Genomic DNA, 56,635 nt, shown 5'->3' with positions numbered 1-56,635 from the left:
CGTCCCGACGGAAACCACCGCGGTCGTCACGACGCTCGAACGAACGGCCACCCCGGTCACCGTCACGACGGTCGAAACCACGGTCCCGGTCACGGTCGCGATTGAAGCCGCCACGGTCGTCACGGCGGTCACGGTCGAACGGGCGACGGTCACGGTCGCCGTCCCGACGGAAACCACCGCGGTCGTCACGACGCTCGAACGAACGGCCACCCCGGTCACCGTCACGACGGTCGAAACCACGGTCCCGGTCACGGTCGCGGTTGAAGCCGCCACGGTCGTCACGGCGGTCACGACGCTCGTACGACGAGCCCGCCGGACGCTCCGTGCGCTCGCCCTGCTGGACCCGCTCGACGTCCTGTGCGGTCGGCTGCTCCGGCACGGAGACCTCGGCGGTCTGCGCCTCGACGGCCTCCGACGCCTCGGCGGAGACGGTGTCCTGCCGGTCCGCCGCCGCGGCGGCGGCCACCGCCGCCTCCGGGTCCTCGCCGCGCTCACGGGCGGCCCGGGCGACCAGCCGGTCGGCCTCCTCGCGCAGCTCGGCCGCGCGCCGCGTGGCACGCTCCAACTGCTTGGTGAGGTGCGTGACTTCACGCTCGGCCTGCTGCGCCGCGTTCCCGGCCGACTCGGCCTGGACCTCGGTCATGGAGCGGGCGCCGGTGATCTCGGCGACCTCGGGGTCGAACGCGGCCCCGCCCTGGATGATGTGGCGCGAGGCGTCGACGCCCGCGTCCTCCATCAGCCGGAAGATCTGGCGCCGCTGGTGCGGCAGGGAGAGGGAGACCACCGTGCCGGTGCGTCCGGCACGCGCCGTACGGCCGGCGCGGTGCAGGTAGTCCTTGTGGTCCCCGGCCGGGTCCACGTTGAGCACGAGGTCGATGCCGTCGACGTGGATGCCACGGGCCGCGACGTCCGTCGCGACGAGCACGTTGACGTACCCGTCCTTGAAGTCGGCCAGCGTCCGGGTGCGCGCGCCCTGGGTCATGCCGCCGTGCAGCGCGTCCGCCTTCGCACCGGCGTCACGCAGCTGCTCGGCCACGCGGTCGGCGCCGAGCTGCGTGCGCACGAAGATGATGGTCCGGCCCTTGCGGGAGGCGATCGCGGCGGTGACCGGGGCCTTGTCCTTGGGCTTCACGATCAGGATGTGGTGCGACATGGTCGTCACGGCACCCTGGGCGGCGTCGACCTCGTGGCTCACCGGGTCGGTGAGGTAGCGGTCGACGAGCGTCTGGATCTCGTTCTCCATGGTGGCGGAGAAGAGCATGCGCTGGCCGCCGGCGGGCACCTGGTCGAGCAGCTCGGTGACCTCGGGCAGGAAGCCCAGGTCGGACATCTGGTCGGCCTCGTCGAGCACGGTGATCTGCACGTCCTCGAGGGAGCACGCGCCGCGGTTGATGATGTCGCGCAGCCGGCCCGGGGTGGCGACCAGGATGTCCACGCCGCGCTCCAGGGCGTAGATCTGGTTGCCCATGGAGGTGCCGCCGCAGACGACCTTCATCTTCAGGCCGAGGACGTCGCCGTAGGGCTGGAGCGCGTCGGCCACCTGCATGGCCAGCTCACGCGTCGGGGTGAGGATGACCGCCCGCGGCTTCTTCTTCTCGGTGTGCCCGCCGGCCAGGGTGGCGAGCGTCGGCAGACCGAAGGACAGCGTCTTGCCGGAGCCCGTGCGGCCACGGCCGAGGATGTCCTTGCCGACCAGGGCGTCCGGGATGGTCGCGGCCTGGATCGGGAAGGGGACGGTGACGCCGTTCTGCGCGAGCTTGCGGACGACGCCCTCGGGGAGACCGAGATCCGCGAAGGTGATCTCGGGAGCGGTGTCCTTGTCCTCGGTCTCCTCGGACAGGACGACGTGTTCAGTGGTGGAAACAGACATGCGAAATGCGAACCTTCCGGAGTTCACGGCACGCGCCCAAACATCCGTGAAGTCGCATTCGACCGCCTCGATGCGGTCCGGCCACGGCAGGGGAGAGTACGCGCCACACGCGGCGCGTCTTTTAAGGCGCCGGGCAAATGGGATCAAACGATCTACCACCATACGCACCCGCACCCACCAAGTGCAAACCGAATCCCTTCCACCCCGGGTGACCCTCACCACATGGACCGTCCGGGCGGACGTGAGCCCCGGTCAGACCCGCGCCGTCCCGGCATCGAGGGCCCGTTCACGGACCAGCAACTGGGCGGACTGCTGTGCCGAGGAAGAGGGATCCACGGTCGACGGAGTCGGTGACGGCGGATTGGGCTCGCTGGTCGGCGACGGCTCCTCGGTGGGGGTGGGGGTGGGGACTCCGCCCGCCGGGTCGGTCGGTGCCGCGCCCCCGCTGCCGCTGCCCGTCGACTGCCCGCCGCTCGGCTTGGGGTCCTTGGCCCCGGCGCCGTGCCCCGACGCCGATGCGGAGGGCGAGCCGGAGGCGTCCTTGCCGGACTTCTCCGACTTCGACGCACCGCCCTTGGCCGCCGCGCCGTCCAGGTCCCCGCCGCGGCCCTTGCCCCACGCCGATCCCCCGTCCGGGGCGCCCACGCCGTGGCGGCCCGCCGAGTGCGACGGCGTAGGGCTCCCCGCGTCGTCGCCCACGCTCACACAGCCGGCGGCCGCGGCGATGGCGATCGCCGTGGCGGCCAGACGGACGGATACGTAACAGGCGCGCACGGGCAGCCACCTCCGGGGCGGAGAGAGAAGTCCCCCTGCCCAACTCCCTTCACCCGCAAGAGGACACGCGCCGCGCGCGGAGAGCGTCACACGTCACAGCGAGGCAAGGGGCGAGACACGCACGAACGGGACCGCATACCGACCGCATCCGGGCATTCCACCGCGACCCGCGCCCCGCACTCACGCCGGCGTACCCCCGGCCTCGCCGCACCCTCGGGCGCGCCCCCGGCTCAGCCGTATCCCAGCGCGTGCAACCGGGCGTCACCGATCCCGAAGTGGTGCGCGATCTCGTGCACCACCGTCACCTCGGTCTCCGCGACCACGTCCTCCCGCGTCTCGCACATCCGCAGGGTCGGTCCGCGGTAGATCGTGATCCGGTCCGGCAGTACGCCCGCGTACCACTCCCCGCGGTCGGTCAGCGGAGTGCCCTCGTACAGCCCGAGCAGCTCGGGATCGTCGGCCGGCGGCTCGTCCTCGACGAACACCGCCACGTTGTCCATCAGCCGCGTCAGCTCAGGCGGGATACGGTCGAGCGCCTCGGCGACCAGCTCCTCGAACTCCTCGCGCGTCATCTCCAGCACAGGGCCATTGTCCGGTACGACACCCTCGGAGGTCAGGCGTCGGGCGCCCCGCATATCGACCCGCCGATCTGGGCATACGGCACCAATGGTCCGTGTCCGTCTCGTCCCCCGGGTGCCCACCACCGTCCGGAACCGCATACGAAGGGCACCCGGCACCCTCGCCAGGTACTACCGCTCGCTCCGCCCCCACCCCACCGCCGAACTCGTCCCCCAGCCGCACCCCTGGCTCCGGGCGCTCGGCATGGTCGCCGTCGTCCTCCTCGGCACCTGGCTCGGCCTGCTGGTCGTGGGCGACGTACGCGTGCCGGTCGGGCCCGTGAACACCACCATGGCCCTGCGTCCCTCGCTGGCCGGCGGCACGAAGATCAATATCTCTCCGCTCGGCGCGCTGCGGCTGGACAGCCACGAGGCCCCCGTCCGTCTCGACGTCAACGTCGACCAGCTCGACCCGGTCCGCGCCCAGGCCCTCGTCGACCACCCGGAGCGGATCTCGGGGCTCCAGCAGGAGATCACCCAGGATGTCGAGCACGGGACACTGGACCTGGCCGTCCGCTCCTGTGTGGCGGTGGTCGCCGGCGCCGGCGCGCTGGGCCTGGTCGTCTACCGCCGCCCCCGCCGGGCCCTGGCAGCCGGCGGTCTGGCGCTCGCGCTGCTCGCCGCCTCGGGCGCGACGGCGTACGCCACCTGGAACCCCAAGTCGGTCCTCGAGCCGAAGTTCTCCGGACTGCTGTCCTCGGCGCCCTCCCTGGTCGGCAACGCCCGGAGCATCGTCACGGAATTCGACGTCTACCAGAAGGAGTTGGCCCGCCTGGTGACGAACGTGACAAAGCTGTACGACGTCACCTCGACCCTCCCGGCGTACGAGCCCGACCCGACGACCATCCGGGTCCTGCACGTCTCCGACATCCACCTCAACCCGGCGAGCTGGAAGATCATCGCGTCCCTGGTACGGCAGTACGACGTCAACGTGATCGTCGACTCGGGCGACACCATGGACCACGGCTCGGCGGCGGAGAACGGCTTCCTGGACCCGATCGCGGATCTGGGCGCCCCGTACGTCTGGGTCCGGGGCAACCACGACTCGCGCACCACCCAGCACTACCTGGAGCACATCAAGAACGTGCACGTCCTGGACGACGGCAGGGCGATCTCGGTCGCGGGCGTGCGCTTCGCGGGGATCGGCGACCCGCAGTTCACCCCCGACCGGTCCGTGGAACCGGGCGGTGACCGCGCCGAGGAGCTGGCGGGCGCGCGCCTGGCCTCCGCCCTGCGCGACCAGAAGGCCGCGGGGACGCCCGTCGACTTGGCGATCGCCCATGAGCCCACGGCCGCCCGGCAGACGGACGGCGAGGTGCCTATGGTTCTGGCCGGCCATCTGCACCACGAGGGGATGGAGATCATGCGGTACGGCACCCGGCTTCGTATCGAGGGCTCCACGGGCGGCAGCGGGCTGCGCGCGGTCGAGCGCCAGTACCCGGCACCCATCGAGGCCTCGATCCTCTATCTGGACCGGGACACCCGTCGGCTCCAGGCGTGGGACGAGATCAGGCTCGGCGGCCTGGGGGAGACGACGGCGGAGGTGACCCGCCACCTGGCCAAGGAGAACGCGCCGGGCGCCGCCCCGTCCCCCGGCGCGGCATCCCCGGAAACCTCACCCGCAGACCGCTCCAGTCCAGCTCCCAGCCGCTCCGGCACCGCCCCGAGCCGGTCCGCCGCGGGCCCGAACCGTTCCGGCGCGCGCCTCTCGCCGAGCGCCCCCTAAACCGTTTTGGCGAACCCTCGCCCGATCCCATATGCTTCTCACGTCCCCGACGCGCTGAGAAGCGCCCAGGCGGGCCGATAGCCCTCATCGTCTAGCGGCCTAGGACGCCGCCCTTTCAAGGCGGTAGCACGGGTTCGAATCCCGTTGGGGGCACGCAACACCATGTGCGACACTGTCGTACACAAAGCTTGGTCCTGTGGAGCAGTTTGGAGTGCTCGCCACCCTGTCAAGGTGGAGGCCGCGGGTTCAAATCCCGTCAGGACCGCTGAGGTTTCACGTGAAACCTCGTGGCTGGGTAGCTCAGTTGGTACGAGCGTCCGCCTGAAAAGCGGAAGGTCGCCGGTTCGACCCCGGCCCCAGCCACAACGGCCCCTCACCAGGGCTTGAGCCCCTCTCCAGTACGACTGGAGAGGGGCTCTTCCGTGTGCCGGAGAGCGATGGCAGGGGATCATCCCCGAAGGGCCGGGCACTGTGAGCGCTGCCGGCCGAGGTGGCCCAGCAGACGGTCGAGTACGTGTGGGTTGCCCGGCAGCGCGAAGTGGTCCACGCCCGGGTTGTCGGTGAGGCCGAAGCGGTGGCAGGGCATGGCCCGCCAGACCAGCACCGCCTCGTTGGTGATGTCCTCCTGGTTGCCGTCTCCGTCCCGGTTCAGGAACTGGCCGGGCCGCACGACCTGCCCCACCGACAGGTTCGGCAGACGTGCGCCCACCGTGGTGGCGAGACCTGATCCCCGCTCCGCGTACACATCGACGTCGGGGAAGGACCGCACGTCGGCGAACTTGACGAAGCCGATGTAGTGGCCGGCGATCTCCCTGGCCACCGGCAGACCCGCGTCGGCGAACAGTTTCGGATAGTCGCGCGGCGTGTAGCTGCGGCCGGTCGAGGTGTCCTGGACGACGACCTCACGGCTCCCGAAGACCTTCGGGTCCGAGGCGCTCATGTAGCTGGACGGCGCGCTCAGGTACAGGCGTGCACTGCTCTCGGCGTTCTCCCTGGTCGTCGGATAGCTGAAGTCCTGGACGTTGAGCCCGCTGAACAGGACCGGGTACAGCAGGCCCTGCCCCGGGAAGTTGCCCGCGATCGGGGTGAAACCCTGGATGTACCTGTCCCGCCAGGCACGCGACACATGGGTGAGCAGGTACTGGGCGTAGAGCGGTCCGTTCGAGTGGCCGATGAGGTGGACCGGGCGGTTGCCGTTGTCCCGGTAGGTGGCCTCGATGAGTTCCCGGGTCCGCCGAAGGAAGCCGCCCATGTCCGGAGTGAGCCGGGCGTCGTAGCCGGCGACGCGGATGTCGGCGTCCCGCCGGTAGCCCCGGGCCTCCAGCGCCCGGTAGAGCGGCTCGTAGAAGGGCGCGCTGCCCGTTCTGCCGTAGTCGACGAGCCGGACCTCGACCCCGGGCACGTTCGAGAAGCGCGAGGCCATCGGTTTCGTGCGGTTCGCGTCGTAGCGCAGGGTCAGCAGCCTGTCCTGACAGGCCTGGCTGAACAGCGTGCTCGGGCGATCGTTGCGGTACCAGTCCGCGAAGCTGCCCGACCGCGGGCACCCGGGCACCGCCGTCTGGTGGTCGACGACGACCTTGAGCCTGGTGAGGTGGAACGCGGGGAACAGCACGACCGGTGTCCTGCCCGGCGGGGCCGCGCGGACGATGCCCGCATGGACGGTGCCAGGGAACGTCAGTACGACCAGGGCAGCGATCACGACCCGCAACCAGGACACTCCGCGCATCCGACACCGTCCCGTCAAGTTGCCGGTCACCGAGGGTGGTGAGCCGTCCCACCAGTGTGACCTCCGTGCGGTCGGCCGCGATGGATGCAGACCGGCATCGAAGAGCCGTGGCGATGCTTGGCATGTTCCCGCTCAGGCGCTACGTTGCGGCCGTCGACGCAGCCGTGCGGGTGGGGGAGATCATGGGCGCTGGCCAGACCAAGGCCATGGGGGACGTCGAGCTGGAGAAGGACCGGGCTCGCTACGGTCTGCTCGCGGTCATCATCAGCAATCTCGCGATCGCCGGAGTCGCCATCTTCGGGGTGTGGCGCCTGGGCGGCGACAAGTCCGTGATCGTCGGCGTCCTGACCGCTGCCTTCACCGCCGTCAGCAGCATGACCACCGCGTATCTGGGCATCAAGGCCATCTCCAACACCGCCAGGTCGATGGCCCAGGAGAGAACGGCCCACCCACCGGCCATCCCGACCGCCCCGACCGCCCCGACCGCGCCGCACACCGCCGCCGTCCCCGCACCGGCCGCACCGGCCTCCCCCGCCGCGTCCGACTGACCCGTCCTCATCCCCCGGCGAATCGCCGGACGCAAATCGTTAGCCATGAATTTCGCCAAGGTGAGATCCTGGACGGCGTATGTCTACGCATCCCGCCTCCGCCCTCGGCGCCCTCGCCCCCCGTCTGGCCCAGCTGTCCCTGCGCGACGCGCACCGTCTCGGGCGCAGGCTCGAGGGTGCCCGCAAGATCCGTACGCCGGAGGCCCGGGCCGCCGTGCTCACGGAGATCGAGGCGGAGGTCGCCAAGGCCGAGGACCGGATGGCCGGGCGCGCCGCCCGTGTCCCCGCCGTCACCTACCCCGAGCAGCTGCCGGTCAGCCAGAAGAAGGACGAGATCGCCGCGGCCATACGCGACCACCAGGTCGTGATCGTCGCCGGCGAGACCGGCTCCGGAAAGACCACCCAGATCCCCAAGATCTGTCTCGAACTCGGCCGAGGCGTCCGTGGCATGATCGGCCACACCCAGCCCCGCCGTATCGCCGCCCGGACGGTCGCCGAGCGGGTGGCCGAGGAACTGGACACGCCCCTCGGTGAGGCGGTCGGCTGGAAGGTCCGCTTCACCGACCAGGTGAACCCGGACGCCACCTTCGTCAAGCTCATGACGGACGGCATCCTGCTCGCCGAGATCCAGACGGACCGCGAGCTGCGCGCCTACGACACGATCATCATCGATGAGGCCCACGAGCGGTCCCTCAACATCGACTTCCTGCTCGGCTACCTCGCCCAGCTCCTTCCTCGGCGCCCGGACCTCAAGGTCGTCATCACCTCGGCCACGATCGATCCCGAGCGTTTCTCCCGGCACTTCGGTGACGCGCCGATCGTCGAGGTCAGCGGTCGTACCTACCCCGTGGAGGTGCGCTACCGCCCCCTCCTCGAAGAGGACTCCGACGACGCCGACCGCGACCAGATCACCGCCATCACGGACGCCGTCGAGGAGCTGATGGCCGAGGGCCGGGGCGACATCCTGGTCTTCCTCTCAGGAGAGCGCGAGATCCGCGACACCGCGGACGCCCTCACCAAGAAGCAGTACAGGTTCACGGAGATCCTGCCGCTGTACGCCCGGCTCTCCCACGCGGAGCAGCACCGTGTCTTCCAGCCGCACACGGGCCGCAGGATCGTTCTGGCCACGAACGTCGCCGAGACCTCCCTGACCGTCCCGGGCATCAAGTACGTCATCGACCCCGGCTTCGCCCGTATCTCGCGCTACAGCCACCGCACCAAGGTCCAGCGCCTGCCCATCGAGCCGGTCTCCCAGGCCAGCGCCAACCAGCGCAAGGGCCGCTGCGGCCGTACCTCGGACGGCATCTGCATCCGCCTCTACAGCGAGGAGGACTTCGAGACCCGGCCCGAGTTCACGGACGCCGAGATCCTCCGGACGAACCTGGCCTCCGTCATCCTGCAGATGACCGCGGCCGGGCTCGGCGACATCGAGAAGTTCCCCTTCATCGACCCGCCGGACCACCGCAACATCCGCGACGGTGTCCAGCTCCTCCAGGAACTGGGCGCGCTGGACGCGGAACAGAAGGACCCGCGCAAGCGCCTCACCGACACCGGCCGCAAGCTCGCCCAGCTGCCGGTCGACCCGCGCCTCGCGCGCATGGTCCTGGAGGCGGACCGGAACGGCTGTGTCCGCGAGGTCATGGTCATCGCCGCGGCGCTGTCCATCCAGGACCCGCGGGAGCGCCCCGCCGACAAGCAGGCCCAGGCCGACCAGCAGCACGCCCGGTTCAGGGACGAGACGAGCGACTTCCTCGCCTATCTCAACCTCTGGCACTACATCCGCGAGCAGCAGAAGGAGCGCGGCTCGTCCTCGTTCCGCCGGATGTGCAAGCAGGAGTACCTGAACTTCCTGCGCATCCGCGAATGGCAGGACATCTACACCCAGCTGCGCACGGTCGCCAAGCAGATGGGCATCCATCTGAACGAGCAGGACGCCCCCGCCGACCGCGTCCACATCTCGCTCCTGGCCGGTCTGCTCTCGCACATCGGGCTGAAGGACGTGAAGGAGTCCAAGGACTCCGCCCCCGGCACCCGCAGGGACGGCGGGCGCAACGAGTACATCGGCGCCCGCAACGCCAAGTTCGCGATCTTCCCCGGCTCGTCCCTGTTCAAGAAGCCGCCGCGCTTCGTGATGTCGGCAGAGCTGGTCGAGACCTCCCGGCTGTGGGCCCGGGTCAACGCGAAGATCGAGCCGGAGTGGGTCGAGCCGCTGGCCGGCCATCTGCTCAAGCGCACGTACAGCGAACCGCACTGGGAGAAGGACCAGGCGGCCGTGATGGCGTACGAGAAGGTCACGCTGTACGGCGTCCCGATCGTCGCCCAGCGGAAGGTGAACTACGGGCGGATCGACCCCGAGGCGAGCCGCGAGCTGTTCATCCGCAACGCCCTCGTCGAGGGCGACTGGCGCACGCACCACAAGTTCTTCGCCGACAACCGCAGACTTCTCACCGAGGTCGAGGAGCTGGAGCACCGTGCCCGGCGCCGGGGCATCCTGGTCGACGACGAGACGCTGTTCGACTTCTACGACCAGCGGGTGCCCGACCACGTCGTGTCCGGCGCCCACTTCGACTCCTGGTGGAAGCACAAGCGGCACGAACAGCCCGACTTTCTCGACTTCGAGCGCGAGATGCTCATCAACGAGAAGGCGGGCGCGGTCACCAAGGACGACTATCCGGACTCCTGGCGCCAGGGCCGGCTGAAGTTCCGGGTCACGTACCAGTTCGAGCCGGGCGCGGACGCGGACGGTGTGACCGTCCACATCCCGCTGCAGGTCCTCAACCAGGTCACGGACGAGGGCTTCGACTGGCAGATCCCGGGACTGCGGGAGGAACTGGTCACCGAGCTGATCCGCTCCCTGCCCAAGCCCATCCGGCGCAACTACGTCCCGGCGCCGAACTACGCGAAGGCGTTCCTGGAGAAGGCCTCGCCCCCGGAGGGGGGCGCCTCGGCACCGTCCGCCGGGGAGCCACTGGCCACGACGATGGCGCGCGAGCTTAAGCGGATGGTCGGCGTGCCCTTCGAGGCCGACGACTTCGACTGGTCCAAGGTGCCCGACCATCTGAAGATCACTTTCCGGATCGTCGACGAGCGGCGCCGCAAACTGGCCGAGGACAAGGACCTCGAGGCGCTGAAACTCCGGCTGAAGCCGAAGGCGCGCCAGGCCCTCTCCCAGGCCGCGGCGGCCACGGCCGAGCGGCAGGGCGGGGAGTCCCTGGAGCGCACGGGCCTGACGGACTGGACGATCGGCTCCCTCACCCGTGTCTTCGAGACCCGGCGGGCCGGTCAGCCGGTGAAGGCGTACCCGGCGCTGGTCGACGACGGGGACACGGTCTCCGTACGCCTCTTCGACACCGAGGAGGAGCAGGCCCAGGCGATGTGGAAGGGCACCCGCCGGCTGATCCTGCGCAACATCCCCGTCAACCCGGCGAAGTTCGCCTCCGAGAAGCTGACGAACCAGCAGAAGCTCGGCCTGTCCGCGAACCCGCACGGCTCGATCCAGGCCCTGTTCGACGACTGTGCGACGGCCGCCGCGGACAAGCTGATCGGGGACTTCGGCGGACCCGCGTGGGACGAGGAGTCGTACCGGAAGCTGTACGACAAGGTGCGGGCGGAGATCGTCGACACGACGATCCGTACGGTCGGACAGGTGCAGCAGGTGCTGGCCGCTTGGCAGGCCTGTGAGCGCCGTCTGAAGGCCGTACGGAGCCCGGCGCTGCTGCCGAACCTGGCGGACGTACGGGGCCAGCTGGAGGCCCTCGTGAAGCCCGGCTTCGTCACGGAGGCGGGCATCCGGCGTCTGCCCGACCTGATGCGCTATCTGGTCGCCGCGGACCGCCGGCTGCAGCAGATGCCGACGAACGTCCAGCGGGACACGACGCGGATGGCGAAGGTCCAGGAGATGCGCGACGAGTACGCGTGGCTGCTCGAACAGCTGCCGCAGGGCCGGCCGGTCCCGCAACCGGTCCTGGACATCCGCTGGATGATCGAGGAGTTGCGCGTCAGCTACTTCGCGCACGCGCTGGGCACGGCGTACCCGGTCTCGGACAAGCGGATCGTGAAGGCGATCGACGCGGCGGCGCCGTAACGGGTCGCGCACACGGGGTGAGTTCGACCGGGGGCTCACCCTCCTGTACAGTCTCTTCTCGCAGCGCACCGCACGAAGCGCCGGGGATCCGGATCTTCGAGCGGGCTCCCAGGTCCTGTGGAGCAGTTTGGAGTGCTCGCCACCCTGTCAAGGTGGAGGCCGCGGGTTCAAATCCCGTCAGGACCGCAGCAAAGCCCCGTATCCCCGCCGGATGCGGGGCTTCTTCGTGTCGCCGACACGCCGCCCCGCCGCCAACACGCCTGCTCCCACCGCCCGGACGAGGACCGCTGCCGCCCGGAACGACCCTGCCGCCGGGCGAGGACGCGTCGGCGGTACGGCCGCATCCGCATCCCGGACCGCCCGGGGCCGCGGCCACGACTCCGCCTCCTTCCACGCGGGCCTTGTGCACCTCCCCCGGCGGCGTGGGCGGCGGAGTTCGGCGCCGCCCGGAGGCCGGGAGACCGCTCCGGTCGCCACGCGGCCGCCGGGGGCCGCCCGTGCGCCCCGGGCCGTCTTGACGGCGCCACCGTCCGCCGGTACCCCAGAACCCAGGGCCCCGCCCCCTCGGGCCCCTGGGGAGGTGGCGTATGGCGACATCCGCTCGGCACGAGACCCGTGCCCTGCTCCGTGCCCATCTGTCCGCCGCTTCCGGGTACCGCCATCTGACCCGGCACTGCGCGATCTGCCACCACCTGCTGCGACTGGCCATGGAACCCGCCCAGTGCGGCGAGGAGGACGACGAGACGGCGTCCGGGGAGGACCACGCCCCGACCCCGTGAACCGTCCCCGGCCCCTCCGGCCCGGACCGGGGAGGTTGACGGGGCGCCCGCCTGGGCACTCCTGGACGTACGGCCCACCCAACACCCCCTGCGCACAGTGGTGTTCCTCTAGCAAGAACACCATGAGCACAACAAGCCTCAGGATGTGTGACGGGTGTCACCGCACAAGTTTCGGGGACCGGGGATCTTACGCACCTCCTACAATGGGTCAATTTAATATGTGCAATTGCACCGTCTCCTGAGATCCCGCACAGCAGATCCGACACCCCTCCCCAGACTCCGACAAGGCCGCTCACACACCGGTCCCGCACGCCCCGCAGTGGACACAAAAAGATCGCGCTGGACCCGGCGGAGTCCAGCGCGATCGACGACGCACCCTTGGTGTGCCTCTACTGAGCTTGGGCGTGGGTCCTGTTGGGGCAGTACCCGCGTCGCTTGGAGCTGTGGTTCGGACGTCGCGGCAGATTGGGGGACCTACCGGTATGTCCGGTTATGCAATTGTTCAGGCTTCGCTGCGCTGCTGCGGGATGCCCGCGAGCAGGGCGCGGACCTCAGCTTCGCGGTAGCGGCGGTGCCCGCCGAGCGTGCGGATCGACGTGAGCTTGCCGGCCTTCGCCCACCGCGTGACCGTCTTGGGGTCGACGCGGAACATCGTGGCGACCTCAGCCGGGGTCAGCAGCGGCTCGGCATCAGGGGTGCGAGCGGTCATGAGCGGCCTCCTCGGGAGAACCGAACCTTCTCGGTTCTTTCCTCTAAATTCTGCACCTTGACCCGCGTTGCCCGAAATGGCGGACGCGAGTCGAGTCGGTTATAGGACGAACGGCTTGTCCTCGGCACTACAACTACACCATCTGTCCAGCCGCGTCGGCCAAACCGATGGAATTGCCCTCCCAGGTGTTCATCAGCGACGGAAGCCGATGGACCATGCCATAGCGGACAGTCACGCCACTGTGACGATCAGTCACAGCGGCGATCAGGAGGCACCGAACCCCCCAAAGGGAGTGATGGTGAGTTTCCGCCCAAAAGTAGGTTCACGTGGACAGATGGAGCCTCCCCCGGGCTCCTTGTCCTATTTTGGCATGAGGAGGGACGTAAGACGCAAGGTCCTCGTAAGTGCTGTCCGTCACGCTTGACGGCATAAGCCCGGATCGAGACATACGTCCCCCAAGGGGAGCTGCGGTAGGTCAACCATGGGCCAAAGGTTCTGACTTCACCATGTCCTGCAGGTCACAATTCGTGCACTGGTTCCCGAAGGTCCCAACCGTGGGCGCCGCCCTGGCCCCGGAAGCCGCCCTCCCGGCGGCGGGCCGCCCTCAGTTCGCCGAGCGACGGTCCCGCACGGCCCGCCAGCGCTCCATCAGCCGCCCGTACGCCTCCCCGGCCGTGGCCCCGTCCCCGTGCCGCAGGGCCTCGATCCCCTCGGCGACGTCCGCGGCCGAGTGGTCCCCGTCCAGTGCGGCGGGCGGCAGGACATGGACGAGCCCGCCGTAGTCCAGCTCGACCAGCGACCGCGGGTGGAACTCCTCCAGCCACCGCCCCACATCCACCAGGCCGTCGATCAGCGGGCCCTCGTCGAGGGTGTCCCTCAGGGTGCGCAGCGCCCGCGCGGTGCGCCGCCGTGCCTGCACCATCGGCGTGCGGTAGCGCAGCATCGGGGGGATCTCCGCCGTCCCCTCGTCGTAGCGCCGCTCGGCGTCCGAGACCAGCACGAACCAGTGCAGCGGCACCTGCCAGGTCGCGGTGCGGATCCACGGGCGGGCGTCCGGGTTGCCGGCCAGCCAGCGCTCGTAGTCCTGGGCGGCCTGGCGGCGCACGACCGGCGGCAGGACGGCGTCCAGGACCGGCGGCGGCAGCTCCTGCGCCAGCTCGTCCAGCGCCTGCCAGCCGCGCAGCCGGGTGCGCCACGGGCAGACGCACAGCACCCCCTCGACCTCGGTCACGAAGGCGTCGCTGCTCTCGTGCACCGGCACCGCGACCGGCGGGGTGGGCACCAAGTCGGCGAGGGAGCGGCGCAGTTCGTCCTGGTACGAGGGGCGGTCGGAGCGCCGGGCGTAGCGCGCCCAGTGACTGCGCTCCGGCTCGGGGAAGGCGGCCAGCGGCTCGTACACGCGCAAGTAGGACGCATACGGGACGATCACCGAGGACACCTTGGGCACGCCTGCTCCCTCCCCAACGGACCTGACGCGAAACCCGTCCGGGCGCCGCCCGGACGAGGTGGAAAACCATTGCAAATCGTCCCACGAACCGATCCCGGTGTACTCCGGGGGAGGGTGATCCTCGGCACTGCGCGGCTGGCGGGCCCCCGCACGCTCTACGCTCATGCCCACGGGAACCGCCACCCGCACGGGACCCGCCCCCAACCGCCGCTACTCAACCGGGAGTCACCACCGTGACCGACGTAACCGACGGCGTCCTGCACACCCTGTTCCGTTCGGACCAGGGGGGCCATGAACAGGTCGTGCTCTGCCAGGACCGGGCCAGTGGCCTCAAGGCCGTCATCGCGATCCACTCCACCGCCCTGGGCCCCGCGCTCGGCGGTACGCGCTTCTACCCCTACGCGACCGAGGAGGAGGCCGTCGCCGACGCGCTGAACCTCGCGCGGGGGATGTCGTACAAGAACGCCATGGCCGGGCTCGACCACGGCGGCGGCAAGGCCGTGATCATCGGTGACCCCGAGCGGATCAAGACGGAGGACCTGCTGCTCGCCTACGGCCGTTTCGTGGCCTCGCTCGGCGGGCGGTACGTCACCGCCTGCGACGTCGGCACCTATGTCGCCGACATGGACGTCGTGGCCCGGGCCAACCCCTGGACCACCGGCCGCTCCCCGGAGAACGGCGGCGCGGGCGACTCCTCCGTCCTGACCGCCTACGGCGTCTTCCAGGGCATGCGGGCCTCGGCCCAGCACCTGTGGGGCGACCCGACCCTGCGCGGCCGCACGGTCGGTGTCGCGGGCGTCGGCAAGGTGGGGCACTACCTGGTCGAGCACCTTCTTCAGGACGGCGCACGAGTCGTGATCACGGATGTGCGCCCGGAGGCCGTGCGCCGGATCACCGAGGCGCACCCCGAGGTGGCCGTGGCATCCGACACCGAGGCCCTCATCCGCACCGAAGGTCTCGACATCTACGCGCCCTGCGCGCTCGGCGGCGCGCTCGACGACCACTCCGTGCCGGTGCTGACGGCGAAGGTGGTGTGCGGCGCGGCCAACAACCAGCTCGCGCACCCGGGTGTGGAGAAGGACCTCGCCGACCGCGGGATCCTGTACGCCCCCGACTACGTCGTCAACGCCGGCGGTGTCATCCAGGTGGCCGACGAGTTGCACGGCTTCGACTTCGACCGGTGCAAGGCGAAGGCGTCGAAGATCTTCGACACCACGCTGGCCATATTCGCACGTGCGAAGGAAGACGGTATTCCGCCGGCCGCCGCGGCCGACCGGATCGCCGAGCAGCGGATGGCGGAGGCGCGGACGGAGGTCCGCACGGAAGCCCTGCCCGGGGGTGGCACGCAGCGTTGACCGGTACCCGCCGACGGGAGGTTGGAGAGAACTCTCACTCTTATCGGCGGGTCGTCCGCCAATAAGTGGTTAAAATCGGCCGTGACCAGCGAGGACGGGGCGCCTCGCCGGTTCTGTGCACACGCCCGCCTTGCGGGCGACGTACCGTATGGGCGTGGGCTCAGGTACCGTGGAAGCCCTACGGACCGGTCTCTCCACGGAGAGCCCGTTCCGGATCATGAACGCGTGTCAAGACTCTGGGGCCGTCGAGCCCCGTCGTTGAGGGGGTCGAGCCATGGGGCGCGGCCGGGCCAAGGCCAAGCAGACGAAGGTCGCCCGCCAGCTGAAGTACAACAGCGGTGGGACGGATCTCTCACGCCTGGCCGAGGAGCTGGGCGCATCGACGTCGAATCCGTCGCCGAACGGCGACCGGTTCGAGGACGATGAGCACGACGACGACCTGTACGCACGGTACGCCGACCTCTATGAGGACGACGACGAGGACGAGGACGACCAGTCCCCGCAGCAGCGTCGCCGCGGCGCTTGACCCTGCGCTGAACCTTCACCCGGTCCGTGACCCTGGTCACGGACCGGGTTCTCTGCTGTCCCCCGGGGATCAGCTCGCGTAGTCGCCGACCAGCTCGGCGCCCGTCGTGTGCTCACCCCTGCGGGTGATCTCGCCGGCGACCCATGCCTCGACCCCGCGGTCGGTCAGGGCCGCGAGCGCGACGTCCGCCGACTGCTCTGGGACGACGGCGATCATGCCGACGCCCATGTTCAGCGTCTTCTCCAGCTCCAGGCGCTCGACGTCTCCGGTCTTCCCGACGAGGTCGAACACCGGCGCGGGGGTCCAGGTGGACCGGTCGACGACCGCGTGCAGGTCGTCCGGGATCACCCGGGCCAGGTTGGCCGCGAGCCCGCCACCGGTGATGTGGCTGAACGCGTGCACCTCGGCGGTGCGGGTCAGGGCCAGGCAGTCCAGCGAGTAGATCTTCGTCGGCTCCAGCAGCTCCTCGCCCAGGGTGCGGCCGAGTTCCTCGACGTGCTGGTCGAGGCCGAGCTTCGCCCGGTCGAGGAGGACGTGCCGGACGAGCGAGTACCCGTTCGAGTGAAGTCCGGAGGCGGCCATGGCGATCACCGTGTCGCCCTCGCGGATGCGCTCCGCACCGAGCAGCCGGTCGGCCTCCACGACGCCCGTACCGGCCCCGGCGACGTCGAAGTCGTCCGCACCGAGGAGACCGGGGTGTTCGGCCGTCTCACCGCCCACCAGAGCGCATCCGGCCAGCACACAGCCCTCGGCGATGCCCTTCACGATCGCGGCGACGCGCTCGGGGTGGACCTTGCCGACGCAGATGTAGTCGGTCATGAACAGCGGCTCGGCACCGCACACCACGATGTCGTCCATGACCATGGCGACCAGGTCGTGGCCGATGGTGTCGTAGACGCCCATCCGGCGCGCGATGTCGACCTTCGTGCCCACACCGTCCGTGGCGGAGGCGAGCAGCGGACGCTCGTAGTGCTTGAGTGCGGAGGCGTCGAAGAGGCCGGCGAAGCCGCCGAGGCCACCGAGGACCTCGGGCCGCTGCGTCTTCTTCACCCACGCCTTCATGAGCTCCACGGCGCGGTCGCCCGCTTCGATGTCGACGCCCGCTGCTGCGTAGCTGGCGCCGCCCTCGGCACTGATGGTCTCAGACATGACGATGAGAACTTTCGTGTCGTACGGCAGATGTCACGGGCGACGGATCGCATCGGCCGCGGCCGTGGCGGCCGGACCGGCCGCCAGCTCGGTCTCCAGCAGCTGCTTGCCCAGCAGCTCCGGGTCGGGCAGCTCCATCGGGTACTCCCCGTCGAAGCAGGCGCGGCACAGGTTCGGCTTGGCGATGGTGGTCGCCTCGATCATGCCGTCGAGGGAGATGTAGGCCAGGGAGTCGGCGCCCAGCGAGGTGCCGATCTCCTCGATCGTCATGCCGTTGGCGATCAGCTCGGCGCGGGTGGCGAAGTCGATGCCGAAGAAGCAGGGCCATTTCACCGGCGGGGACGAGATCCGGATGTGGACCTCGGCGGCGCCCGCCTCGCGCAGCATGCGCACCAGCGCCCGCTGGGTGTTGCCGCGCACGATCGAGTCGTCGACGACGACCAGGCGCTTGCCCTTGATGACTTCCTTCAAGGGGTTCAGCTTCAGGCGGATGCCGAGCTGGCGGATGGTCTGCGAGGGCTGGATGAAGGTACGGCCGACGTACGCGTTCTTCACCAGACCGGAGCCGAACGGGATGCCGGAGGCCTCCGCGTAACCGACCGCCGCGGGGGTCCCGGACTCCGGGGTCGCTATGACCAGATCGGCGTCGGCGGGCGCTTCCTTGGCCAGGCGGCGGCCCATCTCGACGCGCGAGAGGTAGACGTTGCGGCCGGCGATGTCGGTGTCCGGGCGGGCCAGGTACACATACTCGAAGACACAGCCGCGGGGCTTCGCTTCCGCGAATCGGGAGCTGCGCAGTCCGTTCTCGTCGATCGCGACGAACTCGCCGGGCTCGATCTCGCGGACGAAGCTGGCGCCCGTGATGTCGAGGGCGGCGGTCTCCGAGGCGACGACCCAGCCGCGCTCCAGGCGGCCGAGGACCAGCGGGCGGATGCCCTGCGGGTCGCGGGCCGCGTACAAGGTCTGCTCGTTCATGAAGACGAGCGAGAAGGCGCCCATGACCTGCGGCAGGACCTTGGCGGCCGCTTCCTCTACGGTCAGCGGCTTGCCGTCGTCGTCGACCTGGCCGGCCAGCAGCGCGGTGACGAGGTCGGTGTCGTTGGTGGCGGCCACCTGGGTGGCGCGGCCGTTCTCCTTGGGGAGAGCGGCGACCATCTCGGCGAGCTGCGCCGTGTTGACCAGGTTGCCGTTGTGACCGAGCGCGATGGATCCGTGCGCCGTGGCCCTGAACGTCGGCTGGGCGTTCTCCCAGACGGAGGCACCGGTGGTCGAGTAGCGGGCGTGTCCTACCGCGATATGACCCTGGAGCGAACCGAGCGAAGTCTCGTCGAAGACCTGGGAGACCAGGCCCATGTCCTTGAAGACGAGGATCTGGGAGCCGTTGCTGACCGCGATTCCCGCGGATTCCTGACCCCGGTGCTGAAGGGCGTAGAGCCCGAAGTACGTGAGCTTTGCGACCTCTTCACCCGGAGCCCAGACACCGAAGACGCCACAAGCGTCCTGGGGGCCCTTCTCGCCGGGAAGCAGATCGTGATTGAGTCGACCGTCACCACGTGGCACGGCTCCGAGTGTAGGCGAGATCGTGCACTGGTCCGAATCCGGTCATCTGCCGCACACGGACTCCGGCCACGTCGGCCGGACGGGTTCAGCGCTGCGCGGCCGCCTGGACACCCTTGCCGTTTTCGCTGGTCAGCGTGATCGCACGATGGGTGAGCCGATAGGACAGCGGCCGGGCGAGCCGTTCGGTCAGATTCCTCTCGACGCTCATGAGTGAGCCGTCGCACATCTTGCGGGTGGTCCTGGGACTGCCCAGAGTGAGGTGACGGTCCCGTACCGTCGCGCGCGCGGTGAACCGGTTGCAGCCGAGGCTGCCGGACGCCGTGCCCGCCTTCCGGTCCAGCGTGAACCAGGCCTTGCCGGCGGCCGCGGTCGGCAGCGAGGAGGCGACGTCCTTGTCGACCAGCGCGGTGATCCGCCACCTGGTGCCGTGCAGGGGCGCGTCCCGCTCCCTGGTCAGGCGCACCCGGTCACCGTTCTCGGTGGTGAGGGTGAGCCTGCCGTGGTCGACGGCGGCGGCGAGCGAACGGCCCACGAGGGCCCGGGAGAAAGCCGCCTCGAAGGCCATCGGGTCCTTGGCGCAGGCCATGTCGGTGGCTTCGGCGGGACCGAAGTCGATACGGCCGGCCCGGAGGGCGGCCGGCGCGCCGAAGCTGTTGCAGCCGTAGTTGCCGTGGGCCCGGCCGTGGTCGTCGATCCGGAGGTAGGCGCCGTCGGGGGCCTTCCGGGTGGTGCCGCCCGAGCTGAGGCTCTCCACCCGCCAGTGGACGCCGGTGACGGACGACGGGTCGGTGCGCCGGACGACGGACCCGCCGCCGGCCGAGGCGGATCCGCTGCCGCCGTCCGAGGCGGATCCGGTGCCGCAGGCCACGGCGAGGGGGACCAGGGTCAGCACGGTGAGGGCCAGTCGGTGCTTGTCCATGGGGGTGGGACGGGTGCCGCTCGGGCACGGTTCCACGGTCGCGCCCGGCCGGTCAGGTCATCAGCGGCAGCAGGGCACCGAGGTCGGCCCGTTCACCGCTCGCGCTGACCTTGGCGTCGGCGAGGGCCGAGCCCCATGAGGTACGGCCCGTCGCCAGCCGGATCCAGGTCAGCGGGTCGGTCTCGACGACGTTCGGCGGGGTGCCGCGGGTGTGGCGGGGGCCTTCGACGCACTGCACGACGGCGAAGGGCGGAACGCGCACCTCGGTCGAGGCACCGGGCGCCTTGACCGCGAGCGCGTCGGCGAGCAACCGGGTGCAGGCGGCGAGGGCCTGACGGTCGTACGGGATGTCGAGACCCGGGACGGCGTCGTTCAGGTCGTCGGTGTGGACGACGAGTTCGACGGTGCGGGTGACGAGGTAGTCGGCCAGCGGCATGGCGCCCGCATCGGTGTCGAGCAGCCGGGTGGCGGGCGCCTCCGCGAGGCGCTGCGCGAAGTGCTGCTCCGTGTCGGCGAGGAAGGCGCCGGGGTCGGGGTGCTGCTCGGCCGGTGCGCGGGCGATGTCGGCGAGGGCGGCGAACGGCCAGTCCAGGAGGGTGGCGTTCGGCCGGGCCGGCTCCGGCTTGTCGAGGAAGCGGCCGACGGCCCCGAGGGCCGCGCCGAGATGCGCGACCAGTTCCCGTACGGTCCGGTCCCCGAGCCGGGTGGGGAGCGCGAGTTGAGCGGGGGTGAGGGTGCCCACGGCTTCCCGTACGTTCCCGAACTGGGCGAGGACCGCGGCGCGGGTCCTCGCGGGGTCGTAAGTGCGGGCGCGCTTCTTGGCCGGGGACATGGGGGTGAGCCTATACATGGCGAGGGCCCCGCCCGTCGGAACGGGCGGGGTCCTCACCGTCGTACGGCCGGGGCCTACTTGAGGAGTGCCGGGATGGTCCGCTCGTGGGCCTCGCGCAGTTCCGTCAGCGGCAGCTCGAACTCGCCCTGGAGTTCCACCGTGTCGCCGTCCACGACACCGATGCGGGTGACGAGCAGGCCGCGCGCGCCGCACATGTCGTTGAAGCGGATCTCCTCGGAGCGGGGCACCGCGACGATCGCGCGGCCCGCCGACTCGGAGAAGAGGAAGGTGAACGCGTCGAGCCCGTCCGGCACGATCAGCCGCGCGCCCTTGCCGCCGAGCAGCGCCGACTCGACCACGGCCTGGATCAGACCGCCGTCGGACAGGTCGTGTGCGGAGTCGATCATGCCGTCGCGGGAGGCGGAGATCAGGATCTCGCCCAGGAGTCGCTCGCGCTCCAGGTCGACCTGCGGCGGCAGACCGCCGAGGTGGTCGTGGACGACCTGTGACCAGGCCGAACCGCCGAACTCCTCACGGGTGTCGCCGAGCAGGTAGAGGAGCTGGCCCTCCTCCTGGAAGGCGACCGGGGTGCGGCGGGCGACGTCGTCGATGACACCCAGAACCGCCACGACCGGGGTCGGGTGGATGGCCACCTCGCCCGTCTGGTTGTACAGGGAGACGTTGCCGCCGGTCACCGGCGTGCCCAACTGCAGGCAGGCGTCCGCGAGTCCGCGGACGGCCTCCGCGAACTGCCACATGACGGCCGGGTCCTCGGGTGAGCCGAAGTTCAGGCAGTCGGAGACGGCGAGCGGCTTGGCGCCCGTGGTGGCCACGTTCCGGTACGCCTCGGCGAGCGCGAGCTGCGCGCCCGCGTACGGGTCGAGCTTCGCGTACCGCCCGTTGCCGTCGGTCGCGATGGCGACACCGAGCCCGGACGTCTCGTCGATCCGGATCATCCCGGAGTCCTCGGGCTGGGCGAGGACCGTGTTGCCCTGGACGAAGTGGTCGTACTGGGAGGTGATCCACTTCTTGGACGCCTGGTTGGGGGACGCCACCAGCCGCAGGACCTGGTCCTTCAGCTCCTCGGACGTCTTGGGCCGCGGCAGCTTGTTCGCGTCGTCGGCCTGGAGGGCGTCCTGCCACTCGGGGCGGGCGTACGGACGCTCGTAGACCGGGCCCTCGTGCGCGACCGTGCGCGGGTCGACGTCGACGATCTTCTCGCCGTGCCAGTAGATCTCCAGCCGGTCCCCGTCCGTCACCTCACCGATGACGGTGGCGATGACGTCCCACTTGGCGCAGATCTCCAGGAACCGGTCGACCTTCTCCGGCTCGACGACCGCGCACATGCGTTCCTGCGACTCGCTCATGAGGATCTCCTCCGGCGAGAGCGTGGAGTCGCGCAGCGGTACGTCGTCCAGGGTGACACGCATACCGCCGGAGCCGTTGGAGGCGAGCTCGGAGGTCGCGCAGGACAGACCGGCGGCGCCGAGGTCCTGGATGCCGACGACCAGCTTCTCCCGGAAGGCCTCCAGGGTGCACTCGATGAGCAGCTTCTCCTGGAAGGGGTCGCCCACCTGGACGGCCGGGCGCTTCGACGGCTTGGCGTCGTCGAAGGTCTCGGAGGCGAGGATCGAGGCGCCGCCGATGCCGTCGCCGCCGGTGCGGGCACCGTACAGAACGACCTTGTTGCCCGCGCCGGAGGCCTTCGCGAGGTGGATGTCCTCGTGCCGCATCACACCGATGGCGCCCGCGTTGACCAGCGGGTTGCCCTGGTAGCAGGCGTCGAAGACGACCTCGCCGCCGATGTTGGGCAGCCCGAGGCAGTTGCCGTAGCCGCCGATGCCGGCGACGACGCCCGGCAGCACGCGCTTGGTGTCCGGGTGGTCGGCCGCGCCGAAGCGCAGCGGGTCGACGACGGCCACCGGCCGCGCGCCCATCGCGATGATGTCGCGGACGATGCCGCCGACACCGGTCGCGGCGCCCTGGTAGGGCTCCACATAGGAGGGGTGGTTGTGCGACTCGACCTTGAAGGTCACCGCGTAGCCCTGGCCGACGTCGACGACACCGGCGTTCTCGCCGATACCGACGAGGAGCGCGTCGGACTGGGGGGCCTTCTCACCGAACTGGCGGAGGTGGACCTTGGAGGACTTGTACGAGCAGTGCTCGGACCACATGACCGAGTACATGGCGAGCTCGGCGCCGGTGGGGCGGCGGCCCAGGATCTCGACGACCCGCTCGTACTCGTCCTTCTTCAGGCCGAGTTCGGCCCAGGGCAGCTCGACGTCGGGGGTCGCGGTCGCGTGCTCGACCGTGTCCAGAGGCGTCCGGCTCATGCGCCCACCAGCTTCTTGAGGATCGACGTGAAGAACGGGAGCCCGTCGGTACGGCCGGTACCGATCAGCGGCTCGACGGCGTGCTCCGGGTGCGGCATGAGGCCGACGACGTTCCCGGCCTCGTTGGTGATGCCGGCGATGTCACGGAGCGAGCCGTTCGGGTTGAAGTCCAGGTAGCGGAAGACGACCCGGCCCTCGGCCTCCAGCTTGTCGAGCGTGTACTCGTCGGCGACGTACCGGCCGTCCATGTTCTTCAGCGGGATGTGGATGTCCTGACCGGCGGTGTAGTCGCTGGTCCAGGACGTCTCCGCGTTCTCCACCCGCAGCTTCTGGTCGCGGCAGATGAAGTGGAGGTGGTCGTTGCCGAGCATCCCGCCCGGGAGGAGGTGGGCCTCGGTGAGGATCTGGAAGCCGTTGCAGATACCGAGGACCGGCAGACCGGCCTTCGCCTGCTCGATGACGGTCTCCATCACCGGAGAGAACCGGGAGATGGCACCGGCGCGCAGATAGTCGCCGTAGGAGAAACCGCCGGGCAGCACCACGGCGTCGACCTGCTTGAGGTCCTTGTCCTTGTGCCAGAGGGCGACGGGCTCGGCGCCGGCGAGGCGGATCGCGCGCTGTGTGTCCCGGTCGTCGAGGCTCCCGGGGAAAGTGACGACGCCAATACGAGCGGTCACTTGGCGGCCTCCGCCACTTCCTCCACCTTGACGGTGAAGTCCTCGATCACGGTGTTGGCGAGGAAGGATTCCGCAAGCTCGTGGATGCGGGCGAGCGCGGCGTCGTCGACCGGACCGTCCACCTCGAGTTCGAATCGCTTTCCCTGACGTACATCGGAGATGCCTTCGAAACCGAGCCGCGGCAGGGCGCGCTGGACCGCCTGGCCCTGGGGGTCGAGGATCTCCGGCTTGAGCATGACGTCGACTACGACGCGTGCCACTGGCACTCCCGGTGTGTGGTGCTGAGCAGGTTCCTTCAGACTACCCGCACAAAATTTCTACTCGCGTAGATTCGTAGCTTCCTACGTGAGCCCCATCACGATCGCGCAACGCCGGGCGGGCTCCACACGGAAAATCCTCGGAAAAACCGCAGAAGAGCGCGGCGAAGCATTGCCCGGTGGACACGCGGACGTATTCAGCTGGTCTTCACAATGCAATGCCGGGCACTGTACAAAGGAAATGGCAATAGCCGATACTTTGCCCAATTACTGCCGGACAGTCGACATCTCCCCGGCATCCCCGGACGTCCGCGCACGTCATGGCGGATGAGCGCGGAGGTGCCGCACGAAGGGACCGATATTCGTGGCGCAGCGTGTCGTGGTCACTCTCTTTGACGACATCGACGGCTCAGAAGCGGCGGAAACGATCGTCTTCGGACTGGACGGCAAGTCGTACGAGATCGACCTCAATCAAGCCAATGCCAAGAAACTGCGTAAGGTGCTGGCACCCTACGTCGAGGCCGGCCGCAAGAAGGCCAAGTCCGGGAAGGCGTACACGCACACGGCGCTGACCCCGGACCCGGCCGCCGTCCGCGCCTGGGCCCGTTCCAACAAGATGGACGTGCCGCCGCGGGGCCGGATCCCGAAGAAGGTCTACGAGGCGTTCGCCGAGTCGCAGTGAGGGACGGCGGGGCGGTCGAGGGCGCCGGTGCGTCCGTCGGCTGCTGAACTGCCGGGGCTGGTGTGACGGTCGGGGTTGATGTGGCCGTCGAGGTGACCGCCCCGCCGGAGACCACTGTGCCGGTCGGGGGTCCCTCCCGGCGGCACTCCGGCGCCGACGTCCCTGCACCCGCGCCCTGGTGGCGGCGTACGGCGGCCGCCATCCCGGCCCGCTCGCAACCGACTTGCGTTGCACCCCAGGTGATCAGCTAAAGTCTGGAGCACGCCGAGGGGTGAGGCCGAGAGGCCGAGACCCGAGGAGTCACGCGGGTGTAGTTCAGTAGCAGAACACCCCCTTTCCAAGGGGGAGGCGCAGTGTGCAATCCCTGTCACCCGCTCCACGGCACCGGCTCAACCAGTCTTCTGGATCAGGTAAGCTGGTGCTTGCACCGATCGGTGAGAGCCGGTCGGGGGCAGTGCGGACGTAGCTCAGTTGGTAGAGCGCAACCTTGCCAAGGTTGAGGTCGCGAGTTCGAGCCTCGTCGTCCGCTCCACGGAGCAAAGGCCCCGGTCAATCGACCGGGGCCTCTCTCGTGTGCGCGCCCGACCCGGCGTAGGACGGGGCGCGCCCGACCCGACGTAGGGCCGGACGAGCGTCTGACATTTGTCATGCCGAGCGATGACATCGCGCACTGCCGCCGGTCTCGGCACGCCGGGACGCTTGAAGCATGAACGCGAACGAGCGTGACGAAGTGATCCAGGTCACTGACCTGCGACGAGTGTACGGGGGCGGCTTCGAAGCCGTGCGCGGAATCACCCTCTCGGTGGCCCGCGGCGAGCTCTTCGCGCTCCTCGGCACCAACGGGGCGGGCAAGACCTCGACGATGGAGCTGCTGGAGGGTCTCGCACCGCCGACCGGCGGCCGGGTGCGGATCCTGGGACACGATCCGTACGAGGAGCGGGCGGCCGTACGCCCCCGAATCGGAGTGATGCTCCAGGAGGGCGGTTTTCCCTCGGAGTTGACGGTCACGGAGACCGTCAGGATGTGGGCCGCCTGCACAAGCGGTGCCCGCCCCACGGGCGAGGCACTGGAACTGGTCGGCCTCGCCCACCGGGCAGGCGTCCGGGTGAAACAGCTGTCCGGGGGCGAGAAGCGACGCCTGGATCTCGCGCTCGCGCTGCTCGGCCGCCCCGAGATCCTCTTCCTGGACGAGCCGACCACGGGCCTGGACGCCGAAGGACGGCTGCGCACCTGGGAGCTGGTCCGGGAGCTGCACGCCGAGGGCACCACGGTCCTGCTCACCACGCACTATCTGGAAGAGGCGGAGGAGCTGGCCGACCGGCTCGCGATCCTGCACGAGGGACGCATCGCCGTCTGCGGCACCCCGGCCGAGGTGACCGCCGCCCAGCCGTCCCGGATGTCCTTCGAACTTCCCGAGGGGTACTTCCTCGGAGACCTGCCGCCCCTTCGGGAACTCGGCGTCACAGGCCACGAGACCACCGGTCGCACGGTCCGCCTGCGAACGCACGAGCTGCAACGCACCGCCACCGCACTGCTGCTCTGGGCCGACCGCACCCATGTCGAGCTGCGCTCGCTCGACATCCGCCCGGCCTCCCTCGAGGAGGCGTTTCTGCACATCGCCCGTGAGGCGAGGGAGGACACCGGCCGAACGCCCCACGACGGACCACGAGACGGCAGGGCCGCGAGCACGGCGGCCGGCAAGGAGGCGGCGGCATGAGCGGTGTCACGACCACGGGCGGCCCCACACCCCTCACACGACTCGGCGCCCTCGCCCGCGCCGAGCTGAGTCTCCTCGGACGCAACAAGAGCGTGCTCACCACGGCGGTGCTCGTGCCGTCCACCCTGCCTCTCGCCACCCGGCCCGCGGTCGAGCGGATGGCCCACAAGGCCGACGGGCTCACACCCGGCACGATGGTGATCATCGCCGCGATCGGCTTCTCCCTGCTCTTCGCGGTCTACGCGGCACTGGTGAGCACCTATGTGGCACGCCGGGAGGAGCTGGTCCTCAAGCGGCTGCGCACCGGGGAGCTCACCGACCGCGAGATCCTCGTCGGATCCGCGCTGCCCGCCGTGTGCATCGGCGTCGTGCAGTGCGTGCTTCTGGCCGTCGGCTGCATGGCCTTCCTCGACGCCGGGGCACCCCGCGCACCCCATCTCGCCCTCCTGGGGCTCGCGTCGGCGCTGGTGCTGTGCGCGGCGCTGGCCGCGCTCACCGCCACCTTCAGCAGATCCGTCGAGAGCGCACAGGTCACGGCGCTGCCACTGCTGTTCGTGTCGATGTTCGGCTCCGGCATCACCGTCCCGACGGACCTCCTCCCCCACCGTGTCGCCTCCCTCTGCGAACTGCTGCCGCTGTCACCGGCGATGCGCCTGATACGCGGCGGCTGGACGGGCGGCCTCTCCGCGCACGCGTCCCTCACCGCCGGGGCGATGGCGGTGGCCTGGACCGTGCTCGCGGTGTTTGCTGTACGACGGTGGTTCCGCTGGGAGCCCCGGCGCTGACCTTGGCCGGCCCACACCCGCCGGGACCGGACGCGGACAGGACATGGGGAGCAGGCGGTCGTACGGCCGTCGACCGCGGTTGATCGGGGGACGAAGGACGTGAGGGAACCGGCAACCGGTGCACCCGGGACCGGCGACGCGGTGGCGATGACCCGGGGCAGGAGGACGACCGGGAGCCCGATCGCGTCGGCGACGGGGGAGCGAGAGACCGGCGGACAGACACCCGCCACCCGGCTCGAAGGGGGGAACAGGATGATCGGACGACTCAGGGACTGGCAGCGCCGCACCTGGCACGACCGCAGCAAGGCGGCCCGAGTCGAGCTGCAGAGCGTCATCGTGACGCACTGCACGTTCTGGGTGTTCTCCCTGTCCTGGCTCATGCTGCCGCTGTTGTCCGGACTCCACCCCGAGCCGGTTCCGCGGCTCCTGGGCGGACTGCTGCTGCTCCTGGGTGCCCTCCAGTGCGCGGTGGCCAACCGGTGCGTCCGGCCCGTCCTCGATCACTATCTGGGCCGCGCCGAGCTGCCGCCGCGCGCCCTGCGGGCACCGGTCGGGCTGCTGGTACTGGGACTGGCGCTGCTCGTGGTGCTCGACCTGCTGGACGCAACCCCCTCGATCACCGTCCGGCTCGTGCTCGGTGCCACGCTGATGCCCTTCGGGATGCTGTACAGCCTGCTGGTGCCGCTCCGGGTGTTCCTCCGGCAGACCGCGGTCCTCGCCGCCGTCCTCGCCCTGGTGCTCGGGCTGACCCGGCTGGACGCCATGGCAGCCCTGGGGTCGGCCGTCATGGTCGGGTTCGTCGGCCTCTTCTGCCTGCTCACCTCCCGGTGCGGGGCGTGGACCCTGTCCGTGCTGTGGGAGGCCGATCGCGCCCGGGAGATCGAGGCCCAGCTCGCCGTCGCCGAGGAGCGGCTGCGGTTCGGACGTGATCTGCACGATGTGCTCGGGCGCAACCTCGCCGTGATCGCCCTCAAGAGCGAACTCGCCGTCCAGTTGGCGCGCCGCGGGCGCCCCGAGGCCGTGGAGCAGATGATCGAGGTGCAGCGGTTGGCCCAGGAGTCGCAGCGCGAGGTGCGGGAGGTCGTACGCGGCTACCGCGAGGCGGATCTCGGCAAGGAACTGGCCGGTGCCCAGGGGGTGTTGACGGCCGCCGGGATGGAGTGCACGGTGAGCGGCTCGGCCGCCGGACTGCCGCCACTGGTGCAGTCGGCGCTGGGCTGGGTGGTACGGGAGGCGGCCACCAACGTGCTGCGCCACGGGGACGCCCGGCGCTGTGCGGTGACCCTCGAGATCAAGGAAGGGCGGGCCGTGCTGTCCGTGGAGAACGACGGGGCACCGAGACCCGGACCGGAGCTGGGAGCGGGGCTCATGGGACTGCGGGAGCGACTGTCCAAGGTCGACGGCACCCTGCGGGCCGGACCGGACGGGCGGGGCTCCTTCCGGCTGACCGCCGAGGTGCCGCTCTCCCCCACCGAGTCCTTCGTCCCGCCCCGCACCGTGAGCGAGGTCACTCCATGACGTCTTCCCCACCGATCCGGCTGCTTCTGGCGGACGACGAACACCTCATCCGGGGCGCGCTCGCCGCGCTGCTGGCCCTGGAGGACGACCTCGTGGTGGTCGCGGAGGCGGCGACCGGTCCCGAGGCACTCGCCATGGCCCGGGCGCACCGGCCCGACGTGGCGGTGCTGGATCTTCAGATGCCGGGGGCCGACGGTGTGAAGGTCGCCACATCCCTGCGGGCCGGACTGCCGGAGTGCCGGGTGCTGATCGTGACCAGTCACGGTCGGCCCGGGCATCTGAAGCGGGCGCTCCAGGCCGGTGTGCGCGGGTTCGTCCCCAAGACCGTCAGCGCGCAGCGGCTCGCGGAGATCATTCGCACCGTGCACGCCGGACACCGTTATGTGGACCCGGACTTGGCCGCGGACGCGATCTCCGCCGGGGACTCCCCGCTGACCGCCCGCGAGACCGAGGTGCTCGAGCTGGCCGCCGACGGTGCGCCCGTGACGGAGATCGCGGAGCGGGCCGCGCTGTCGCAGGGGACCGTGCGGAACTACCTGTCGTCGGCCGTCTCGAAACTCGGGGTGGAGAACCGTCATGCCGCGGTGCGTCTCGCACGGGAGCGAGGTTGGGTATAGTTGCTCTCGCGCTACGGCGCAATGCGGACGTAGCTCAGTTGGTAGAGCGCAACCTTGCCAAGGTTGAGGTCGCGAGTTCGAGCCTCGTCGTCCGCTCCACGGAGCAAAGGCCCCGGTCAGTCGACCGGGGCCTTTCCCGTGTGTGCGACGGGCGGCCGTCAGGCCCAGCTCACGCCCGTCAGACGCTCGTACGCCTCCACGTACTTCGCCCGGGTCGCCGCCACGATCTCCTGCGGCAGCGGCGGCGGGGGCTGCTCGCCGGCGCGGTCCCAGCCGGCGGCGGGGGAGGTCAGCCAGTCCCGGACGAACTGCTTGTCGAACGACGGCTGGGAGTGGCCCGGCTCCCACAGGTCGGCCGGCCAGAAGCGGGAGGAGTCCGGGGTGAGCACCTCGTCGGCGAGGACGAGGGTCTCACCCTCGTACCCGAACTCGAACTTGGTGTCCGCCAGGATGATCCCCCGCTCGCGGGCGATGCCCCGGGCACGCCCGTACACCGCGAGGGTCGCCTGCCGCAGGTGGGCGGCGGTCTCGGCGCCGACCTGGCGGGCGACCTCCTCGTAGGAGACGTTCTCGTCGTGCTCGCCGACCGCGGCCTTGGTGGCAGGCGTGAAGATCGGCGCGGGCAGCTCCGAGCCGTCCACCAGTCCCTCGGGCAGGGCGAGGCCGCAGACCGTGCGGGACTCCCGGTACTCGACGAGGCCCGAGCCGGTCAGATAGCCCCGGGCCACGCACTCCACCGGGATCATCCGCAGCGACTTGCAGACCAGGGTGCGGCCGGCCCAGTCGGCGGGGGCACCGGGCGGGAGCTCGGTGCTCAGGACATGGCTCGGCACCAGATCGCGGAGCTGGTCGAACCACCAGAGCGACAGCTGGGTGAGGATCCGGCCCTTGTCCGGGATCTCGGTCGGCAGCACCCAGTCGAATGCGGACGTACGGTCACTGGCGACCATCACGAGGTCGCCCGCCTCGTTCTGGTACAGCTCGCGCACCTTTCCGGTGTGCAGATGCACCAGACCCGGCACCTGGACGGGCTCGGGCTTTACGACGAATCCGGACACGGTTCCTCCCCGTGGTTCTGTCCAATCGGCTCGATTCTCCCGTATGCGAGGAACGAGCCGAGTACGGGGTGGGGTCGCGGAGGGATCAGTCCCGCTTGCAGATGCGGTCGAGCAGGTTCGCCGTGGCCTGCTGGACCCGGGTGTCCGTGTGGCCGGGGCGGTCCAGGGCGGGGGACCAGGCGAACGTCCCGGAGGCGAAGACCAGGGCTCCGGACGGGGCCCGGTAGAGGGAGGTCTCCTGGTGGCGCAGGGCGCCCTCACCGTCCCGGTACGGGGAGTGCGCGAGCAGGATGCGGCCCTGGTGCTCGGGCAGTGGGGCCCGCGGGAAGTAACGGTCCGCCTCGCCGGCGACCATCCCGTCCAGTTCGTCGCCCTCGTGGGCGCCGGTCGACTCCCACAGCCAGTGCTCGGCGTTGCGGACGACGAGGGGATGGGGCTCGGGGACCCGTCCCGCGTACTGGATCCCGATCATCTCCTGCTCGGGACGGTCGATCTCCCGCCACAGCGCGGCCCTCCCCGGGCCGCGGCGCTTGCGGCAGGTGAGCAGCCGGTCCGGGACCCCGGACGGGGAGGGGCTCAGCTCCACCTGCCAGTACATGGTGTTGGCGGACAGGAACACCAGCGAGGTGCCGTGTTCGCGGGCGAGTTCCACGGTGCGGCGCATCTGCGTCGACCAGTACTCGTCATGGCCGGGGAAGACGAGGCCGCGGTAGCGGGTGGGATCGACGCGGCCCGCGTGCAGATCGCGGGCGTCGGCGTAGGCGATGTCGTAGCCGTAGCGCTCGGCCCAGCGGATGAAGTCGTAGGCGTGGCCGACGTGCAGCGGCAGTCCCGCGCCCGCGTACGGGCGGTCGAAGGAGACCGTGGTGGCCGCGTCGGCCTCGCCGAGCAGCCGGCCGTCCTGGTCCCAGGCGTGGTAGAGGCTGGCGCCGGTGTGCCCGTCCTCCGGATAGAGGTTGTACGCCTGCCAGGTGATGTCGGGCAGCAGCAGGAGCAGGTCCGCCGGGCGGCCGTCGCGGACGGTGAAGGGCACGTGGGAGCGGTAGCCGTCGGCGGTGGTGAGGACGGCGACGTACGCGCCGATGCCCCAGTACGAGGGGACCTGCAGCCGCCAGGAGAGCCACCAGTGGTGGCATGAGACCGTGCGGTCGGCGGTGAGCGGGGGCGGCTGGACGATGCCGGAGAGGCGGGGGCTGGTGGTGATCTTGGAGGCTCCGTCGCCCCCGTAGTGCCCGATCCGGTACACGTCGACGGCGAACTCCTGGGGCGGGTCGACGGTGATGTGGAAGTCGATGGCGTCGCCCGGCGCCACCGCGCCCGTCGAGGTGAAGCCCTTGATCTGGCGGTGGACGTCGTCGGCCGACCGGGGGCCGCTGGTGCGGGGCGCCGGGATACGGGTGCCCTTGGCGCCCTGGGAGGGGATGTGGGCCGGTGCCGGATCCACGTACCAGGGGACCACGTGTCCCGTGTCGTCGAAGTACGTCTCACTTCCTCGGAGCCAGGGGACGGGGCCCTGGCCGAAAGGATCCGTCACGGCATGTGCGAGAGCGCCCGACTCCCAGCGGCGGATGTGCTCCGACCCCATGTGATGTCCCCTCCCTCGTCCCCCGTGAGCCGTCCTCAGCCCTTGCTCCGGCATGTGCCTCGTGCGCGATCGGTCCCAGCACATCACATTACGCACGCACTCCGTCACCGTTCGTCGTGAATTGACGTGAACGGAATGGGATTCTCCGGCCAGGGGTCGGGGTCGCGGACTCGAAGGTCCGGCATCCGCGCAGGTGGGCGGCGGTGGAGGTGCCGACCGGTGGGGCGGATGCGGACGGGAGCGGGCCCCGGGTCGGCGCGGGCCGAGGGGTCGCGGGCGCCGTATGGCCGGATGTCAGACCAACCGGACCGGCTTCTCGGCGCGCACCCCCAGGTTCAGCAGCCAGGTGCGCAGCGGGGCCGGATCGCCTTCCTCGACCAGGGTGAGCACCCGAGGCGCCAGATCGGCCGTGCGCTCGCCCCTGACCAGCAGGGACGGCCCGTCCAGCCAGTCGAGCCCCGGCACCGCTCCGGCCGTGTCCATCGCGGCGCAGCACACCATCGCGGTGACATGGTCCACGAGCAGTTCCCGGCCGGTGCGGGGCGGCTGGAGCGGGAACAGCGGCAGCACCCCCTCGTCCCACAGCGCCGGGACCGGGCCCGGCGCCTGTCCCGCCTCACCGCCGCCCGGTGTCCGGCCGACGGCCGCCTCCTCCCGCACCATGGCGGCGCTGAGCCCGGCGACCAGGGCGGCGGCGCGCACGCTGGCGACCACCCCGTCGTCGTCGGGAGTCGTGGGCACCGGCGCCTCGCCCTCGGTACCGGGCGCCCGGACCGTCAGATACTCCAGGACCCGCTCCAGCGTCGGGCCGTCCGCGCCGGGCACCGTCCTGGGTGTGGGCTGGTGGACGCCCAGGGCGTCCAGGACGCGCTGAAGGCGGGCCGCGTCCGTGCGCCACTTGCGGTCGACGACCTCCTCCGGGTAGTCGCGCCAGTCCACCGGCGCCCACTGCGGGCCGGGCTCGGCCGGACCCCCGTGGAAGAGGCGGGCCGCGAGCAGCGAGGCCGCCTCGTCGATGGCCCCGGGCTCCTCGAGCAGATCACAGGCCGGCCGCTCGCCCAGCCGGGAGGCGAAGCCCTCGGCCAGCCGGTCCCGGCGCGACAGTTCCGTCAGCGCCGCGACCACACCCGCGTCCAGCCGTGAGGGCCAGCGGCCCATCCGCCAGGCCGGCAGGGCGACCCGGGTCAGCAGGCGGTCCCAGCCCGCGTACGCCAGCCCGACCTGTTCCTGCGCCACGATCCGCAGACCGTAGTCCACGGCCTGTGCGCGCTCGGCCGCGGCCGCCGCCACCCCCCGCTCCATCTCCGCCGCATGCGCCCGGCAGCTCCGCAGCAGCAGGCGGGCCACCCAGCCGACCCCGGCGAGCAGCGTGCGTATGGGCGGGCTGTGCTCGGGCGCGGACGTCACGGCCACGGCCGCGTCCAGTCCTCGTACGAAACGGCGGGCCGCCGCTATGTCGGGGTGCGCCGACGGGCCCGTGCCGGCCACGACCGGGGCGAGGACCGCGCGCAGTTCACCCACCCGCATCCACCACAGGAACGGCGAGCCTATGACGAGCACGGGCGCGGTCGGGGCCCGGAGGGGCCGGGGGGCCGACAGGCCGCGTATCCCCCCGGGCGCGGCCGGCTCCTGTCCGCCGCGGGGCGGCGGGCCGTGGGCGCGGTGGGTGCGATCCTCCAGCCAGCTGTCGCAGTCGGGCGTGAGCGCTATCGCGGACGGGGCGGGGACGTCCAGGCGGTCGGCCAGGTCCCGGACCATCCGGTACAGATCGGGGGCCGCGGCCTCCGAGAGCGGGACCGTCGGGCTGACGGCCGGGCGGGCGCGGGCGACGACGAGGGCGATACCGGCGGCGGAGAGCAGGACGACGGCGGCGACGGCGGTCACGACCCAGCGGGTGATCACCCAGTCGTGGCCGCTGATGTGGCCGGTGGACTCACCGGCCAGGAGCACGACGGCGACGGCGGCGGGCAGCAGGGCGACGGCCAGCGCTCTGCCGCGGATCCGCAGCACGGCAAGAGCCCGTGAGCGCGCGCCCTGCGCGCCCGCCTCCACACCCATACCGGTCACGACCGGACGTCACCCCCTCTGTCCCGCCTCTGCACAGCCCGCCGGCGTCCGGCGCGGCCTGCGCCGTGACGGTCTCCGTCGTGTCCGGCGCGCAAGTCGTCGCCGGACACCCGTGCGTTGCTCACTCCCCCACTGTGGCACCCGCCACTGACATCGCAATGCCGGTGGGCCAAGTGCCGGAACGGCTTGCGCCGCACCCTAGTTGGGGTCCTGGCCGTCGTCAGCCGGATGGGTCACCGCTCACTCGATGGAATGGCTTTGGGGAAAGGTGGATGACGCAGAACACGGACCGGGCCCCGAATCCGGAGAGGGATTCGGGGCCCGGGGGGTTCATCGCTCACCGCCTCTCGGGGGCGGTGGCCCGGCTGCCGCGGTCGCCGGCGCCCGGCAGGGCTCAGGCCCGGACGTCGGCCTCCGCGGCCTTCGCCGCGATGTCCGTACGGTGCTGGGAGCCGTCGAGGCGGATGCGGTCCACCGCCGCGTACGCCCGCCGGCGCGCCTCGACGAGGTCCGCACCGGTCGCCGTGACGGACAGCACACGGCCGCCCGCGCTCACCACCGCGTCGCCCTCGCGCCGGGTGCCCGCGTGCAGGACGTACGCGTGCGGGGCGTCCTCGGCCGCCACCTCGTCGAGGCCGGTGATCGGGTCGCCGGTGCGCGGGGTGTCCGGGTAGTTGTGCGAGGCCACGACCACGGTGACGGCCGCGTCGTCGCTCCAGCGCAGGGGTTCGACATCGGCGAGGGTGCCGTTCGCCGCGGCCAGCAGGACTCTGGCGAGCGGGGTCTTCAGCCGGGCGAGGACGACCTGGGTCTCCGGGTCGCCGAAGCGGGCGTTGAACTCGATGACCCGCACACCGCGCGAGGTGATCGCCAGACCCGCGTAGAGCAGACCGGAGAACGGGGTGCCGCGGCGGCGCATCTCGTCGACCGTGGGCTGCAGAACGGTCCGCAGAACGTCGTCCACCAGCTTCGGATCGGCCCACGGAAGCGGCGAGTACGCACCCATGCCGCCGGTGTTCGGTCCCTCGTCGCCGTCCAGGGCGCGCTTGAAGTCCTGCGCGGGCTGGAGCGGGACGACCGTCTCGCCGTCGGTGACGGCGAACAGGGACACCTCGGGGCCGTCCAGGAACTCCTCGATGACGACGCGCTCGCAGCGGGCCGCGTGCGCCCGGGCGGCGTCGAGATCGGCGGTGACGACGACGCCCTTGCCGGCGGCGAGGCCGTCGTCCTTCACGACGTACGGGGCACCGAAGGCGTCGAGCGCCTCCTCGACCTCGTCGGCGCTCGTACAGACGTACGAACGCGCGGTGGGGACCCCCGCCTCCGCCATCACGTCCTTGGCGAACGCCTTGGAGCCCTCCAGCTCCGCGGCCTCCTTGGAGGGGCCGAAGACGGGGATCCCGGCCCGGCGCACGGCGTCCGCGACGCCCGCGACGAGTGGGGCCTCCGGGCCCACGACGACGAGCTCGGCGCCGAGTTCCGTGGCGAGCCCGGCCACGGCGTCACCGTCGAGGGCGTCGATCCGGTGCAGCTGGGCCACCTCGGCGATGCCGGCGTTGCCTGGGGCGCAGTGCAGCGCGGTGACGTCGGGGTCGAGGGAGAGGGAACGGCACAGGGCGTGTTCGCGGGCACCGCTGCCGATGACGAGGACCTTCACGGGGTCAGCCTAACGGGCGCGGGGCCATGCCCTTGTGGGGGCTGCCGAAGGGAGGCGGGAGGCAGGTTTGTGGCTTTATCCGAACCACCACCCGTCGGCGGACTCACCCGTCACTCGTTGGAGAACTCCTCCACGACGGTGGCGCCCAGCTCCCGGACGATCAGGTCATGGCCCGAGAGGGCCGACTCGTCCAGGTCGGGGTCGTCGTCCTCCGGCATGTCGTCCTCGGGAGCGACCGGCTGCCTCGCCGGGGCGGGAGGCGCCGCGGGGGCCGGGGCGGAGGCGGGACCGGCCGGTGCCGGGGAAGGGGCCGCCGCCGCGGCCGGACGCGCTGCCGGTGCGGACTGCTGGGGTGCGGGGCGGGGCGCGGCCGGTGCCCCGGTGCCGTAGCCGGCACCACCGCCGGAGTTGAAGCCGCCGCCGAAGCCGGAGCCCCCGGAGGGCGGCGGGGCCGAGCCGCCCGACGGGTCGACGATCGCCTCGATCTTCCACTGCACGTTGAACTGCTCGGCGAGGGCGCCTCGCAGCACGTCCTCGCTGCCGCTGCTCAGGAAGTTGTCGCGCGCGCCCGCGTTCACGAAGCCGAGTTGCAGCGTCGTGCCGTCGAAGCCCGCCACCTGCGCGTTCTGGCTCAGCAGGATCCAGGTGAAGCGGCGGCGGTTCTTCACCGCCTCCAGGATGTTGGGCCACAGCGTGCGGGGGTCGAGGCCGCCGGGAGCCGGGGCGGGGGCGGCGGCCGGAGCAGCGGACGCGGGACCCGCCGACGGCATGGGCGCGGCCGGGCCCTGGCCCCCGCCCGAGGGCGTCGCCGTGGGCCATCCGCCGGGCCGTCGGCCGCCGCCGGCCGCGCTCGCGGGGGGCCAGGCGCCGGGAGCGGCGGCGACCGGAGCCTGCGGCTGAGCGGCGGCCGGAGGCTGGGCCGAGGCGGCGGGGGGCGCCTCCTGGGGTGCGGGCGGCGAGGCCGCGGCGGGCGTCGCCCCGCCGTCGTGGCCACCGGGGCCCCCGGCCCCGTACGCGCCCGCGCCGGACGCCGGCGCACCGCCGGGCCCGGCGCCCCCGCCGCGCACCGCGGCCCGAGCCGCCGCGGCACCGCCGCCGGGCGGAACGGGCGCCGCGTGCTGCGGCACCGGTCCCCCGGGCGGAACGGGCGCCGCGTGCTGCGGCACCGGTCCCCCGGCCGGCACGTCGTGCGCCCCGGGTCCCGGGACATAGCCCATGGCGGGGCCGGCCCCGCCGGAGAAGTCGACGCCCCGCTCCAACCGGTCGAGGCGTGCCATGACGGACCGCTCGTCCCCGTACGCGGCGGGCAGCAGCACGCGCGCGCAGATCAGTTCGAGCTGGAGCCGGGGCGAGGTCGCGCCCCGCATCTCGGTCAGCCCCTCGTTGACGAGGTCGGCGGCACGGCTCAGCTCTGCCGGGCCGAACACGCCCGCCTGGGCCTGCATCCGCTCCAGTACGTCGGTCGGGGCGTCGATGAGTCCCTTCTCGACGGCGTCTGGCACGGCGGCGATGATCACCAGGTCGCGCAGCCGCTCCAGCAGGTCGGCGACGAACCGGCGGGGGTCGTTGCCCCCTTCGATGACCCGGTCCACGACCTCGAAGGCGGCGGCACCGTCCCCGGAGGCGAAGGCCTCGACGACGGAGTCGAGGAGCGAGCCGTCCGTGTACCCGAGCAGGGACGTGGCCATGGCGTACGTCACACCGTCGACACCCGCGCCCGCCAGCAGCTGGTCCATGACGGACATGGAGTCACGTACGGACCCCGCGCCCGCGCGCACGACGAGCGGCAGGACCCCGTCCTCGACGGGGATGGCCTCCTTCTGGCACACCTCGCCCAGGTAGTTCCGCAGGGTCGCGGGCGGCACGAGCCGGAAGGGGTAGTGGTGGGTGCGCGAGCGGATGGTCCCGATGACCTTCTCCGGCTCGGTGGTCGCGAAGATGAACTTGAGGTGCTCGGGCGGCTCCTCGACGACCTTCAGCAGCGCGTTGAAACCGGCCGACGTGACCATGTGGGCCTCGTCGATGATGTAGATCTTGTACCGGCTGCTCGCGGGTCCGAAGAAGGCCTTCTCGCGCAGGTCACGGGCGTCGTCCACACCACCGTGCGACGCGGCGTCGATCTCGATGACGTCGATGGACCCCGGTCCGTTCCGCGCCAGGTCACGGCAGGACTGGCACTCGCCGCAGGGGGTCGGTGTGGGGCCCTTCTCGCAGTTCAGGCAGCGCGCCAGGATGCGGGCACTGGTCGTCTTGCCGCAGCCGCGGGGCCCGCTGAACAGGTACGCGTGATTGACCCGGTTGTTCCGCAGCGCCTGCTGCAGCGGGTCAGTGACATGCTCCTGCCCGATGACCTCGGCGAAGGACTCCGGGCGATAGCGGCGGTACAGCGCGAGAGACGACACGCTTACGAGGTTATAGGCGCCCACCGACAACCCGCCCCGCCCCGAGCCGCTCCCCCCGCGAGGACCGTCCGGCCCCCGAGGAAGACCCGGCCCCCGCTGCCGGTGAATGCGACCTCGCTACCCGGAAACAGAGAAGACCCCTCACGCACCCGCCAGAGCCGACCTACCCTTGCTGCCTTCCGGCCCTGGGGGAGTTCAGTCAGATAGCGCCGCGTGAGGGGCTGAGCCCCAGCCTACCCGATCGCCGGGGCCCCGAACGAGTTCGCTAGCACTCCCTCGCGTCATGTAATGTTTCCGGCGGAGGATTCGCCTAGAGGCCTAGGGCGCACGCTTGGAAAGCGTGTTGGGGGCAACCCCTCACGAGTTCGAATCTCGTATCCTCCGCCAGTGCCTCACCGGGCACGATGTCGAAGGGCCCCACCGCTTGCGGTGGGGCCCTTCGACGTTGTCCTCAGACCTCGTCGTCCTGGTTTTTGTCCACAGCGGGTTCCGGGGGTCCCCAGATGGCTTCGGCGACCTCCCGGGCGACGTCCTTGAGCATGGCGTCCGGCACCTGCGGGTACCGCGCCCGCATGCCCGCGGAGGTGCCCGGCCCGTTTCCCACCCCATGACCTGATCGATGCCCCGGTCCGGGACACCGGGCAGCATGAGCACGGTGGGCCGTATGGCGGGCGTCGTGCAGCCGGGTGTTCCGACCCCCGCTTCTTCCAGCAACTGCTTCCACTCGTGACAGTCCGTGTTCGGGCTCTGCGGGCCACCCAGGGGCTTGGTGACGACGTAGTCCGACTCGACCCACGGATCGCCGGCCGCCTTGTGCTCGCGCTCCTGGGTCTCGGCGTGTGCACGGAGCAGGCCGCGTCGAGCTGCGCGCACAGATCGTCCTTCGGCGCCCTGCGCAGGTCACCGCTCATGCCCTCGATGATCCGCACGAACATCCGCCCACCCGGTGGACTTGCCCGCCCCTGCGGCCCGGTGAGGAACGGTGCGGGGACGGGCACGGAGGGTCCGAGGCAGCCGACGAGCCAGGCGATGGCCAGGCATTCCGTCTCGGCGCCCGGCAAGTTGCACAGTCGGAGCAGGAGGTCGAAGGCGAGGCGTGGGGGCCGCCCTTGGCGTGGCCAGGACTTCCGGTTGATCAGGAGGGTCGTGGGCTACGGGAGCGCGTGGACGCGGCATACGGCGGGTGGCATGATCCCGGTGCCGTCGGGCGCGGGTCCGCCGTGCGGGGAGGGAGCATGAGGTTCTACGTCGCCATACCGGCTGTTCTGCTGGCGTTGCTCTTCGCCGCCTCCGGCACAGCGGGGATCACGTGCTCGAGGACAGCACCAGCTAGCAACGGATGGGGAGCCGTCAGGGGAGCTTCCGCATCGCGCGCAGCCCAACCCAGTAAGCGAGGGGCGCAACCGCGAGGCTGACGATCGAAGCAGCTGTGTGCGCGTGCTCCTGGGTCAGCTGCTTCGTCGTTTCAAGAGCTCACCAGATGGTTGTACCGAGGCAGAAAACCCGCAGGTCACACCAGACGCGACCCAACCTCGCCCCTGAAGCGATGATTGCTCGCCCGGCCGCCGTACCGTCGGCTTCAACCGGAGCAAGGCGGCTCGCCTATCCGGCGAAGAAGGGCAGCAACGCGAAACCGGCTCCCACCACCAGGCCGACCACGGGGAACTGCCAGCCGGTCCATCCCCCAAAGAGCCGAACCTTCTCGGGACGTCCCGAGGGATAGCAGAGTTCCACCTTCGAGCCCGGGGTGCCCGGGCCGGACAGGCGTACCCGCTTCTCGTGCGGCACGCCGGTGCCCGGCTCCCGGAAGCGCACGAGCCCCATCCATATGGTCGACGACGTGCCGTCGCCGGCCGGCGAACGCTCTCTGTGACTCATGAGCAGCGCCCCCGTGACGCGCGTCCCGCGCTGGGCCCGGATCTGCTGGACGGTGCTGCGGAGAGCCGAGACCCAGACGCAGGCGCCTGTCGCCACCGAGATCCACAGCCCGTAGTTCCCGCTCATCCGCGCCTCCCGGCTCCTTGCCCACCCGCACTTCGGCGCAGGTCAAGCTATGACACGGCTTCCAGGCAAGCAGCAGCAACAGGGGCGCCGAGTGGGCGGTGCCGCTGTGCGCCCGTCCGCAGGTGCAATCTGCCCTGATGTGCGACCTCGTTACGACCGAAACGAGGTCGCCGGACTTTTCGGCTCCGTAAGAAGTCCGGAAGGCCCGCCACGTCACGCACGTGCCCAACTTGCCTGAACAGCCCGCTGATATCCGTCAGACAAGTGCGCTCGCGGGAGTCCGAATTCGGCAGGCACTCCACATACGCCGATGACCTGGAGTTTCCCCCAGGTCACCGTCTTTTTTCAAGAGAACGTACGGCTCAGGGCACGTACGACCGCGTGTTGCCGGCCCACAGTGCGCCGCCCTTACCGGGTCCGCCGGTGCTCGAGTAGACGACGAAGTTGCCGTCGCTCTGCAGCAGGGCGTACGCGCCGGTGTGGCCGTTGGTGTGGGTGGACCAGAGCGCACTGCCGGTGCTCGGGTAGACGACGAGGTTGCCGTCGGTCTGCATATAGGCGTAGGCACCGGAGTGGCCGGAGCTGTGACTGGACCAGATCGCCTTGCCGTCGTGCTTGCGGTAGATCACGAAGTTGCCGTCCGGCTGCATCACCAGGCGGGTGTACTGGGTCTGGGCCCACCAGCCGCCGTGGAGCTTCTGGCCCGAGCCGATCTTCGTCGACCGCGCGTAGGTGCCGTCCGACCACAGCGAGCCGCCGGCGCTGGGCCCGCCGCCGGCGCCGTAGACCACCATGTTGCCGTCGTCCTGCACCAGGAAGTAGGCGCCGGTGTGGCCGTTGGTGTGGGTGGACCAGAGCGCACTGCCGGTGCTCGAGTAGACGACGAGGTTGCCGTCGGTCTGCATATAGGCGTAGGCACCGGAGTGGCCGGAGGTGTGGCTGGACCAGATCGCCGGGCCGCTGCCGCTCGTACCGTTCGTCTTGAGGTAGGCGACCAGGTTGCCGTCGCTGCCCATCGTGAGCGTGATGTTCGCGCTGCTCAGGCGGTGGCCGGAGGTGAGCTTCCGGCCGGGCTGCAGCAAGTTGACCGTGCTGGCGCCGCCGGTGAAGGCGGTGGTGCCGTTGGGCGTGCCGAGGCCGGTGGGGCCGTCGTAGCCCTTGCCGGCGGTGCACAGGTAGCTCGTCGAGCAGGTGCCGTCGTTGCCCGTGGTGACGTCGTTCAGCGCCGACCCGTGCCCGTACGGGTAGGAGGACGGGTAGCTGTTCGCGGTCGGGGTGCCCGCGAGCGCGTAGGTGGCCGCGATGAGCGGCGAGGAGGCGCTGGTGCCGCCGTAGACGTCCCAGCCGGAGGCGCCGTAGGTGTCGTAGACGGCGACGCCGGTGGCCGGGTCGGCGACCGCGGAGACGTCGGCGACGGTGCGCTTGCCGCAGCCGGTGTCGGACTGCCAGGTGGGCTTCGCCTCGTCGGCGGAGCATCCGGATCCGGTGCCCTCGGTCGAGTTGGTGGACCACACCGACTCGCTCCAGCCGCGGGTGTTGCTCGCGCGGCTGAGGGAGGTGCCGCCGACCGCGGTGACGTAGGGGGAGGAGGCCGGGTACTCGACGCCGTAGCCGCTGTCTCCCGCGCTGACCGTGATGGCGACGCCGGGGTGGTTGAAGTACTGGACGTCGGCGGTGGTCTCGGTCGGGTCCTCGGTGCCGCCGAAAGAGTTGGAGACGTACTTCGCGCCGAGGGCGACTGCCTTGTTCTCGGCCGTGCCGATGTCGGTCATGCTCGTGGAGGAGGCCTCGACGAGCGTGATGTGGCACTGCGGGCAGACGGCGCTGACCATGTCGAGGTCGAGAGAGATCTCGCCGGCCCAGCCGGAGTCCGCGCTCGGGTAGGTGGTGCCGCCGGTCTGGTTCACCTTCTTGAAGCAGCCGTTGGCCGTGGTGCAGGCGGGAAGGTTGTACTGGGACCGGTAGGCGGCGAGGTCGGACTCGGCGTTGGGGTCGTCCATGGCGTCGACGATCGCGACGGTGCGGCCCGAACCGGCGGTGGCGGACGGCAGGTTGTAGGCGCTCTGCAGGTCCGAGGGGCCGTAACCGGACGGGGTGGTGTGCGGGCTGACGGTCAGATGCTGGACGACGTCGGTACGGGCCTCGGCGAGGCACGCCACGTGGCCCGGCGCGGTGGCGTGGGCGCACAGGTGTTTGACATGGGGCGCCCCGGTGGCCGACGGTGCGGCGGACGCGGTGGCCGTGAGCCATCCGGTCGATATGAGTGCCGTGGTGGACAGCAGGGCGGCGGTGGATGCCGCCCGACGTCTCCTCGAGAGCAAGGAAATGCCCTTCTTGTGGTGGTCGCGCTGGGGGACCGGATGGTCTGCCCATGACAGTCGGATGCCGCTGATCGATGTCGATGCGAGATCCGCAGATGGGGGCGGAGGAACGCTAGCCACACCGCCGGCCACGAACAACGCGGAACAGGTAAATCCTTGATCAGAGTTGCGTACGCAGCCGACCGGGGCCCGCGCGCGCACCTGGACAGGATCAAGCACCCAGCCGGTCGCCACCGCGTCGGTCTCCCTCTCGTTCACCGCCGTTCGCGGACGTTCGGACAACACCGAAGGCTCCGACCGGCGAGCGGTCGGGGCCTTAGGTGTTGTCGGGGTTCAGGATCTCGTGGAGTCCGACGAGGGCGGGCGGGGGCGCCGAAGCCGGGTTCCGAGAGGTCGAACCAATTGCCCTCCGGGTCCATGGCCCGGTACTCGGCGAAGGGGCGATCGGTGAGGCGCTCGGCCGGTCTCGGGGTGCCGGCCGCCCTCAGGGTCTCGGAGGTGGCGGCCCTGTCCTCGATGGGGAAGCCGAAGTGGTTCATGCCGACCGGGGTCTCACCGTCGAGCCGGTGCTTGCGGTTCGCCCGGCCGGGCCCTTGAACGTGCTCCGTCCCACCGGCGGTCCATCGGGCGGGGCCAGGACGGCTCCGCCCGCCGCCGGGCTTCCTCAGGTGCTCTGCGCTGCCGCCTTCCGGCGCCGCAGGATCACGGTGACCGGCAGGAGCGCGCCGCCCAGGACCAGTCCGGTCGCCCCTCCGTAGAAGGCCATGGATCGGCCGGCGACGACGGCGTGCGCCCGGCCCGGCCGTCCGTGGCCGGTGTGGCGCGGGAACGTGATGCGGGCGCGGTAGGTCTCCTCGTACAGGCCGCTCTTGAGGTGGAGGGTGGCCTTCCAGGGGCCGTTCGCCACCTGGTCGGTCACCACCACCGTCACCGGCTCGGACTGGCCGGGCGCGAGGGTGGTGCCGAGTTCGACCGGGTAGGGGCCGGCGTTGATGCTGCCTCTCACCGCGGTCAGGTTCAGGAATCCACTCAGGTCCAGAGCGCGGCCGCCGGTGTTGTGGACCTGAGCCCTGACGATCGCCCGGCCGGCCCGGTCGCGTTCGCCGGTCATCGTGTCGACCCGGAATCTGGTCGCCGGTGGATTGTGACCGCCCACGCAGAGATACACCCGGATGCCGGCGCGGTTGACCAGGGTGACACCGGGGCCGTGCCCTCCGGACACCTGGGCCCAGACGACGCCGTATCGCTCGCCGGGGGCCGCGTCCCTGGGCACGTGGATCGTCACGGACGTACGGGCCGTTGAGTGGGCCGGCACCCGGAGCCACTTCTTGCCCAGTGACATCCAGGAGGTCAGTTCGTTTCCTCGTCTTCCGAACGTGCCGATGAACGAACCGTGCTTGATCGTCGCGGAGCTGGGATACATCATCACGCCCGCCGGTCTGTCGGAGGTGTTCGCCACCTCCACTCGCCGGCGGATGGTGGTGCCCGGGCGCAGGTTGTCGATGATGTACTGACGTGCGCGTGTGTCGTTGACCAGGGAAGCGGGAACGTCGACGAGCCGTACGGAGAAGCTGCCTTGACCGCCGGGACCCCCCGCCGCCGCGACACGGGGTGACGCGATCGCGGACGGAGGGCCACCGAGGGTCCCGGCGAGCGCCATCAGGCACAGCGCTCCGGCCGGAATGTACTTGTGCACAGAAGAGACCTCGGATTGCGTTACGTCACGCCACGGAATGCGTGATGGTCGAGGTGTACGTGCCCGCGAGCGAGTTCGCGGGAACCGTGATCGAGATCGTCGGGTTCCAGGTGGCCGAGTTGGTGCCGGTGACCGCGGTGGCGGTCTGCACGGGGCCCGGCGGATACATGGGGCTGAGGTCCGACGGGGTCACCGTGGCGGTGCCGATCACGCTCGCCTGAGGAGCGTGGTAGGTACTGGAGTTCGGCGCGGAGACCGAGATGGTGGTGTTGTTGGGACCCGTGAAGTCCACGGCCTGGGCCGTGACGGTCCAGCCGGCGGTGCCACCGCGCTGGTCCGTCACGGAGACGTTGCCCAGTTGGTTGCTGACCGTCTGCGGGGTGGAGCTGACGATGGTGGAACCGAGGTCGACCGGTCCCGCCGGCACCGTGATGCCGAGGCCGCCGCCGGTCACTTCCAGCGTCACGGGGGTGTCTGCGGCGGAGGCCGATGTGGGGCAGACCAGAACTGCGAGGGAGGACAGCATCACCGACAAGGGAATGCCACGACGCATTCTCTTTTTCCTCTCGGGGTGGGAGACGCAAGCAGCGTCTCGCTGCATGATCACTGGCATAGTGAGGGCCTGCGCCACCGTCTGCAGTTGTTCCCCGACCCGACACGACCGCATCTAGCCGATTCGGATCAATATACGCACCGGCCGAGGGCTCCGGCCTCGCGGCCGACAAGGGTCCGCGTCAGTGGAGATGGCGGCGCACCCGCAGGTCGGACGGGCCGTGCCGGGGAAGGACGCGCCCCGCCGGCGCGGCACACGGACCGACTTTCGCCGCCACTCCCCGGCGAGCCGTCAGTCCTCGTCGAAGCCGCGGAAGGTCCCCGATCCGTCAGCCGCGTCGGCGAATTCGGCGAAGTCCATGTTGGCGAGGCTGAGGTTCGCCGACACGTCGAAGAACCACTGGGCGGGGACCCTGAACGTCCGTCCGGGTTCGTCCGCCAGGTCCACGGCCAGCAGCGGACACGACGGATCCGCCATGGTGGCCGCGTCCGCCAGGAAGACGTAGAAGATCCGCTCGTCCTCCGCTGTCGCGGCCTCCTCGTCCAGCAGCGCCTGGACGCTCACCTCGGCGAAACGAGGGTCGTCGACGTATGTGGCAAGGGAATGGTCGTCCGCGACGTCGAGGGCGGCTCGAACCGCGTCCCAGGATCCGTCGTCACCGAAATCGGTGCGCAGAACCAGCGAGGTCAGATCATCGGGTTCAGGCAGAGACATGGCGGTGATCCTGCCACCCGCCTACGACAACGGCCGCCGGCCTGCTCCTTCCCGCCCCAGGGTGCGCAACTCCGCCCAGGCGGCCGGCGTCCGTCCGCGCTCCTGCCAGTACGGATGGAAGAGCACCGCGGTCGACAGCCGGTACAGGCGCCGGCGCAGCTCGGTCCGGCCGGGCCGTTCGGCGAGCCGGCGGTAGGTGGTGCTCCACTCCTGCTGGGCCTGGACGAGGTCCTCGGGAAACCGTCGCATGCACAGATTCAATCATGTGTTCGATTTCCACGACAGCCGGAGCCCGCCGCAGAGCCCGGCTGCCGGAGCCCACCGCAGAGCCGGCTGCCGGACATAGCGGCGACCGACACGGGTCATGAACGGACAAATAGCAGTATTTCTCCGGGCCCGAGTGTGCTGGAGGATGTCGGAGTCCCTTTGCAACGAGCCCGGCGTCCACCCCGAGACGGGCCTGCCGTACTCCAGCCGCCATCTGGTGGACTGTCCGCGCGACGGCGCCCGCCGGTTCGGGTGGGAGCGGCGCAACCCCGTCCCCGGGGCCCGGCGCGACGGAAGCCGGCTGATCGGGGCCGGGGTGGCCGCCTCGTCCTACCCCTCGTGGCGCTTCCCGGGAAGCGCCACGACGATCCGGGCCGCTCCCGACGGGCGCTACACGGCGCTGATCGCCGCCGCCGACATCGGCACCGGCATTCTGAACGGCGCTCACCCAGATCGCCGCGGACACCCTCGTCGTCGCCGTCGACGACGTGGAACTGCGGATCGGGGACCCGCCCTCCACGTCGCCGTCGACAACGTGGAGCTGCGGATCGGGGACATGGTGCCGCCGCGTCGGCGAGGTCGGCCTCGTCGGCACCGCCGCGACCATCGCCAACGCCGTGCACCAAGCGACCGGCATCCGCGTCCGGGACCTGCCGATCACCCTGGACAAGCTGCTGGACTAGGGCGTGTCGTCAAGCTCGCGCCGTCGCCCGGAGGGCGCCCTGCGGCGTCAGGCGCGTGCTCCGGGAGTGCCCCCTGCTCGAAGAGCTCGGGGGAGTGCCGGGCGCCGGCCGCCCGCGGAGGCGGCGCGCGGGCACGGGCCGTCTCCGTGGCGTTTCGGCGCGGCCCAACCCGCGCCGGGACAGGGCGACTTCACGCCCGGACCGACAGCGGCGGCCGCGCCCCGGACCGGTCCGCCGGCCCGGATGCCCGAAGCGCCGGGAACGCTGGTTGATGGGACGTTTCGACATAGTGGGTCCTTGTTCGCCCTGCGGTGTTATGAAGGGAACATGGAGTTTTCCGGCGGTGTCGGAGCCCGTCGTGTCTGCTGAACGCCGGCCGCGCACCGGTCGCCGCTGCCTGCTCAGCCTGCGCAGCGTGGCCGGGCAGGTCTTCCTCGTCCAGCTCGTGATCGTGGTCCTGCTGGTCGCGGCCGCGGTGGCGGCCGTGGTACTGCAGTCGGCCCGGGACGCCCTGGACGAGGGCAAGCGGGAGTCGGTCGTGGCGGCGCAGACGTTCGCGAACTCTCCCGGTGTGGTCAAGGCGTTCCGCAGCCCTGACCCGTCCAAGGAGTTGCAGCCGAAGGCCGAGGACGTACGGAAGAAGTCCGGCGTGGACTTCTTGGTGGCCCTGAGCACCACGGGGATCCGGTACACCTACCCGTACCCGCAGGAGATCGGGAAGAAGTTCGTCGGCACCATCGAGCCCGCACTGCACGGCCACATCGTCGTCGAACAGGTCGGCGGGCCGCCGCTGCCCGCGGGAAAGGGGACCGCAGTACAGGCGGTGGTCCCGGTCACCGACCCGCACGGGACGGTCGTGGGCCTCGTCTCGGCCGGGATCACGGTCAAGAACGTGTCCATGCTGTGGATGCCGCAGCTGCCGCTCATCGCGGGCGCGGGCGCGGGCGCGTTCGTGGTGGCCACGGCCGGGGCCATGCTGGTGGCCCGGCGGCTGCGGCGGCAGACCCGCGGCCTGGGCCCGGAGGAGCTCGCCCGGTTGTACGAGCACCATGACGCGGTCCTGCACTCCGTGCGAGAGGGGGTGCTGATCACCGATGCCGACGGGCGGCTGATGCTCGCCAACGACGAGGCACTGCGGCTGCTGGGCCTGCCGCCGAGCGCGAAGGGGCGCACCGTGCAGGAACTGGACCTGCCGGAGCCGCTCGCCGGGCTGCTCAGCTCACCGGGGCCGATCACCGACCAGGTGTACCAGGTGGGGGACCGGCTGCTGGCGGTGAACAAGCGGCCCACCGTCCCGAACACGGGACCCGACGGCAGCGTGGTGACCTTGCGAGACACCACCGAGCTGGCGGCGGTGACGGGCCGGGCCGAGGTGGCGCGGGAGCGGCTGACCCTGCTCTACGAGGCCGGTGTGCGGGTCGGGACGACCCTGGATGTGCGGCGTACCGCCGAGGAGCTGGCCGAGGTGGCGGTGCCCCAGTTCGCCGAGGCGGCCACGGTTGACCTGCTGGACTCGGTGCTGCGCGGATGGGAGCCGACGGCCGAGGGATGGCGGCATCTGCGGCGCGCGGCGATCGCCGGCGACGTCCGGATGATCCCGGTGTATCCGGTCGGCGAGCTGATCACCCTCGCTCCCGGGGGCCCGCAGATGAAGACGCTGCAGCAGGGGCGCGGGGTGCTGGAGCCGGACCTGCGGCAGGCGCCCGGCTGGCAGGCGCAGGATCCGGAGCGGGCCCGGAAGGCTCTGGAGTGCGGCCTGCGTTCGCTGCTCACCGTGCCGCTCCAGGCCCGGGGGGTGCCGCTGGGCGTGGCGAACTTCTACCGGATGGCGGGATCCCCGGCGTACGAGCCGGAGGACCTGTCCTTCGCGGAGGAGCTGGCCGCGCGGGCGGCGGTCGCCATCGACAACGCCCGCAGGTACACCCGCGAGCACAAGATGGCGGTGACGCTGCAGCGCAGCCTGCTGCCGCGTGGCCAGCCGGAGCAGGAAGCGCTCGATGTGGCCTGGCGGTATCTGCCGGCGGAAGGGCGGGGCGTGGGCGGGGACTGGTTCGACGTCATCCCGCTGTCGTGCGCGCGGGTGGCGCTGGTGATCGGGGACGTCGTCGGCCACGGGCTGCACGCGGCCGCGACGATGGGGCGGCTGCGCACCGCGGTGCACAACTTCTCCACGCTGGACCTCCCCGTGGACGAGGTGCTCGGGAACCTGGACGACCTGGTCGTGCGCATGGACAGCGAGGAGCGGCCCGACGGCGCCGCCGACGGTCACGAGGGGGAGGGGGTGACCGGGGCGACCTGCCTCTACGCGATCTACGACCCGGTGACGGGGGCGTGCACGATGGCCCGTGCCGGGCATCCCGGCCCGCTGCTGGTCTCCCCGGAGGGGGTCGTCAGCACTCTCGAGGTGCCGGCCTCGGCCCCACTGGGACTGGGCGGCTACCCCTTCGAGACCGTGCAGCTGAAGCTGGCCGAGGGCTCGCAGCTGGTGCTCTACACCGACGGTCTGGTGGAGAACCGCGACCGTGACATCGACACCGGGCTGGCCGAGCTGCGCCGGGCCCTGGAGGGGGCCGTGGGGCCCAATCCGGAGGAGGCCTGCCAGGTGCTGATCAACAGGCTGAAGCCGGACCACCCCTCCGACGACATCGCCCTGCTGGTGGCGCGCACCCGGCTGTTCCCGCCCTCGCGCGTGGCCGAGTGGGACGTGCCCTCGGACCCGGCGGTGGTGCCCTCGGTGCGGGCGCAGTGCCGGGACAGGCTGCGGGACTGGGGGCTGGAGGAGACCGCGTACACCACCGAGCTCATCCTCAGCGAGCTGGTCACCAACGCCATCCGGTACGGCGCCCCACCGATCCAGGCGCGGCTGCTGTACGGGCGCTCGCTGATCTGCGAGGTCGCGGACTGCACCAGCACCTCGCCGCGTCTGCGGCGGGCGGCGACCACGGACGAGGGCGGGCGCGGGCTGTTCCTCGTGGCGCAGTTCGCCCAGCGGTGGGGGACGCGGTACACCACCTGCGGCAAGGTCATCTGGGCGGAACAGAGCCTGCACGGCAGCGCGGCCTACGGCGTCGGCCAGCGACCGGTCGACGTGCTCCTGGAACAGTTCGACGACGTCACCCTGTGACGTCAGGACGGCACGGGGTGCCGGGACCCGGCCGGGCCCCCGCACCACCACCGTCTCTCCCTCCGGCCGGGTCAGCCCTTGTTGGAGCCCAGGGTCAGACCGCTCACGAACTGGCGCTGCAGCGCGAAGTACACGATCAGCGTCGGGATCGCGGTGAGCAGGGCGCCCGCGGCGACCAGGTTGGGGTCCGTGAAGTACTGGCCGGTCAGGTTGTTCAGGGCCGAGGTGATCGGCATCTTCTCGCCGGTCGAGATCAGGACCAGGGCCCAGAAGAAGTCGTTGTAGATCCAGATGGACAGCAGGGTCGCCAGGGCAGCCATCGCCGGTTTGCACAGCGGCAGCGTGATCTGCCAGTACAGCCGCCACACCGAGGCGCCGTCGACGAGCGCGGCCTCGGTCAGCTCGTGCGGCAGCGAGCGCATGTAGTTGCTCAGCACGAAGGCGCAGAAGCCGGACTGGAACGCCACATGGATGAGGACCAGGCCGAGCGCGGAGTCGTACAGCTTGCCGCTCGCCGTGATGCCCGGCAGGTCGGTGAGCAGGTACATCCGGTACAGCGGGGTGATGATGACCTGCTGCGGTAGCAGGTTGCCCGCCGTGAACACCAGCAGCAGCGCGAGGTTGAGCCGGAAGTCGAAGCGGGCGACGTAGAAGGCGACCATCGACGACAGGAACAGCGTCAGCAGCACGGCCGGCACCGCGATCAGCAGTGTGTTGCCGAAGTAGTGCAGCATGCCCGACTGCTGGTAGGCGTTGATGAAGTTGTCCAGGCTCAGCTTGTCCGGCCAGGACACATAGCCCTTGGCGCTGGTCTCGCTGTACGGGCGCAGGGCCGAGAAGACCGCCCACAGCAGCGGGGCGAGCCAGGCCAGGGCCGTGCCGGCGAGGAAGACATGCAGCAGGATGCGGGCGGGGCGGACGGGCGCGCGATTCGTCGGCGCCCCGGTCGCGAGGGTGGAGGCGCTCACGCTCGCCGCTCCTTCCGGAAGGTGGCCACCAGATACGGGATGATCACGGCGAGCGAGATCACCAGCAGGACGACGGCGATCGCCGACCCGTAACCGATACGGCTGGACTCACCGATGATGTTGTTGGTCACGAGGATCGACAGCAGCTCGGTGCCCTGGGCACCCTTGTTGAAGACGAAGACCAGGTCGAAGGCGCGCAGGGACTCGATGATGGTGACGACCAGCACGACGGTGTTGGTCGGGCGCAGCGTGGGGAAGATGACGCTCTTGAACGTCTGCCACTCGTCGGCGCCGTCCAGGGCCGCGGCCTCGCGCAGCGAGGGGTCCACGCTCTTCAGGCCGGCCAGATACAGGATCATCATGTAGCCGGTGTGCCGCCAGGACGCGGCGATGAGGACGGCCCACAGATTGAGGCTGGGGTTGCCGATCCAGTCGATGTAGTGGCCCGGCTTGTTGGCGCCGATGATGCTGTTGATCAGGCCGGTGTCCGGGTTGTAGACGAGCTGCCAGACGAAGCCGATGCACGCCATCGAGATGACGACCGGCAGGAAGTACGCGGTCTGGTAGACCCTGCTGAACCGGATCTTCTTGTCCAGTTGCACGGCCAGGAACAGGCCGAACGGCGTCGGGATCAGGATCAGCACCACGAACCAGACGACGTTGTGCTGGACGGCCGGCCAGAACTGCGGGTTGTCGGTGAAGAGCTGCTTGAAGTTGTCCAGGCCCACCCACTGGATCGAGTCGAACCCGATGCCGTCCCAGGTGGTGAAGGCGAGCGCGATGGAGGCGAGGGCGGTGACCCAGACGAGGGCCACGTGCAGGACCGTGGGCACGCCCGCCATCAGGGCGAGCGTGATCCGGTCTCGGCGGGTCAGCAGGCGACGGTGCCCCCGCGTGACCGCCTTCTTCTTGGATGCGGCGCCCGGAGGCGGCTCGGGGGCCGCCTCCGGGGACTTCGTGGTCGTGTCGGTGCTCATGCGGACGCGAAGATCGTCTTCTTCTGGCGCTCGATCGAGGACAGCTGGCTGTCGACGCCCTTGGGGTCCTGGATGAACTTCTGCAGCGCGGGCTGCATCACCGTGGAGGTGAAGTCCGGGCGGCTGTCGCGGTCCATGAACTGGGTGAGGCTCTTGGCGCTGCTGATCATCTCGAACGCCTTCTTCTGCAGCACGCTGTACGAGGAGGTGTCGGCCTTGGAGGAGGCGGCCACCACGCTGGGGTCGGTCTTGAGGTAGGTCTCCTCGGCGTCCGGGGAGCCCAGGTACTCCAGCAGCTTCACGACGCCCGCGTGGTTCTTCGGGGCCTTGCTGACCATGAAGCCGTCGGTGGGCGCCTCGACGGTGTCCTGACCGTAGGCAGGGTTGATCTCCGGGAAGGCGAAGAAGTCGAGGTCGTCCAGGTCCGCCTTGTTGGTGAACTGCTGGGCCACGAAGCTGCCCAGGAGGTACATGCCGGCCTTCTTCGACACCAGCGTCTGCGCGGCGTCCTGCCAGGTGCGGCCCATGGCGCCGTCCTGGTGGTAGGGCAGGATCTCGGTCCAGTGGTCGAAGACGGCCTTGACCTTGGCGTCGGTCCAGGACGCCTTGCCCGCCATCAGCTGGACGTGGAAGTCGTAGCCGTTCAGGCGGAAGTTGATCTGGTCGAAGGTGCCCATCGCCGGCCAGGCGTCCTTGTCGCCGAAGGCGATCGGGACCAGTCCGTCCTTCTTCATCTGCTTGCACAGGGCCACGAACTGGTCCCAGGTGGTGGGGACCTGGTAGCCGTGCTGCTGGAAGACGCTCTTGCGGTAGAAGATCGCCCACGGGTACGTGGTCAGCGGCACGAAGTAGTACTTGCCGTCCTCGCCCTTGCTGAGCTTCTTCATCGCGTCGGGGAAGTTGCCCCCGATCTTCTGCCACACGTCGTCGATCGGCGTGGCGAGCTTCTTGGCCGCGAAGAACTGCATGCGGTACCCGGCGAACCAGTTGAACACGTCGTCAGGCGTGCCCTGCAGATACGAGTTGATCTGCTCCTGGAAGGTGTTGTGGTCCTTCGTGTTCACGTCGACCGTGAGGCCCGACTGCTTCTTGAAGGCCGCGTAGACCTCCGTGAAAGCCTTCTTCGGCACGGCGTCGGACGCGTTGGAGCCGAGGGTGACGGTCTTCGGGTCGGAGGACGTACCGCTGCCGCCGCAGGCGCTGAGCAGGGGTATACCGGCTCCGGCGAGGACGGCGGCACCACCGATGCCGCGCAGCAGGGAGCGGCGGCTCGGGCTCGGGAGGGAGGGACCGGACGGAGTGTGCTGCATGACGGCTCCTGGGGGCAGGGTCGGTCACGGCTGGCCCCTGTGAGCGGGTCAGAATCAATCAGAAACCAACTTGACCGAACATCGTGGGCGTCATCCCACTCGCATGTCCGGGTATGCGTCAAGAGGCCCCCACGGCCGTTTTGGAAACGTAATCGACACGACCTTGATCACTCCTGCTAACAACCAGGCAGCGGAGAACCGGTATCGGGGTGCCCGCTGTCGGGTGTTCGACGGGTCGTCACCCATGGTCAGACGCGGGGTCGGAGCCCGGGAACCAAACAGGTCCGCCCACCGCAGGAGGGTGACGGAACATCATGTTCCGCCCGCTGCTCCCGCTAACCGATCGTCACCGTCCTCGACACGGTCACCTGGTCGATGTCGCTGGTGCGGATGGTCGCCTTCATGGTCCAGGCGCCCCGCAGCGGCAGGTTCAGCACGTCCGCGGCCCAGTAGCCGCCCCGGTCGGTGAGCCCGGCGTCCAGAGGGCCGAGGTTGCGCGCCTTGAACGTGAAGGTCAGCCGCAGTTCCGGAACGGTGGCGATACCGCCGTCCGGGCCGTAGACGACCGCCTGGACGGCGTTCTCGCCCGCCCGGGCAGGCGTCAGCTCGATCTGCACCTTGCCGTGCCCGCCCGCCGCTCCCACGTCGAAGGGGAGCTCCACGGTGGAGCCGAGGGACTCCTCCGCCGCGGCCGTCGAGGTCGCCGCCTCCGTCGCCGCCCGGCCCGGCTGGGTGCCGCTGAGCAGCGTCGAGAGCACCAGCACCACGATCCCGATGGTGACCTCCGCCAGCACCGAGCGGCGCAGCGCGCGCCGCTGGGGTCCCGGATCGGGCGGGCCGTCCTGCCCGTGCCCGGCACCGCTGCGCACGGGCTCCGGGTCCGGGTCCGGGCCCGGGTCCGGATGCTCGCCGTCCGCACCCAGGTCCGTCTCCACGCCGCCCCCGTCCGCGTCCCGATCCGCGGCTACGGCCTCGGTTCCGCCGCCCGCGGGCACGGCGCCCGGCGTCCCGTCCCGGCCCGTGCTCGGCGTCCCGTGACCGTCCTCGTGCGGCGCCTCCGGCCGGCCCGGCCCGCCCCCGGCCGCCACCGGTTCCCGTGCCCGCTCCGGCACCGGCACCCTGGCCGCGGGTATCGCGAGCCGTGCCGTCCAGCGGCGCGAGTACGCCGCCGCCGTCAGCAGGAGCACCACCGCGACCAGCTTGGCCGTCAGCAACCTGCCGTAGACCGTGGAGGTGAGCGCGTCGAGAGAGCCGAGGCCGCGCCAGGACTGGTAGACACCGGTGGCGACCAGGACGGCGACCGCGGCGAAGGCCAGCCGGGAGAACCGGGCGACCGCGTGCGCCGGGAGTTCCTCCGGCGCCCGGTACAGCATCGTGAGCAGGGCCGCGAGACCGCCCAGCCACACCGCCATCGCCAGCAGGTGCAGCACCGCCGAGGTCATCGCCACCGGCACCTGGATCCCGGCGGAGGCGTGCTCGGACACCGCCCAGGTGAGGGTCAGCGCGATCGACAGCACGCTCACGATCGCGAACCGCAGTCGGCCGCGCGGCGCCGCCCCCGACCGGCCGACGACCACCGCCGCCAGCCCCAGCACCACCAGCCGCGCGAGCAGCGCGAGGCCCGGGCGGCTCGTCCCCGTCTCCCGCAGGACCGAGGGGTCGAAGACCGCCGCCGGGCCGCTGCCCCGCTCGTACGGGCCGCGGAGCAGCAGCAGCGCGCAGGTGGCGCCCAGCAGCGTCCACCAGCCGCCCACGAGCAGGCCGCGGGCCCCGTTCATCCCGGTCGCCATCGCGAACACGGTGATGCCGAGCACCAGGGCCAGTCCCCCGTAGGCGACGTACCGGGCGATGTCGTAGAGCGCGGCGGAGGCGGCGTCCTGGGCCTCGTCGCCCGTGACGACGGCGGTCGTCACGGAGGGCTTGCCCACGGAGAACGTGAGGGCGCCGTTCACCGGGTGGCTGTCGGCCGACACCACCCGCCACGCCACGATGTAGGTGCCGTCGGGCAGGTGCGGGAGCGTGACCCGCGCGGTGTCCGAGCGGCCGTCCGCGTGCTCCGGACTGCCCGTGTGCACCCGGCGGTTGCCCGGGTCCAGGACGCGGATGGAGTTGTCCAGCAGGCCGACCGACTCGGAGAAGGTGAGGGTCACCGCCTTCGGTGCCGTCTTCAGCACGGTGCCGTCCGCCGGATCGGTGCCCTTCAGCGCGGCGTGCGCGGACGCGGAACCGCCTCCCGCGAGCAGGACCAGGGGAACGACGACCAGCACAAGGGCCAGGCGCCGAAGCCCCCTGTGCCGCCCGCCCGCCCCCGGGCTCCTCCCCCGCACGCGTGCTGCGCCCACGTCATGTCTCCCGTATCCGCCGTTCCCGGGTCCTGTTACGTACGGACGCGGTGTCCCCTGTGCTCAAGCCCGGGGCGATGCCGCACCTCCGTACGAGGGTTACGTCATCATGACCGGCGGCCGTGTCACCACGTGGGGCGGGCCGACACCCCGCCGTCCACCACCAGGTCGTGCCCGGTGATCCAGGACGCGAGCGGGGAGGCCAGGAACACACAGGCGTCACCGATGTCCTCCGGGCGTCCCAACCGGCCGGTGGGCGCGGCCCGTTGCCACCGCGCCACGCCCTCCGGCCAGGCCTCCGCCAGGTTCTCGCGGTCGATCAGGCCGGGCGAGACGGCGTTGACGCGGATACCGAGCGGGCCGTACTCCAGGGCCGCCGACCGGGCGTGCATGACGACGGCCGCCTTGGCGGCGCAGTAGTGGGCGTGCAGAGGCGCCGGGTATGTGGCCTCGATCGAGGCGATGTGGGTGACCGTGCCGCCGCCCGTCTCCCGCATGACCTCCACCGCCGCCTGGGTGCACGCGAACACGCTGGAGAGGTCGGTGTCGACCACGGCCCGCCACTCGGCGGCCGTCATCCCGGCCAGTTCCCGCGTCGGCTGCACACCCGCGTTGTTGACCAGCGCGGTGAGCCGGCCCGCGCCGAACTCGGCCGCCTCGCGCACCAGGCTTCGGCAGGCGTCCTCGTCGGTCAGATCGGCCCGCAGGACGACCGCCCGGCCTCCGGTGTCACGGATCCGCGCGGCCACCTCCCGAGCCGCCGTCACCGAGGTGCGGCAGTGCACCGCGACCGCCGCGCCCTCCTCGGCGAACCGCAGCGCGATCCCGCGTCCGATGCCGCCGCCCGCCCCGGTCACCAGGGCCGTCTGCCCCGCCAGCAGTCCGCTCACGGCCGGCACAGCTCCGCGATCCGGTCCGCCGCGCCCGGGTAGCGGGCGCTCAGCACGGCCGCGTCGCCGTGCTCGTAGCTCTCGTCCGTGAAGCCCGGCGCCATCGTGCAGCCGAAGAGCGTCCACGCCCCGCCCTCGGCGACCCGTCCGCCCATCCAAGTGCCGGCGGGCACGGTGAGCTGGATGTGCTGGCCGCGCAGGACGTCCGGCCCGAGGACGGCGGTGCGGACACCGCCGTCCGGGGCGAGGAACAGCAGCCGAAGCGGGTCGCCCAGGTAGAAGTGCCAGACCTCGTCGGCCGGGAGGCGGTGCAGCGCCGAGTAGTCCTCCGGTGCGGCGGTCAGCAGCGCGACGATCGCGGTGCCCTCCGGGCGCCCGTCGGGCCGCTCGGGCCCCGTCCAGGTCCGCCGGTACCGCCCGCCCTCACGCGGGATCGGTTCCAGGCCGTAGTGCGCGATGAGGTCATCAGGGGTCACGACAGGAAGGCTAGGGCCTGTTCGAAAGCAGCGTCGTCCGCCCGAAGGGCGGGACCCGCGGCGTCCGGTGCAGGGGGCACCTCCCAGCGGTACCCCGACAACGCGGCGAGGTGCCGTGCCAGGCGTCGCGAGCCAGACGGGACTTCGAAACACGACCTAGAAGGTCGATGAAGATCTTGGTGAGGGGTTGTCTGGTCGTGCGGCCGGATGGCCCCTACGGTCATGTGCCGGCCGGCGCGAGGTGCCAGGTGCCACTGGCGTAGGTGAGTCCGAGGTTGATCAGTCGGCGAAGGTTGAGGGCGGCGGTTCGGGTGTGGAGCCAGGTGTTGTTGCT

Annotated in this window: 43 protein-coding genes, 8 tRNA genes, 1 other RNA gene and 2 pseudogenes; 21 read left to right on the top strand and 33 right to left on the bottom strand. The window is 70.8% G+C overall.

From position 1 onward, the window contains the following. The 3 genes from ACFY2Z_RS34865 to ACFY2Z_RS34855 form a co-directional block, all read right to left on the bottom strand. Window positions 1-1,870: DEAD/DEAH box helicase (locus ACFY2Z_RS34865; protein ID WP_390748009.1), on the bottom strand; the 1,870-nt coding region annotated here is incomplete at its 3' end. Window positions 1,871-2,122: 252 nt separating this feature from the next. Continuing rightward, window positions 2,123-2,644, bottom strand: coding sequence for a hypothetical protein (locus ACFY2Z_RS34860; protein ID WP_390748008.1), 522 nt, complete (start codon window positions 2,642-2,644; stop codon window positions 2,123-2,125). Between the two features lie 230 nt (window positions 2,645-2,874). Beyond that, window positions 2,875-3,225: a metallopeptidase family protein gene (locus ACFY2Z_RS34855; RefSeq protein ID WP_311695876.1), complete on the bottom strand. Its 351-nt coding sequence runs from the start codon at window positions 3,223-3,225 to the stop codon at window positions 2,875-2,877. A gap of 85 nt (window positions 3,226-3,310) precedes the next feature. Between ACFY2Z_RS34855 and ACFY2Z_RS34850 the strand changes: the two genes are divergently transcribed. The 4 genes from ACFY2Z_RS34850 (at window position 3,311) to ACFY2Z_RS34835 (ending at window position 5,350) form a co-directional block, all read left to right on the top strand. After that, the gene (locus ACFY2Z_RS34850; protein ID WP_390748007.1) at window positions 3,311-4,987 is read left to right on the top strand and encodes a metallophosphoesterase; all 1,677 of its coding nucleotides are present in this window, start codon (window positions 3,311-3,313) and stop codon (window positions 4,985-4,987) included. Window positions 4,988-5,067: 80 nt separating this feature from the next. Continuing rightward, window positions 5,068-5,140, top strand: a tRNA-Glu gene (locus ACFY2Z_RS34845). Between the two features lie 37 nt (window positions 5,141-5,177). Beyond that, window positions 5,178-5,252, top strand: a tRNA-Asp gene (locus ACFY2Z_RS34840). Window positions 5,253-5,276: 24 nt separating this feature from the next. Further along, a tRNA-Phe gene (locus ACFY2Z_RS34835) sits at window positions 5,277-5,350 on the top strand. An 85-nt stretch (window positions 5,351-5,435) separates the two neighbouring features. Here ACFY2Z_RS34835 and ACFY2Z_RS34830 read toward each other — a convergent pair. Next, entirely contained in the window at window positions 5,436-6,713 is a 1,278-nt protein-coding gene (locus tag ACFY2Z_RS34830) for a hypothetical protein (RefSeq protein WP_390748006.1), read from the bottom strand. Window positions 6,714-6,835: 122 nt separating this feature from the next. Here ACFY2Z_RS34830 and ACFY2Z_RS34825 point away from each other — a divergent pair, with 122 nt between their 5' ends. The 4 genes from ACFY2Z_RS34825 (at window position 6,836) to ACFY2Z_RS34810 (ending at window position 12,124) form a co-directional block, all read left to right on the top strand. Next, window positions 6,836-7,261 carry a hypothetical protein gene (locus tag ACFY2Z_RS34825; protein WP_390748005.1) on the top strand — a complete coding sequence of 142 codons (426 nt, stop codon included), beginning with the start codon at window positions 6,836-6,838 and terminating at the stop codon, window positions 7,259-7,261. A gap of 79 nt (window positions 7,262-7,340) precedes the next feature. Continuing rightward, on the top strand, window positions 7,341-11,345 hold the full coding sequence (gene hrpA, locus ACFY2Z_RS34820; protein WP_390748004.1) for an ATP-dependent RNA helicase HrpA: 4,005 nt from the start codon (window positions 7,341-7,343) through the stop codon (window positions 11,343-11,345). Window positions 11,346-11,456: 111 nt separating this feature from the next. Then, a tRNA-Asp gene (locus ACFY2Z_RS34815) sits at window positions 11,457-11,531 on the top strand. A 401-nt stretch (window positions 11,532-11,932) separates the two neighbouring features. Then, window positions 11,933-12,124, top strand: coding sequence for a DUF6274 family protein (locus ACFY2Z_RS34810; protein ID WP_390748003.1), 192 nt, complete (start codon window positions 11,933-11,935; stop codon window positions 12,122-12,124). A gap of 502 nt (window positions 12,125-12,626) precedes the next feature. Here the strand turns inward: ACFY2Z_RS34810 and bldC are convergent. Together bldC and ACFY2Z_RS34800 are read right to left on the bottom strand one after the other, a co-directional pair. Next, window positions 12,627-12,833 carry a developmental transcriptional regulator BldC gene (gene bldC, locus ACFY2Z_RS34805; protein ID WP_003949541.1) on the bottom strand — a complete coding sequence of 69 codons (207 nt, stop codon included), beginning with the start codon at window positions 12,831-12,833 and terminating at the stop codon, window positions 12,627-12,629. Between the two features lie 604 nt (window positions 12,834-13,437). Next, a complete protein-coding gene (locus tag ACFY2Z_RS34800; RefSeq protein WP_390748002.1) occupies window positions 13,438-14,280 on the bottom strand; it encodes a hypothetical protein in 843 nt (280 codons plus the stop codon). A 233-nt stretch (window positions 14,281-14,513) separates the two neighbouring features. On the opposite strand from ACFY2Z_RS34800, the gene ACFY2Z_RS34795 reads away from it, so the two are divergent. Further along, window positions 14,514-15,635, top strand: a complete 1,122-nt coding sequence (locus tag ACFY2Z_RS34795; protein WP_390748001.1) for a Leu/Phe/Val dehydrogenase — start codon at window positions 14,514-14,516, stop codon at window positions 15,633-15,635. 274 nt (window positions 15,636-15,909) lie between these two features. Beyond that, entirely contained in the window at window positions 15,910-16,161 is a 252-nt protein-coding gene (locus ACFY2Z_RS34790; protein ID WP_311695864.1) for a DUF3073 domain-containing protein, read from the top strand. A gap of 69 nt (window positions 16,162-16,230) precedes the next feature. Here ACFY2Z_RS34790 and purM read toward each other — a convergent pair whose 3' ends face one another. From purM to purS, 7 genes are all read right to left on the bottom strand, one after another. Beyond that, on the bottom strand, window positions 16,231-17,310 hold the full coding sequence (purM, locus tag ACFY2Z_RS34785; RefSeq protein ID WP_390748000.1) for a phosphoribosylformylglycinamidine cyclo-ligase: 1,080 nt from the start codon (window positions 17,308-17,310) through the stop codon (window positions 16,231-16,233). 33 nt (window positions 17,311-17,343) lie between these two features. Beyond that, window positions 17,344-18,870 carry an amidophosphoribosyltransferase gene (gene purF / locus ACFY2Z_RS34780; protein ID WP_388971910.1) on the bottom strand — a complete coding sequence of 509 codons (1,527 nt, stop codon included), beginning with the start codon at window positions 18,868-18,870 and terminating at the stop codon, window positions 17,344-17,346. An 85-nt stretch (window positions 18,871-18,955) separates the two neighbouring features. Then, window positions 18,956-19,789, bottom strand: a complete 834-nt coding sequence (locus ACFY2Z_RS34775; protein WP_390747999.1) for an META domain-containing protein — start codon at window positions 19,787-19,789, stop codon at window positions 18,956-18,958. 52 nt (window positions 19,790-19,841) lie between these two features. Beyond that, the gene (locus ACFY2Z_RS34770; RefSeq protein ID WP_390747998.1) at window positions 19,842-20,621 is read right to left on the bottom strand and encodes a sterol carrier family protein; all 780 of its coding nucleotides are present in this window, start codon (window positions 20,619-20,621) and stop codon (window positions 19,842-19,844) included. Between the two features lie 74 nt (window positions 20,622-20,695). Beyond that, window positions 20,696-22,954: a phosphoribosylformylglycinamidine synthase subunit PurL gene (gene purL / locus ACFY2Z_RS34765; RefSeq protein WP_390747997.1), complete on the bottom strand. Its 2,259-nt coding sequence runs from the start codon at window positions 22,952-22,954 to the stop codon at window positions 20,696-20,698. Next, window positions 22,951-23,631, bottom strand: a complete 681-nt coding sequence (gene purQ / locus ACFY2Z_RS34760) for a phosphoribosylformylglycinamidine synthase subunit PurQ (protein WP_355917988.1) — start codon at window positions 23,629-23,631, stop codon at window positions 22,951-22,953. Before purQ ends, purL begins: the two co-directional genes overlap by 4 nt. Next, the gene (gene purS, locus ACFY2Z_RS34755; RefSeq protein WP_108956272.1) at window positions 23,628-23,891 is read right to left on the bottom strand and encodes a phosphoribosylformylglycinamidine synthase subunit PurS; all 264 of its coding nucleotides are present in this window, start codon (window positions 23,889-23,891) and stop codon (window positions 23,628-23,630) included. The genes purQ and purS overlap by 4 nt, the downstream gene beginning before the upstream one ends. A gap of 361 nt (window positions 23,892-24,252) precedes the next feature. Here purS and ACFY2Z_RS34750 point away from each other — a divergent pair, with 361 nt between their 5' ends. The 8 genes from ACFY2Z_RS34750 to ACFY2Z_RS34715 all read left to right on the top strand — a co-directional run bounded on the left by ACFY2Z_RS34750 (window position 24,253) and on the right by ACFY2Z_RS34715 (window position 29,306). Further along, the gene (locus ACFY2Z_RS34750) at window positions 24,253-24,570 is read left to right on the top strand and encodes an Lsr2 family protein (RefSeq protein WP_311695854.1); all 318 of its coding nucleotides are present in this window, start codon (window positions 24,253-24,255) and stop codon (window positions 24,568-24,570) included. 304 nt (window positions 24,571-24,874) lie between these two features. Beyond that, window positions 24,875-24,949: transfer RNA gene (locus tag ACFY2Z_RS34745), tRNA-Gly, on the top strand. Between the two features lie 77 nt (window positions 24,950-25,026). Further along, a tRNA-Gly gene (locus tag ACFY2Z_RS34740) sits at window positions 25,027-25,102 on the top strand. 174 nt (window positions 25,103-25,276) lie between these two features. Continuing rightward, window positions 25,277-26,287: an ABC transporter ATP-binding protein gene (locus ACFY2Z_RS34735; protein ID WP_390747996.1), complete on the top strand. Its 1,011-nt coding sequence runs from the start codon at window positions 25,277-25,279 to the stop codon at window positions 26,285-26,287. Then, window positions 26,284-27,072 carry an ABC transporter permease gene (locus tag ACFY2Z_RS34730; RefSeq protein WP_390747995.1) on the top strand — a complete coding sequence of 263 codons (789 nt, stop codon included), beginning with the start codon at window positions 26,284-26,286 and terminating at the stop codon, window positions 27,070-27,072. Before ACFY2Z_RS34735 ends, ACFY2Z_RS34730 begins: the two co-directional genes overlap by 4 nt. A gap of 252 nt (window positions 27,073-27,324) precedes the next feature. Further along, complete coding sequence (locus ACFY2Z_RS34725; RefSeq protein ID WP_390747994.1) at window positions 27,325-28,590, top strand: sensor histidine kinase; 1,266 nt, start codon at window positions 27,325-27,327, stop codon at window positions 28,588-28,590. Beyond that, window positions 28,587-29,207, top strand: coding sequence for a response regulator (locus tag ACFY2Z_RS34720; RefSeq protein WP_390747993.1), 621 nt, complete (start codon window positions 28,587-28,589; stop codon window positions 29,205-29,207). The genes ACFY2Z_RS34725 and ACFY2Z_RS34720 overlap by 4 nt, the downstream gene beginning before the upstream one ends. 23 nt (window positions 29,208-29,230) lie before the next feature. Further along, a tRNA-Gly gene (locus tag ACFY2Z_RS34715) sits at window positions 29,231-29,306 on the top strand. Window positions 29,307-29,365: 59 nt separating this feature from the next. Here ACFY2Z_RS34715 and ACFY2Z_RS34710 read toward each other — a convergent pair. The 6 genes from ACFY2Z_RS34710 to ffs form a co-directional block, all read right to left on the bottom strand. Beyond that, window positions 29,366-30,265 carry a phosphoribosylaminoimidazolesuccinocarboxamide synthase gene (locus tag ACFY2Z_RS34710; RefSeq protein ID WP_390747992.1) on the bottom strand — a complete coding sequence of 300 codons (900 nt, stop codon included), beginning with the start codon at window positions 30,263-30,265 and terminating at the stop codon, window positions 29,366-29,368. A gap of 85 nt (window positions 30,266-30,350) precedes the next feature. Continuing rightward, entirely contained in the window at window positions 30,351-31,850 is a 1,500-nt protein-coding gene (locus ACFY2Z_RS34705) for a N,N-dimethylformamidase beta subunit family domain-containing protein (RefSeq protein WP_390747991.1), read from the bottom strand. A gap of 294 nt (window positions 31,851-32,144) precedes the next feature. Beyond that, a complete protein-coding gene (locus ACFY2Z_RS34700; RefSeq protein ID WP_390748025.1) occupies window positions 32,145-33,908 on the bottom strand; it encodes a hypothetical protein in 1,764 nt (587 codons plus the stop codon). A gap of 403 nt (window positions 33,909-34,311) precedes the next feature. Next, the gene (gene purD / locus ACFY2Z_RS34695) at window positions 34,312-35,574 is read right to left on the bottom strand and encodes a phosphoribosylamine--glycine ligase (RefSeq protein ID WP_390747990.1); all 1,263 of its coding nucleotides are present in this window, start codon (window positions 35,572-35,574) and stop codon (window positions 34,312-34,314) included. A 110-nt stretch (window positions 35,575-35,684) separates the two neighbouring features. Next, the gene (locus tag ACFY2Z_RS34690) at window positions 35,685-37,976 is read right to left on the bottom strand and encodes a DNA polymerase III subunit gamma and tau (RefSeq protein WP_390747989.1); all 2,292 of its coding nucleotides are present in this window, start codon (window positions 37,974-37,976) and stop codon (window positions 35,685-35,687) included. A 129-nt stretch (window positions 37,977-38,105) separates the two neighbouring features. After that, an RNA gene (ffs, locus tag ACFY2Z_RS34685) (signal recognition particle sRNA small type) lies at window positions 38,106-38,202 on the bottom strand. 73 nt (window positions 38,203-38,275) lie between these two features. Here ffs and ACFY2Z_RS34680 point away from each other — a divergent pair. Continuing rightward, window positions 38,276-38,363 (top strand) — tRNA-Ser (locus ACFY2Z_RS34680). Window positions 38,364-38,427: 64 nt separating this feature from the next. On the opposite strand, the pseudogene ACFY2Z_RS34675 reads toward ACFY2Z_RS34680, so the two are convergent. The 8 genes and pseudogenes from ACFY2Z_RS34675 to ACFY2Z_RS34640 all read right to left on the bottom strand — a co-directional run. Beyond that, window positions 38,428-38,828, bottom strand: a pseudogene (locus ACFY2Z_RS34675) (tyrosine-type recombinase/integrase); the annotation flags it as partial. 23 nt (window positions 38,829-38,851) lie between these two features. Then, window positions 38,852-39,061, bottom strand: a pseudogene (locus ACFY2Z_RS34670) (ATP-binding protein); the annotation flags it as partial. A gap of 517 nt (window positions 39,062-39,578) precedes the next feature. Beyond that, window positions 39,579-39,980: a hypothetical protein gene (locus ACFY2Z_RS34665; RefSeq protein WP_390747988.1), complete on the bottom strand. Its 402-nt coding sequence runs from the start codon at window positions 39,978-39,980 to the stop codon at window positions 39,579-39,581. Window positions 39,981-40,342: 362 nt separating this feature from the next. Next, window positions 40,343-42,301 (bottom strand): hypothetical protein, encoded by a 1,959-nt coding sequence (locus ACFY2Z_RS34660; protein ID WP_390747987.1) that lies wholly within the window; start codon window positions 42,299-42,301, stop codon window positions 40,343-40,345. Between the two features lie 664 nt (window positions 42,302-42,965). Next, the gene (locus ACFY2Z_RS34655) at window positions 42,966-43,997 is read right to left on the bottom strand and encodes a hypothetical protein (RefSeq protein ID WP_390747986.1); all 1,032 of its coding nucleotides are present in this window, start codon (window positions 43,995-43,997) and stop codon (window positions 42,966-42,968) included. A 25-nt stretch (window positions 43,998-44,022) separates the two neighbouring features. Then, window positions 44,023-44,550, bottom strand: coding sequence for a WxL domain-containing protein (locus tag ACFY2Z_RS34650; protein ID WP_390747985.1), 528 nt, complete (start codon window positions 44,548-44,550; stop codon window positions 44,023-44,025). Window positions 44,551-44,841: 291 nt separating this feature from the next. Further along, complete coding sequence (locus tag ACFY2Z_RS34645; RefSeq protein ID WP_390747984.1) at window positions 44,842-45,264, bottom strand: DUF6924 domain-containing protein; 423 nt, start codon at window positions 45,262-45,264, stop codon at window positions 44,842-44,844. A 21-nt stretch (window positions 45,265-45,285) separates the two neighbouring features. Continuing rightward, entirely contained in the window at window positions 45,286-45,513 is a 228-nt protein-coding gene (locus tag ACFY2Z_RS34640; RefSeq protein ID WP_390747983.1) for a hypothetical protein, read from the bottom strand. Between the two features lie 506 nt (window positions 45,514-46,019). On the opposite strand from ACFY2Z_RS34640, the gene ACFY2Z_RS34635 reads away from it, so the two are divergent. Together ACFY2Z_RS34635 and ACFY2Z_RS34630 are read left to right on the top strand one after the other, a co-directional pair. Next, on the top strand, window positions 46,020-46,214 hold the full coding sequence (locus ACFY2Z_RS34635) for a hypothetical protein (RefSeq protein WP_390747982.1): 195 nt from the start codon (window positions 46,020-46,022) through the stop codon (window positions 46,212-46,214). Between the two features lie 316 nt (window positions 46,215-46,530). Then, complete coding sequence (locus ACFY2Z_RS34630; RefSeq protein ID WP_390747981.1) at window positions 46,531-49,338, top strand: SpoIIE family protein phosphatase; 2,808 nt, start codon at window positions 46,531-46,533, stop codon at window positions 49,336-49,338. Between the two features lie 71 nt (window positions 49,339-49,409). On the opposite strand, the gene ACFY2Z_RS34625 is transcribed toward ACFY2Z_RS34630, so the two are convergent. The 6 genes from ACFY2Z_RS34625 to ACFY2Z_RS34600 form a co-directional block, all read right to left on the bottom strand. Then, a complete protein-coding gene (locus ACFY2Z_RS34625; RefSeq protein ID WP_390747980.1) occupies window positions 49,410-50,306 on the bottom strand; it encodes a carbohydrate ABC transporter permease in 897 nt (298 codons plus the stop codon). Continuing rightward, window positions 50,303-51,283, bottom strand: coding sequence for a carbohydrate ABC transporter permease (locus ACFY2Z_RS34620; RefSeq protein ID WP_390747979.1), 981 nt, complete (start codon window positions 51,281-51,283; stop codon window positions 50,303-50,305). Before ACFY2Z_RS34620 ends, ACFY2Z_RS34625 begins: the two co-directional genes overlap by 4 nt. Next, entirely contained in the window at window positions 51,280-52,593 is a 1,314-nt protein-coding gene (locus tag ACFY2Z_RS34615; protein WP_390747978.1) for an ABC transporter substrate-binding protein, read from the bottom strand. The genes ACFY2Z_RS34620 and ACFY2Z_RS34615 overlap by 4 nt, the downstream gene beginning before the upstream one ends. A 335-nt stretch (window positions 52,594-52,928) precedes the next feature. Continuing rightward, window positions 52,929-54,860, bottom strand: coding sequence for a copper resistance CopC/CopD family protein (locus ACFY2Z_RS34610; RefSeq protein ID WP_390747977.1), 1,932 nt, complete (start codon window positions 54,858-54,860; stop codon window positions 52,929-52,931). A 200-nt stretch (window positions 54,861-55,060) separates the two neighbouring features. After that, window positions 55,061-55,834: an SDR family NAD(P)-dependent oxidoreductase gene (locus tag ACFY2Z_RS34605; RefSeq protein ID WP_390747976.1), complete on the bottom strand. Its 774-nt coding sequence runs from the start codon at window positions 55,832-55,834 to the stop codon at window positions 55,061-55,063. Beyond that, window positions 55,822-56,301 (bottom strand): cupin domain-containing protein, encoded by a 480-nt coding sequence (locus ACFY2Z_RS34600; protein WP_390747975.1) that lies wholly within the window; start codon window positions 56,299-56,301, stop codon window positions 55,822-55,824. The genes ACFY2Z_RS34605 and ACFY2Z_RS34600 overlap by 13 nt, the downstream gene beginning before the upstream one ends. Window positions 56,302-56,635 lie beyond the last annotated feature (334 nt).

It is taken from the genome of Streptomyces sp. NPDC001222, from assembly GCF_042896945.1.
Classification (GTDB): Bacteria; Actinomycetota; Actinomycetes; order Streptomycetales; family Streptomycetaceae; genus Streptomyces; species Streptomyces gibsoniae.
Note: the sequence above shows the minus strand (reverse complement) of the source record. Positions and strands in the feature narration are given on the sequence as shown.

Bases quoted from the DNA above. Each gene is read 5' to 3' on its own strand.
- ACFY2Z_RS34720 (WP_390747993.1), top strand. From the start codon at position 28,587: ATGACGTCTTCCCCACCGATCCGGCTGCTTCTGGCGGACGACGAACAC.
- ACFY2Z_RS34730 (WP_390747995.1), top strand. From the start codon at position 26,284: ATGAGCGGTGTCACGACCACGGGCGGCCCCACACCCCTCACACGACTC.
- ACFY2Z_RS34665 (WP_390747988.1), bottom strand. From the start codon at position 39,980: ATGAGCGGGAACTACGGGCTGTGGATCTCGGTGGCGACAGGCGCCTGC.
- ACFY2Z_RS34810 (WP_390748003.1), top strand. From the start codon at position 11,933: ATGGCGACATCCGCTCGGCACGAGACCCGTGCCCTGCTCCGTGCCCAT.
- ACFY2Z_RS34650 (WP_390747985.1), bottom strand. From the start codon at position 44,550: ATGCGTCGTGGCATTCCCTTGTCGGTGATGCTGTCCTCCCTCGCAGTT.
- purM (WP_390748000.1), bottom strand. From the start codon at position 17,310: ATGTCTGAGACCATCAGTGCCGAGGGCGGCGCCAGCTACGCAGCAGCG.
- ACFY2Z_RS34850 (WP_390748007.1), top strand. From the start codon at position 3,311: ATGGTCCGTGTCCGTCTCGTCCCCCGGGTGCCCACCACCGTCCGGAAC.
- ACFY2Z_RS34705 (WP_390747991.1), bottom strand. From the start codon at position 31,850: ATGGGGTCGGAGCACATCCGCCGCTGGGAGTCGGGCGCTCTCGCACAT.
- purL (WP_390747997.1), bottom strand. From the start codon at position 22,954: ATGAGCCGGACGCCTCTGGACACGGTCGAGCACGCGACCGCGACCCCC.
- ACFY2Z_RS34770 (WP_390747998.1), bottom strand. From the start codon at position 20,621: ATGTCCCCGGCCAAGAAGCGCGCCCGCACTTACGACCCCGCGAGGACC.
- ACFY2Z_RS34615 (WP_390747978.1), bottom strand. From the start codon at position 52,593: ATGCAGCACACTCCGTCCGGTCCCTCCCTCCCGAGCCCGAGCCGCCGC.
- ACFY2Z_RS34640 (WP_390747983.1), bottom strand. From the start codon at position 45,513: ATGCGACGGTTTCCCGAGGACCTCGTCCAGGCCCAGCAGGAGTGGAGC.
- ACFY2Z_RS34630 (WP_390747981.1), top strand. From the start codon at position 46,531: ATGAAGGGAACATGGAGTTTTCCGGCGGTGTCGGAGCCCGTCGTGTCT.
- ACFY2Z_RS34645 (WP_390747984.1), bottom strand. From the start codon at position 45,264: ATGTCTCTGCCTGAACCCGATGATCTGACCTCGCTGGTTCTGCGCACC.
- ACFY2Z_RS34735 (WP_390747996.1), top strand. From the start codon at position 25,277: ATGAACGCGAACGAGCGTGACGAAGTGATCCAGGTCACTGACCTGCGA.
- ACFY2Z_RS34775 (WP_390747999.1), bottom strand. From the start codon at position 19,789: ATGGACAAGCACCGACTGGCCCTCACCGTGCTGACCCTGGTCCCCCTC.
- ACFY2Z_RS34825 (WP_390748005.1), top strand. From the start codon at position 6,836: ATGTTCCCGCTCAGGCGCTACGTTGCGGCCGTCGACGCAGCCGTGCGG.
- ACFY2Z_RS34830 (WP_390748006.1), bottom strand. From the start codon at position 6,713: ATGCGCGGAGTGTCCTGGTTGCGGGTCGTGATCGCTGCCCTGGTCGTA.
- hrpA (WP_390748004.1), top strand. From the start codon at position 7,341: ATGTCTACGCATCCCGCCTCCGCCCTCGGCGCCCTCGCCCCCCGTCTG.
- ACFY2Z_RS34620 (WP_390747979.1), bottom strand. From the start codon at position 51,283: ATGAGCACCGACACGACCACGAAGTCCCCGGAGGCGGCCCCCGAGCCG.
- ACFY2Z_RS34700 (WP_390748025.1), bottom strand. From the start codon at position 33,908: ATGGGTGTGGAGGCGGGCGCGCAGGGCGCGCGCTCACGGGCTCTTGCC.
- ACFY2Z_RS34725 (WP_390747994.1), top strand. From the start codon at position 27,325: ATGATCGGACGACTCAGGGACTGGCAGCGCCGCACCTGGCACGACCGC.
- ACFY2Z_RS34790 (WP_311695864.1), top strand. From the start codon at position 15,910: ATGGGGCGCGGCCGGGCCAAGGCCAAGCAGACGAAGGTCGCCCGCCAG.
- bldC (WP_003949541.1), bottom strand. From the start codon at position 12,833: ATGACCGCTCGCACCCCTGATGCCGAGCCGCTGCTGACCCCGGCTGAG.